This is a genomic window from Marilutibacter maris, from assembly GCF_003233695.1.
Lineage (GTDB): Bacteria > Pseudomonadota > Gammaproteobacteria > Xanthomonadales > Xanthomonadaceae > Marilutibacter > Marilutibacter maris.
In genome coordinates this window covers 2,446,040-2,503,710 of record NZ_CP029843.1, presented here as the reverse complement: position 1 = coordinate 2,503,710, position 57,671 = coordinate 2,446,040, and the positions used below count along the sequence as shown (strand labels likewise).

The following is a 57,671-nucleotide window of genomic DNA, read 5'->3' as shown; positions in this document are numbered from 1 at the left end:
CCCGTGCCAGCGCCGAGATCGCGGGTGCCAGCGGGCCGGGCGGCAGCCCGTAGCCACGAGCGCGCACGGCTTCGTTATCATCGCAGTCCATCGGGCGACGACACCACGCCGTGCCGTTGCCCGCAGGCAGCCGACGAGAAGCACGTGACGATCCGACAACTCCCCGACATCCTGATCAACCAGATCGCCGCCGGCGAGGTCGTCGAGCGGCCGGCCTCGGTGGTCAAGGAACTGGTCGAGAACGCGCTCGATGCCGGCGCCAGCCGGGTCGACATCGATCTGGAGGAGGGCGGGGTGCGGCTGATCCGCATCCGCGACAACGGCGGCGGCATTGGCGCCGACCAGTTGGCGCTGGCGGTGTCCCGGCACGCGACCAGCAAGATCGCTTCGCTCGACGACCTCGAGGGCGTGGCCACGCTCGGTTTCCGCGGCGAGGCGCTGCCGTCGATCGCTTCGGTCAGCCGCTTCGCGCTGAGTTCGCGGCACGCCGACAACGAGCACGGCCACGTGCTGGAGGTCGACGGCGGCCGGGTCGGCGAGGTGATGCCCAAGTCGCACCCGCAGGGCACCACGGTCGAGGTGCGCGACCTGTTCTTCAACACGCCGGCGCGGCGCAAGTTCCTGCGCGCGGAACGCACCGAGCTCGGGCACATCGAGGAGTGGTTGCGTCAGCTCGCGCTGGCCCGTCCCGATGTCGAGTTGCGGGTGACCCACAACGGCAAGCCGTCGCGACGCTGGAAGGGCGAGGGCTCGCTACTGGACGGCGCGGCGCTGTCGGACACGCGCATCAACGAGACCCTGGGCGAAGAGTTCGGTCGCAACGCGCTGCGTGTCGACCATGCCGCCGCCGGCCTGCGCCTGCACGGCTGGATCGCGCAGCCGGCCTACAACCGCGCCAGCACCGACCAGCAGTACCTGTTCGTCAACGGCCGCGCGGTGCGCGACCGCAGCGTCGCCCACGCGGTCAAGCAGGCCTACTCGGACGTGCTGTTCCACGGCCGCCACCCCGCCTATGTGTTGTTCCTGGAACTGGATCCGCGCCGGGTCGATGTCAACGTGCATCCGGCCAAGCACGAGGTCCGTTTCCGCGACGCGCGGCTGATCCACGACTTCGTCTATCGCACCCTGCACGAAGCGCTGGCCGGCACCCGCGCCGGTACCGCGGCCGGGGTCGGCACCGAACGCGCCGACGAGGCCGGAATGGCGCCGCCGCCGTTCGCCGCGCCGGTGCAGCAGGGCGGCACGATGCCGGCGCCCGCCAATACCGGCTATATGCCGCAGACGCCGCTGGGGCTGCAGGTCGCCGAGACCCGCGCCGGCTATGCCGCGCTCTACGGCAGCCGCGGTGGCGGCGCCGCGAGCGCGGCGACGCCGGTGCCGCCGCAATCGCTGCCCGACAGCGGCGATGCGACCCTGCCGCCGTTGGGCTATGCGTTGGCGCAGCTGCACGGCATCTACATCCTTGCCGAATCGGCCGAGGGGCTGGTCGTGGTCGACATGCACGCGGCGCACGAGCGTATCGGCTACGAGAAGCTCAAGAACGCCCACGACGGCGAGGGCCTGAGCACGCAGCCGTTGCTGGTGCCGGCCACCCTGGCGGTGTCCGAACGCGAGGCCGATGTCGCCGAGCGCGAGGCGGCGACGCTGGGCGAGCTGGGATTCGAAGTGACCCGCAGCGGTCCGCAGTCGCTGACCCTGCGCAGCGTGCCGGCGCTGCTGGCGCACGGAGACGTCGAGGCGTTGTTGCGCGATGTGCTGGCCGATCTGCGCGAGCACGGCGAGTCGCGCCGGGTCGCCGCCGCCCGCGACGAACTGCTGTCGACGATGGCCTGCCATGGCGCGGTGCGCGCGAACCGGCGTCTCACTCTGCCCGAGATGAACGCCCTGCTGCGCGAAATGGAGGCGACCGAGCGTTCCGGTCAGTGCAATCATGGACGCCCGACCTGGGCGCGCTTCAGCCTGCCCGAGATCGATCGATGGTTCCTGCGGGGGCGCTGAGTTTCAGAGGGGCGAGACATGATCGGCAACACGAACGGTAACCGGATTGGCATGAGGTGGATGACGATGGGCCTGTTGGCGATGGGCATGACCCTGGGCGGCTGCGGCGGCGATTCCGCCGAGTCCGGCGAGGATGCCGCCGCGGCGGCGGCGAAGGCCGCGGCCAGTGCGTTCCAGGCCGAGCAGCAGCGCTGGCGCGAGCAACGCGCGGCGCGGCTGACCCAGCCCGACGGCTGGACCTCCCTGGTCGGCCTGCACTGGCTGGAGCCGGGGCCGCATTACATGGGCAGCGATGCCGACAACGGCATCCGCCTGGCGGCCGGCCCCGAGCACATGGGCATGATCGAACTGAAGGCCTCCGGGCAGATCCGCTTCGTGCCGGAGAAGGGCGCGGAACTGACCGTGGACGGCGAGCCGTTGACCGCGACGACGATGCTGCGGGCGGACAGCGATCCGGCCGGTCCGAGCGTGATCGGTTTCGACGAGGGCAAGGGCCTGCTGACCGTGCTCAGCCGGGGCGACCGCTACGCGCTGCGCGTCAAGCATGCCGACGCGCCGACCCGCAGCGGGTTCAAGGGCATCGACTACTGGCCGGCCGATGAGAGCTGGCGGATCCAGGGCCGCTTCATCGCCCATCCGCGCGGCAAGACGCTGCCGATCGGCAACATCGTCGGCACCACCGACGATGTCTCCAATCCCGGTGCGGTCGAGTTCGAGCGCGACGGCCAGAGCTACCGGCTGGAGGCGCTGGACGAGGGCGGCGAGGAGTTGTTCCTGGTGTTCGCGGACCGCACCAGCGGCCACGACAGCTACGGTGCAGGGCGCTTCCTGTACGCGGCCAAGCCCGACGTGCAGGGACGCGTGCAGTTGGACTTCAACCAGGCCTACAACCCGCCGTGCGCGTTCACCGCGTTCGCGACCTGCCCGCTGCCGCCGCTGGAGAACCGGATCGACCTGGCGATCACCGCCGGCGAGAAGACCTACAGCTACTCGGCCAAGTAAGGCCCTCGGCCGGCCGCGCGCCGGCCGGCAGTACCCCGGGGGCTCCCCCCCCCGGACAACGACCTGGAACGTCCATTCAAGAATCCGACAAGGAGACTCATGCGCCCCCGTCATCCGCTCGTCGCAGCCGTGCTGGCCACGGCTCTGTCGCTGGCTGTCCTGCCCTCTCTCGCGAAGTCGCCGACGGCGGTCGCGGCCAATCCCGCGGCCGAGGTTGCCGCGCCGCCTGTGCCGTTGTTGTGGCAGGTGTCCGACGACGACAACACGGTCTATCTGCTGGGCTCGTTCCACATGCTCAAGTCCAGCGACTATCCGCTTTCGGACGACATCCAGGCCGCGTTCGACGACGCCGAGCGGGTGGTGTTCGAGGTGCCGCCCGACCAGGTCAACGATCCGGCCAATACGACCAAGTTCCTGCAGGCGGCGGGTTTCGCCGACGGTCGCAAGCTCAGCCAGGTGCTGGCGCCGGAGACCTACGACAAGCTCTCGACGATGATGGCGGCGGCGGGACAGCCGGTCGCGGCGGTCGAGCGGTTCGAGCCGTGGTTCGTGAACCTGTCGCTGGTGATGGGAATGGCGCAACCGCTGGGCTTCAGCGGCGCCCACGGCCTGGACAATCACCTGATGCAGCTGGCCGGCAAGGCCGGCAAGCCGGCGTCGGGCCTGGAATCGCTGGATCATCAGCTCTCGGTGCTCGACGGCGCGCCGATGGACGAACAGGTGCTGGGGCTGAGCGAGCTGGTCGAGGATCCGGCCGCGGCCGCGCGCGAGCTCGACAAACTGCACCAGTCCTGGCGCCAGGGCGACCTCGAGGCGCTGCGGCGCTATGCGATCGAGCAGATGAAGGAAAAGACCCCGGAGACCTACCGGCTGGTCAATATCGAGCGCAACCAGGCCTGGCTGCCGCAACTGCGCGAGATGCTCGATGGCGAAGGCGAGGACGATGTCCTGGTCGTGGTCGGGGCGATGCACCTGGCCGGCGATGATGGCCTGATCGAAGGCCTGCGCGAGGCGGGCTACCGCATCGAGCGCATCTGCTCGGCCTGCAGCGCCGACTGACGGACGGCCGGGGCTCCTCCCGACCGGGGGAGGCCGGGCCGGCGCAGCGGCCCGCCGCCCGCGGACGCGATCCCGAAGGCGGGATCGCGTCCATGGCGCGGGCTGCGTGGGGATCGCGAACGCGCGCTTATTCGCTGACCACCGCGTCGGTGTCGGGCTCGATCATCGGCCGCGCCGCTTCGACCAGTTGCACGAAGCCGCTGCGCTGGCCCGAGCGATCGTCGCCGCGGGCACCGCGCGCGGTCGCCAGCACCTGGTCCCAGCCCCAGCCGTCGAAGCGGCTGCCGCCGCGCAACAGATCGGCGAAGCCGGCGACCGAGGCGGCGAAGCGCAGCGAGGGGCTGGCCTTCGCCTGCAGTTGCGAAGCGCGGATCGGGGTTTCGATCAGACGGCTGTCGTCCTCCCCCGGGCGCTTGTAACGCAGGCGCAGGTGGGCGAGTTCCGAGCCCCGCGCCGCGGCGTCGGTCCGCGTGGCGTCCTGCGCGCCATAGCGCAGCGCCGGCAGCCGCTCGACACCCGAGCCGACCGGGGTGATCTCGTACAGGGCGGTGACCTCGTGACCGGCGCCGATGTCGCCGGCATCGACCTTGTCGTTGGCGAAGTCCTCGCGCGCGAGCACGCGGTTCTCGTAGCCGATCAGACGGTATTCGGCGACCCAGGCCGGGTTGAACTCGATCTGGATCTTGACGTCGCGGGCGATCGTCAACAGGGTCGAACCCATTTCCTCGACCAGCACCCGGCGCGCTTCCTGGGCGCTGTCGATGTAGGCGTGGTTGCCGTCGCCGACGTCGGCCAACTGCTCGGCCAAGGCGTCGTTGTAATTGCCGCGGCCGAAGCCAAGGGTGGTCAGGGCGATGCCGGACTTGCGCTGGTCGCCGACCAGGGTCTCCAGCGCGTTGTTGTCGACGGTGCCGACGTTGAAGTCGCCGTCGGTGGCGAGGATCACCCGGTTGACGCCGTTGTCGACATAGGCCTGCCGCGCCATCGCATAGGCCAGGCGGATGCCTTCGCCGCCGTTGGTGCTGCCGCCGGCCTGCAGCTGTTCCAGCGCGGCGAGGATCTCGCCCTGGCGATCGCCGGGGGTCGGCGGCAGCACCAGCCCCGCCGAGCCGGCATAGACCACGATCGAGATGCGGTCCTGCGGGCGCATTTCGCGCGCCAGCATCGAGAACGCGCGCTTGAGCAGCGGCAGCTTGTCGGGGGCGTTCATCGAGCCGGAGGTGTCGATCAGGAAGACCAGGTTGGCCGGGGGCAGGGTGGTCTTGGGGACCTCGTAGCCCTTGATGCCGACCATCAGCAACTGCCGCTTTGCGTTCCACGGTGCCGGCGCGAGTTCGGTCGAGACCCGGAACGGTACTTCGCGGCTGGCCGCGGCCGGGTGGCCGTAATCGAAATAGTTGAGGAACTCCTCGGCGCGCACCGCGTCGGCCGGCGGACGCATGCCGTCGCCGATCATCCTGCGCACATTGGTGTAGCTGCCGGTGTCGACGTCGATCGAGAAGGTCGACACCGGCTGTTCGCTGGCGCGCTGGACCGGATTGTCGTCGCGCTCGGCGTATTTCTCGGTGTTGGCCGGCTGGCTGTAGTACGGCGGCGAGGGCGGGGCCGGCGGCGGTGCGTAGGCCATGGCGGGGGCCGGGGCCGACAGGTTGGCCTGCGGCACTTCCACCTTAGAACGACGGGCGCGGGCGCCGGTGACCTCGACCCGGTCCAGTGATTCCGATTCCTCGCGCAGAGCCTTGGCCTCGTCGTCCTGCCGACGCGCTTCGGCGGCCTGCCTCGCGGCTTCGGCCGGAGTGGGGGCGACTTCGGTCCTGGCCGGGGCATCGTCGTTCGACTGCGGTCCGGCCGACTGGCAGGCGGCCAGCAGACAGGCGGCGAGGGCGGCGGCGAGAGGGGCCCGACGGGCGATGAGGTTCATGCAGTGCTCCCTTGCGTGGTTGGCGTTCATGGACTTCAACGCACGGCAACGGAGAATGGGGTTGGCGGGTTGGGGCGCAGCACGCGGGAGCGGCGCTGCGAGGGGCACTCGATGGCCCGGGTTTGCCGAGAACAGGTCAGTTCAGATAATCCGTTCGCCGTTCGAGAAGCCTTGCCTTCGATCAACCCAGCGTGAGGCTTCGGAGCATGGTTGGGGGTGAAAAGCACTAATCTGTTGAACACTGCGATCTCGTTGACCAGGCAGAGCGTGAGGATGTAGATTCCCCCTCGCCTTCAACAGAACTGTGCGCTGCATCATGTCTAATCGGGTTGATCATCGGATGACGGTCCACTCTTCCGCTGTGGCCTTGGTGGCGAGAGCGGGCGAGCCGTCCGCCGTTACTGTTCCTCCGGTTGCCTCCGGCTTCCGATGAACCCGGATTAGAGCATGCGCGTCAAGGAGGATGCGATGGCGCGTTCGAATTTTCCATCAGGTTACGATCGCGTGGCAGGGACAGATGAGTCCGCGGCTGCCTTGGATGGGGGCTTGGACAGGCCGACGGGACGGTCCGTTCATATTCCTTCGGGAATCACCAAACGCCCCATCCATTACTTCATCCCCGACGCGCTTCGCGATCTGTTGATGCGATGTGAGGTCGGTTCGGAGTCGGCAGGCACAGGAATGGATGAGGAAGTTCATGCGGCCGCCCTGCTGTACCTGGTTGCACGCCGCGGCTACGCTGGCGTACGCAACCCCGCACAGGCCGGCCTGCTGTTTGATCTGTTGTGGCAGGCACCGCCAATAGACACGGTGGCGGACCTGGACACGATTGCCGCCCGGGTCGACCGGAAGGCGCAGGCTATTCGGCAGCAGATCGTATTCACCGGGAGTCCGGTCGCCAGCGAGGCGCTACACGTCTACGCTCCGCATGAGGCCGTTCCCGAGCTGATGGCCCAACTCGTCGACGGGATTGCACTCGACGCGACCGGTGTTTCCGCTGTGGACCGGGTCGCAGTGCTTGGGTTCTTTTGCGTGCATGCGCATCCGTTCCGGGACGGGAACGGGCGTTGGACTCGTGCCCTGACTCTGGCGGTCGAACGCCGCTCCCTGGTCACGACAATGGCGGCCATGAGTTTCCAGACGGTTTGCATGCAGGCGCTGGCCGAGCGCATCTGGCCGCAGGCTCGCGTGCAGGGTCTGAGGGCCTATCTGGAGGTCTGTGCGGCCTATACGGATCGGCTGCTGGAGACCTATAGGGAAAGCTCGGCCTTTCAAGTCGTCCGGTGCGTAGACGATGCCCTGCGCCGGGTTGCCAAGGACAGGGCGAAGCTGAGACGACTGGCGCGATGCTTGTTCGTGACCGGGCGGCTGGCAGAGGGAGAGGTGAAGCAAGTGCTCGGTGTGTCCTCCCGGGTGGCCGGGGGGCTTCTGCAGTCGCTGGAACATGGTGGCCTGACGGCGTCGCCGTACGGTATTTCGATTGATGCGCTGGTGGATGAAATCGCGGGGCAGGCCGAGGCATCGGCGCAGTTCGCGCTCAGGAACTTTAAAGGAATGATGGAATGAACTTTTTTTCGGGATCCGAGCTGACTCAGCGAGCCAACCGCAATCTGTCCGCGGCTGTAAGGTGCATCCTTCTGATATCTGCAGGCGGCCTGGGGGCAATGGCATCGAGTGCCGCCAGGGCGGAGTTTTGCGGTACCTATACGGATAAGAATGGCAATCAGCAAGGCTACTGCGTAGTGGTCGGGACGAGACCACCCAATGATGGAGGGGGCTGGAGCGGCGGCGGCATGAATTACTGGGGCGGCGGCGGTTCGACCTCGGGTGAAGATAGCGACTATTACGAAGAAGATCGTGGTATCGACATAGGGGATCGGTTTGCCGGTCATGATCAAGGCTGTTCGGTCAAGCGCGGCAATCCGATCATCATCAGTACCGGAAACAAGATCGAAGAGGAGCTTGATTTCCAGGAAGCGACCGAACGCGGGCTCATGCTTGCCCGGACGTACAACCATTACTGGACCGGTGTAGGGATGTTCGGAAAGCACTGGATCAGCAATATGGACTACATGCTGACCTTCGACAGCACCGAGGTGGACAGCTGTTTTCCAAGACCAGGCGGGGGAGCGTGTACGATCGGCTCGAAGACGGTCATCTACGCCTGGCGTCCCAGTGGCAGGACGATCAAGTTCATTCGCAACGCCAGTGATGGGATCTTCTACGAGGACAAGGCGAATCCTGTCGCCAAGATAATCAACCGCGGAGCCACCGGCTTCGAGTTGTACAATGCCGATGGCAGCGTCGAAACATATGGGCAGAGCGGCCGTATTCGGGTGGTGCGAAACCCTCAAGGGAACGGCTGGATCTACTCCTACAGTGGCACCTATCCGACCCGTGTCACGCACACGAGCGAGCCCGCCCGTTATATCGAGTTCACGTGGAGCAACGGACAGCTGACTGCTGTGCGTGATCCTGCAGGACAGTATTATGGCTTTGCCTATCACGCCAACCAGTTCGGTACAGGACTGCATCGTCTGGCCTCGGTGTCAAAGCCAGGAACGCCGGCGACGACGATCACCTACCACTACGAGATGTCCTCGCGCCCCGATGCGCTCACCGGCAAGTCGGTCAACGGCATTCGCTATTCAAAGTTCACATACGACAGCAACGGCTACGCCACTGGCACCGAGCACAATGGCGTTCAGAAGCATACTTTCAGCTATTCGCAGGATGCGGATGGCAAGCTGACGGTTTACGAGACCAATCCTCTTGGCAAGCGGACCACGCACGTGTTCGAGGATGGCAAGCCCGTTTCGATGACAGGTCAGCCCAGCACCTATTGTCCATATACCACGGCTGTGGATACGGAGTACGACGCCAACGGCTATCCGACGATAAAGGTCGATGCCAAGGGCAACGAAACCCGCTTCTATTACAATTCCCAGGGGCAGCTGACCAAGAAGATCGAGGCCTACGGTACGGCCCTGGCACGTACGAGGCTGATTGCCTGGGGTAGCAATAATCGCGTTTCCAGTGAAACGGTTGGTATCACCAGCGCGACGCCCTCGGGCCTGCTCAGAATTACCTACTCCTATACGTCCGACCGTCGTATGGCCTCGGTTACCCGGACTAATCTGTCGGGAGTGGGGCGGACGGAGCCGCAGGTCACCACATACACGTACTCCACCTATCCCGACGGCATGCTGCAATCCATGTCCGTCGATGGGCCGTTGCCGGGCACCGGCGACAGGGTAACGTACAACTACGGGACCAGCCGCTATCTGTACTCGATCGTCAACAGTCTGGGGCACGCGACCGTATACGGCGGCTACAACCTCCGCGGTCAGCCAGGTACCATCACCGGCCCGAATGGCGACAAGGTGACTTTCACCTATGATGCGCGGGGGCGGATATCCAAGCGGAGAACCTATCTCAATGGGGGTGCCCAGGATACCGTCTATGCCTATGATGGTGATGGTCGCCTGCTCAAGGTCACGACCCCTGATGGCGTGGCGACCGACTACGACTACTACGACGCCAACCGCGACTTGCTCTCGCGAATCAGGATCAACTCCAGTGGCATGCTCAGTGGCGGCGGTACTCAGGAGCAGCAGGCCTATACATACGACGCAATGGGGAATGTGACGGCTGCACGCGTTTACTCGGTGGAGACCTATACCGAAAGTCGTTTCGTTTGCCGGGCACCGATCGGCGCTCCTCAGAATCAGTGTGCGGAACCGGATTTCGAAATGGTCGAGGTCACCGGCCCGGTACTGAAGCGTTCGAGCTTCTCGGCCTACGATGAGTTGGGCCGTGTGCGAGCTCGAACCGGCAACTCAGGTCAGAACGTTGGCTACACCTACGATCTCAACGGCAATATCCAGACGATCAAGGATTCGTTGGGCAAGACGACCACGTTCTATCATGACGCGCTGGATCGTCTGTATCAGACGAAGAACGCACTCGGAGCGCTGACCAAGTATGGCTACGACGCACTCGACCGTGTCGTTAGCGTTACCGATCCGCGGGGCAAGATCACTCGTTATGCCTACGACGGGTTTGGTAATCTGCTCCAGCAGACAAGTCCCGATACCGGGTCGATCACCTTCGAATACGATCAGTACGGCCGGCAGACGAAGATGACGCGTGCCGATGGCACGATAACCACGTTCGCCTATGACAGTCTGGGTCGCATGGTGACGCGGACGATAGCCGACAAGGAGCATCGGTTCACCTATGACGCATGCGCCAACGGCAAGGGGCGCTTGTGCCAGGTCTGGGACGAGTACGGTCAGCTCGACTACACCTATACTCCCGAGGGGCTGCTTGAGACCCAGCAGCAGCGGATCGGCGGCGCGTCGGGCTTCGATCAAGGCTATGCCTATGACAATCTGGGGCGGCTGACCGGCATCAGCTACCCCGGCAACGTGTCGGTGGGCTACGGGTACAGCTATGGTCGGGTGAAGACGGTGACGGCGACGATCGGCGGGGTCACGCATACCCTGGCCAGCAATATCCAGTACCAACCGTTCGGCCCTATGGCGAACCTGACTTATGGCAATGGCCTGGCCAGAACCCGTCTGTTCGATACCGACGGACGGGTGACCGGTATCCATACCAAGAATGGCTCTACGAGCCTGCAGAGCCTTGCCTACCTCTACGACAAGAACGACCGTATTACCCGGATTACCAATGGCGTCGACGGCAGCCTGACCCAGAATTACACTTACGATGAGCTTGGACGCCTGCTGAACGAAACCTATGGCAGTTCCACCAACTATTCGTATTACAAGTACGACGTCAACGGGAACCGTACGGAGCAGGGGGGCAGAAGGGGAGCGTGTCACAGGTTCCTGACCTGTATCAGATCGCGTCCGGGAGCAATCGCCTTCTGGCCGCCGGCTCGCGGAACTTCAGCTACGATGCGGATGGCAATATCGCCAGCGCCGGCAGCGATACATACACCTACGACGTTTTTGGGCGGATGTACGATGTCCGGAAGGACGGAGTAAGGACCGTCTATTGGGCCAATGCACTCGGTCAGCGGGTGTACAAGACCCAGGGGGCTCCGAAGAACGCTTTCTACATCTATGGTCCAGGCGGCAAGCTGATGGCGGAGAAGGGCGGCGTCACCAGTGGTGGAACCCACCACTGGCGCCATTACGTCTGGCTGGGCGGCGAGTTGTTGGGATTCGTGGACGGCAGCGCGAAGAACTACGTTCACAACGATCACTTGGGGCGTCCAGAGCAGGTCACCAACCAGAGCAAGGCGCGGGTCTGGCGAGCCAGCAACGAGGCCTTTGGTCGCACCGTCACGCAGAACAGCCTGGGTGGTGTGGGCAGTCTCAATATCGGCTTTCCAGGTCAGTACTACGATGCCGAGAGCGGACTGTGGCAGAACGGATTCCGCGACTACGATGCGAGCCTTGGACGGTATATCCAGTCGGACCCGATAGGGTTGGCAGGTGGGCTGAATACGTATGCCTATGTCGGCGGTAATCCGATTGCTCGAGTTGATCCTATGGGATTAAAAGACTATACCGTTTGTGAAACGCAGACGATCTTGGAAAGCGTAAGAGATCAAATGACCGGCCCGCTGAAGAAGGCGACGTGGGAGGCGCTAAGCAATCATTCTGGCTGGGGGGCCTTCGAAATAGGAAAATTGGACTACAGGGTTCGAGAGCCTGATTCCACATTTTCGTTTGGTGGCCGAACAATGGATGCGGCTCAATTTGGAAATTATGTGGCCGGCTATGCTGGGTGGTACTATGGTCAATCTCGCGGCCTTGCCTTGGTTATGTGGGGCGGCGTCGGATATGATTTTGACGAGGATTACCGGGCGCGTGGGACGCCTTCGTATAAGGGCTCGTTCGATTTTGATATGGATAGTCGAGATGACATCCTTGAAGGCGCTCGGCGTGCAATCAACGAAATTGAGAGTGCGCTCACTACATGTGGCTGCGGGAGCTGATCATGAATAGTCTTCTTGTAGCAGCAGCGATAGTCCTGGCAGCTTTTTTGCTTGCAGGATTTGTAAAGAAGGCTTGGATGCGGATTGCGTTGTCTGTGTTCTTGTATGCCTGCTCAGTCGCATCCGTTACATTTGGCATGGGTGGGTTAAGGGTGCAGATTGAAACGTCGCGCGCGCAAGGAAAACCAGAGGCTTACATAGACGGGCTGGCTGCAAGAAGTAAGCAGCTCCAGCCAGCGAGGCTGGAAGTTATTGTTTTTGGGTTTGGACTGATGGTGCTTGGGGTTTCCGGATGGCTTCAAAGATCGAAGTCCAATAAGGAGAGTGAGGGGTAGTGGCGGCGGATTCAACCCTGAAGTGCAATGCGTTCGTAGTTGAAGAATACCTCGGCCGGCGTCAGGAACTGCAGCCGTTTCCAGGGTCGGTCGTTTAGCTGATCCTCGGCGAGTTGCAGTTGCTCGGCGGTGATGGCGCTGAAGTCCGCGGCGCGTGGGAAATGCTGGCGAACCAGGCCGTTGTGATTCTCGTTGCGAGCGCGCTGCCAAGGCGCGTGCAGATCGGCGAAGTACATTGCCGCCTTTAGCTCGCGTTCGATCGCCGTATCCTCGGCAAACTCGCTGCCGCGATCACTGGTCAGGGTATGCACGTGGCGGCGCAACGGCCACGGGCGCGAGCCGATGATCTGGGCGACCTCGCCGGCTTTTCCGTTGGGGCTCCAGCCCGACCGGATGAAGCCGCTGACTCGCTCGTTCATGGTCACGATCACGGCACCACCGCGGGCCGGACGGATCGTGTCCAACTCCCAATCGCCTAACCGGCTCAGGGCAGCCACCTCGGGCGGGCGCTCATGGATCGACTTGCGGTCGGTGAAACGCTGCGGCCGGCTACGCCCATAACCGCGTCGGCGCTTGGGCAGGCGCAGTTGGTGACGCAGGCCCCGCCGATGGATATGGCGGTAGATGGTCGTCCGGCTGACGCGACCGTGGCCCAGCAAAGCGCTGCGCCCGTGGATCTGCTCGGGGCTCCAGCGCTCGGCCAGCCCTTCATCGATCAAGACCAGGGTGGTGGCGGGCAACTGCGGTCGCGAACTGGCTACGTGCCGGCGACGCTTGGCGTGCCCGTGGGCAATCGGGCCGACATACGCTGCACCCGAGCGATTGCGGCGCAACTCGCGGCCAATGGTGCTGGGATGACCTGCCCCCGGTAGCCGTACCAGTCATTCCTGACAAAGTCCGGGATTGAAGGTTACTGCGTTGTTGGCTTGTTGTGCTCGATGCCTGGCTGCGAACCGTGCTGCCGGGGCACGTCCGCAACTACTGTGGGGCCTGACTTCGTTGTAGTCGCGGCGCCACTCCGCGATGACCTCGCGGGCCTGCGCCAGTGACGTGAACCAATGCTCGTTCAGGCATTCGTCGCGGAACTTGCCGTTGAAGCTCTCGATGTAGCCGTTCTGCATGGGCCGGCCGGGTTCGATCAGCAGGTGCTTGATGCCATGGCGCTGTGCCCAGGCGATGAAGGCGCGCGACGTGAACTCCGGCCCGTGATCGGTGCGCACGGCCTTGGGATAGCCCCGGAAGCAGGCCGCCTGATCCAACAGCCGGATCACGTAGGTGCCGCTGATTCCATGGTCGACGGCAATGTCGACGCACTCGTGGGCGAAGTCGTCGGCCTCGGTCAGGCACTTCAACCGGCGGCCATTGGCCAGGGCGTCGCTCACGAAATCCATGCTCCAGACCTCGTTGGGCGCGGCGGCGATCTGCAGCCGCTGACGTTCACCGACCGGGCGTTTGGCCTTTCGGCGACGGCGCACGGCCAGATTTGCCTCGCGGTACAGGCGGTAGATGCGTTTGTGGTTCACGTCGGGAAACTCCGGGCGCAGCAGGTCGTGGATCCGCCGGTAGCCGAACCGGCGACGTGCCTGGGCCAACTCGATGATCCGTGCCGACAACGCCTGCGTCGCCGCCGACGGCGCGGGCGGATGGCGAAACGCATCGCGGGACAGCCCCGCAAGGCGGCAGCCCCGGCGCTCGCTCACTGCGGTGTGTTCGAGCATGTGCCGGACCGCCTCGCGCTTGCGTTGCGGGGCTAGCGTTTTACCCCGAAGCCGACCTTCAGCGCCTCGATGTCCAGGTGGGCCTCGGCCAGCAACTGCTTCAGCCGGTTGTTCTCAGCCTCCAGCTCCTTCAGTCGCTTGGCGTCTTCGGCTTCCATCCCGCCGTACTTGGCCCGCCACTGGTAGATGCTGGCCGGGCTGAAGCCGTGCTGGCGGGCCAGCTCAGCGACCGCCATGCCGGCCTCGACCTGCTTCAGGAGCCCAATGATCTGCTCGGTGGTGAATCGACTCTTGCGCATGTCCGTCCTCTCGGGTTGACGGACTTTACTCAGATTCGACTGGTATGGCTCAGTGGGGGCAGGTCAGATCCAGTTCTATAACCACCGGCGCCCGCATCAGGCGCTGAGCATGAAGACACCCGCTGAGGTCTATGCTTTAGCGGCCTGACCTGTGCAGAAACCGCTGGGTCATTACGGGGCCCGTATCGCCACAGGCCCTGTCGGCTTGAGGGTGGGCGTGACCTCTGCCTCAGCCGCGGATCACCAGCAGTTTTGGCTCGGTCATGTCCTCGATCGCGTAGCGCACACCCTCGCGGCCGAGGCCGGAGTCCTTGATGCCGCCGTAGGGCATGTTGTCGACGCGGAAGCTGGGCACGTCGCCGACCACCACGCCGCCGACCTCCAGACGGTCCCAGGCGCGCATGGCGTGGGACAGCTGACCGGTGAACACGCCCGCCTGCAGGCCGAAGTCGCTGTCGTTGACCGCGTCGATCGCCGCGTCGAAGTCGTCGAACGGTTCGATCGTCGCGACCGGGCCGAACGCTTCCTGTCGATACAGCGCGCAGTTTTGCGGCACGTTCTCCAGCAGGGTCGCCGGGATCATCGTGCCCTCGCGCGGGCCTCCGGCCAGACGGCGGGCGCCGCCGGCGCGGGCCTCGTCGATCCAGGATTCGATCCGCTGCGCGGCCGCCTCGTCGATGACCGGTCCGATGAAGGTGGCCTCCTCGCGCGGGTCGCCCATCGACAGCTTCGCGATCGCCGCCTTGAGCTTCTTGCGCAGCTTGGCGTAGATGTCCACGTGCGCATAGATGCGCTGCACGCTGATGCAGCTCTGGCCGCTCTGGTAGTAGGCGCCGAACACCAGTCGCTGGACCACGTGGTCGAGGCTGGCGCCGGGGTCGGCATCGACGATGCAGGCGGCGTTGCCGCCCAGCTCCAGGGTGACCTTCTTCTTGCCCGCGCGCGCCTTCAGGTCCCAGCCGACCAGGCCGCCGGTAAAGCTCAGCAGGGCGATGCGCGGGTCCTCGACCAGCAGCGCGGCGTCCTCGTTCGAACACGGCAGCACCGAGAAAGCGCCCTTGGGGAGATCGGTCTCGGCCAGCACCTCGGCGATGATCAGCGCGCCGATCGGCGTCTTCGCGGCCGGCTTGAGCACGAACGGACAGCCGGCGGCGATCGCCGGGGCGACCTTGTGCGCGACCAGGTTGAGCGGAAAGTTGAACGGCGTGATGAAGCTGCACACGCCGACCGGCACCCGCCGGGTCATGCCGCGGTAGCCTCGGGTGCGTTCGGAGATGCCCAGCTCCAACACCTCGCCACCGAGCCGGGTCGCCTCGCCGGCGGCGAGGCGGAAGGTGTCGATCAGGCGGGTGACCTCGCCACGGGCGTCGCGGATCGGCTTGCCGGCCTCGATGCACAGCGCCAGCGCCAGTTCCCCGGCACGTTCCTCGAAGCGGCGCACGCAATGCTCGAGCACATCGCGGCGCTTGTCCGGCGGGAACGCCGCCATCGCCGGACGCGCCTTGTGCGCGGCGACGATCGCCTTGCGCACCACCGCGGCATCGGCATAGGAGACCCGCGCGGCGCGCTTGCCGCTGTACTTGTCGAGCACGTCCAGCACGGTCTTGGCGGTGACCGGACGGTTGGCCAGGTAGTAGGGATAGTGCTTGGCAAAAGCGGGCTTCTTGGAGCGGGGCTTCTTCAAACCGGTGCCTCCGATGCGTTCGACCGGCCACACACTAGCGCAACGCGGGTCGCGGATGCGTGGAGCCTGTCATGACTGACGCAGCCCTGGGATCGCGGCTTACGCCGCTCCTACGAAATCGATCCATCTAGCCCGGCCCCCGCGGGCTTAGGGGGCTGCTGCCATCCCGTAGGAGCGGCGTGAGCCGCGATGGGGCTTTCCAGAGGCAGGCGCGCGGGCGTGGCGATCAGCGCGAGGCGTCGTCGCCGTCGGATTCGACCCGCACCCGCAGGCTGCCGTCGGACAGCCGCGCCTGCAGCCGGTCGCCGGGCGCGGCATCGAGCACGCTGCGGACCACGCGGCCGTCGTCGTGCTGCATGATCGCGTAGCCGCGCGCGACCGTCGCCAGCGGACTGACCGCCTCCAGCGAGCGCGCCAGCCCGCGCAGGCGCAGGGCCTCGTGCGAGAGCCGGCGGCCGATCGCCGCCTGCGGGCGCGGCGCCAATGTCTGCAAGCGTTCGCGCAGACGTTCGATCCGCCGTTGCGGGTGTGCGCCGCGCAGCACCGTTGCAGCGTGACGCAGGGTCGCGCGTTCGCGTTCGCTGCGTTGACGCCACGCGGCCTGCAGGCGACGCAGCGCCTCGTTCTGGCGCTGGCGCAGGGCCTCCAGCCGGGCTTGCGGACGCAATGCGTTCAGCCGCAGCGCGGCGCGATCGGCACGCTGGGTCGCCTCGCGCAGGCGCAGCCCCTGTTGCTTGTCCAGACCGCGGGCCAGCGCCGCCAGGCGCTGGCGCAGGTCGTCCTGGCTGGGCACCAGCAATTCGGCTGCGACCGACGGCGTCGGCGCGCGCAGGTCGGCGGCGAAGTCGGTCAGGCTGAAGTCGACCTCATGACCGACCGCCGACACCACCGGTACCGGGCAGTCGGCGACCGCACGGGTCAGCGCCTCGTCGTTGAACGCCCACAGGTCTTCCAGCGAACCGCCGCCACGGGTCAGCAGCAGCACGTCGAAGCGTCCGGATGCCGCCGCCGCGCGCAGCATCGCGGTGATCTGCGCGGCCGCGCCATCGCCCTGCACCTGCACCGGCAGCACCTCGACATCGGCGAGCGGGAAGCGTCGTGCCAGCACGCTGAGCACGTCGCGCACCGCCGCGCCGGTCGGCGAGGTGATCACGCCGATGCGGCGGGCGAAGCGGGGCAGGGGGCGCTTGCGCGCATCCTCGAACAGGCCCTCGGCCTGCAGCCGCGCCTTGAGCGCCTCGAATGCCCGTCGCAGCGCGCCTTCGCCGGCCTCCTCCATGTGCTCGAGCACCATCTGGTACTCGCCGCGGGCCTCGTACAGGGTGACCCGGCCACGCACGCGCACGTGCAGGCCCTCGCGCGGCTGGAACGTCAGCCGGCCGGCCTTGGGCCGGAACATCGCGCAGCGAACCTGGGCGCGCGCATCCTTGAGGGTCAGGTACAGGTGACCGGACGCCGGCCGAGCGACGTTGCCCAGCTCGCCCTCGACCCAGACCAGCGGGAAGCTGTCCTCCAGCAGGTTGCGCGCGAGCGCGTTCAGCTGGCTGGGGGTCAGGGTATCGGGCGTCGTCATCGGACGGGCACCCTACACCCGGGGCCACGGTACGTCGACCCTGGTCGCGGCGACGCGGCCGGTCGACGCCTGCGTCCGGATGTCGCAGGATCGCAGTGGCCAGGCATGCTCCAATAGGGCTCCGTGGATAAGGGAACGACGATGTCCGCAACCGCTTCCATCCTGCGTGTGCAGGCCATGCTCGGCCTGCTGGCGTTGTCGGGATGCTCGCCGGCGCCCGCGCCGGTCGCCGCGGAGCCGCTGAGGATCGAGCCGCTGGCGTTGCCGGCCGGCGGCGGCGCGGCCCAGCCCGACCTGGTCGCGACCCCGATGGGCGATTGGCTGCTGAGCTGGGTCGAGCCGGTCGCCGGCGACGCCGGTGGGCAGGCGCCGCTCCGGCACCGGTTGCGCCTGAGCCGGGCCGGGCCCGGACAGGACTGGTCGGCACCGGCGACGATCGCCGAGGGCGCGGACTGGTTCCTCAACTGGGCCGACACGCCGCACGTCTATGCCTTGCCGGACGGCTCGTTGTGGGCGCACTGGCTGCGCAGCACCGGACCGGCGCGGATGGACTACGGCATCGACCTGGTCCGCTCCGGCGACGGCGGTGCCCGCTGGTCGGCGCCGCAACGGGTGCACCTGGCCGACTCGGCCGGCGATCATGGCTTCGCCAGCTTCTGGCCGCAGGGCGGGTCGACCCTCGGCATCGCCTGGCTGGACAGCCGGCAGAAGGCGGCGGCGGGGCAGAGCGGCCACGACGGTGGCGACGGTCATCATGGCGGTGGCGCGGCGATGATGCTGCGCGCGGCGCTGTACCAGGGCGACGGTCCGGTCCGGAGTGCCGAGTGGCCGCTGGATGTTTCCACCTGCGACTGCTGCACCACCGACGCGGCGGTCACCGACCGCGGTCCGGTCGTGGTCTATCGCGGGCGCACGGCCGGCGAGATTCGCGACACCCGTATCGTCCGTCTGGAAAACGGTGCCTGGACCGCGCCGCGCGACGTCCATGCCGATGGCTGGATGATGCCGGGCTGCCCGGTCAACGGGCCGGTGGTCGAGGCGCGCGGCAACACCGTCTGGGTCGCCTGGTATACCCAGGCCGACGGTATGCCGGAGCTGCGCCTGGCGCGTTCGGACGATGCCGGCGATCATTTCTCGGCGCCGGTCACCGTCGCCCGCGGCCCGCAGGTGCTCGGACGCGCGGCGCTGGCGCGGGTCGGCGACCGCCTGCTGGTCGCGTGGCTGGAGGAGGCGCGGGCGCAGTCGCTGCAACTGGCCCGCTATCGCGCCGACGATCTGGCGGCGACGCCGGAGCGCCGGCAGGTTGCGGTCCTGGCCGCGCGCGGCCGCGGCAGTGGCATGCCCCGTCTGGCTGCACAGGGCGACGAGGCGCGGGTGGTGTGGACCGATGCCGTTGACGGTGCGCCGGTGCTGCGCGGAGCTCGCGTCTTCCAGTAGCGATCTTCCAGTGCCACCTTGCCGTCGCCGTGTTGCGGGCCGGGTGCGACATTGCGTCACATCGGCAAGGCGGGGGGCAATGCCTAGGCTGCGCGGGTTTTCGTCGAAGGAATCCGCCATGCCCCGCCTGTCCCTCCGCCGCGCACCGCTGGCGGTTGCGCTCGTATCCGCACTCGCCGGCCCGGCCCACGCCGACGATGCCGGGGGCGTCCAGGCGACCACCCTGGACCGGGTCGAGGTCACCGGGCAGGCCTTGCCGAACGACGGCCGCGCCAGCGGCGCGACCGCGCTTGACGTCAGCATCCAGCAGACCCCGGCCGCGGTGACCGTGGTCGGTCGCGACCTGCTCGACGCCCGCGACGTGCGCAGCACCGCCGAGGCGTTGCGTGCGGTGCCCGGTCTGGATGCGGTCGCGCCGCCGGGCAACGGCAATGCGGTCAGCTATCGCGGGTTCTCCGGTTCGCAGGTCTCGCAGTTGTTCAACGGCATCGACGTGCGCTACGCGACGATCGCCGCGCGTCCGGTCGATGCCTGGATCTACGAGCGGGTCGAGGCGGTGGGCGGCGCGTCGACCTTCCTGCATGGCGCCGGTGCGGTCGGCGGTTCGATCAACTACGTCACCCGTGTCGCCGACCTCGACGAGGATCGCGCAGAAGCCAAGGCCGGTTATGCCTCGCACGACAGCATGTTGCTGGCCGCCGGTGGCAATCGGGTGCTGGACGATGGCCGCCAGGCCGTGCGCGGCGACATCAGCTGGTCCGACAGCGACGGCTGGGTCGACCGCAACGACCGCGAATCGCTGACCTCGGCGCTGTCCTGGGCCGCGCGCCTGGGCGGGCGTGTCACCCATACCCTCGCGCTGGAATACCAGAAGGAGGACAGCGCCCGGGTCTACTGGGGTACGCCGGCCTTGCTGGACGATGGGCGCCTGAGAGTGCTGCCCGGCAGCGAGACCCGCAACTACAACGTCGGCGACGGCTACTACAAACAACAGGTGCTGTGGGCGCGCTCGATGCTGGACTGGCAACTGTCCGGACGCAGTCGCCTGCGCAACACCGTCTATCACTACGACGCGCTGCGCGACTACCGCAATGTCGAGTGCTACCGCTACAACGACGACCTCAGCGCGGTGATCCGCTCCTGCGGCCTGTTGCAGCGCCACGACCAGCAGGTCTACGGCAACCGCCTGGACTGGCGCTGGGACGGCGAGCTGGGCGGGCGCGCATCGCAATGGGCGGCCGGACTGGACCTCAACTACAACCGCCAGACCCGCTTTCCGCAATCGCTGTCGGGCGACCTGGACGTGGTGCCGGTCGATGCCTCGACACCGGGCCGCTATTTCGACTTCCCGGGGGCGGCGCAGCGCTTCGTGCCGCAACGGACCAACCGCGTGCGCGGGCAGGCGTTGTTCGTCGAGAACCTCACCGCGTTGGGCGAGCGCTGGTCGCTGATGTCGGCACTGCGCCAGGAGTGGATCCAGCTCGACCTGGAAAACCACCAGGCGGCCGGCGCCAGCAATCCCGCGCGCCATTCGCACCACTACCGCGCGCTGACCGGACGCCTGGCGCTGGACTACGCCTTCGCTCCGGGCTTCAACGCCTATCTGCAGCTCGCCACCGCGGCCGACCCGCCGTCCGGGGTGCTCAGCACCGCCAGTTACTCGGCGGTGCGCGACTTCGACCTGACCACCGGCCGCCAGGCCGAACTGGGGGCCAAGTCGCGCAGCGCCGACGGCCGCTACTGGGGCACCCTGGCGGTCTACGACCTGGTGCGCGAGAACCTGTCCACGCCCGATCCCGATCGCGCCGGCGACACCCTGCCGGTCGGACAGCAGTCGGGCACCGGGGTGGAGCTCACTTTCGGTCTGCGCCCGGTGCAGGGTCTCACCGTCGAGGGCAACCTGGGTTGGGTCGACGCCAGCCTTGACGACTTCCACGAGAACGTCGGCGGCGTGCCGGTTTCGCGCGCCGGCAACACCCCGCGCAATACCCCCGAGAAGGTCGCCAACCTGTGGGTCGAGCATGCGTTCGCGCCCGGCTGGTCGGCCGGCGTGGACCTGCGCGCGGTGTCCGCCCGCTATGCCGACAACGCCAACACCATCCGCAGCGCCGGCTATGCCCTGTACGGCGCCAACCTGAAGTGGCAGTGGAGTCCGCGCACCACCGTGACCCTGCGTGCGCGCAACCTCGCCGACCGGACCTGGATCGCCTATGCGAACAACGCCAACATGGTCTATCTCGGCGAGCCGCGCTCGCTGGAGTTCAGCGTGCATACGCGGTTCTGAGCGCGATCGCGAGGGGACGCGCGCCGTGCTCGGTGCGTCGTGCCCGTTGTGTTGGACCTATTCGGGATCGGGCTTGCGTTCCGGACCCGGGCGCTTGCCCAGCTTGCGTTGCAGCGAGCGCCGGTGCATGCCCAGCAGACGGGCGGTGGCGGAGATGTTGCCGCCGGTTTCCTGCAACGCCTGCTGGATGTGTTCCCACTCCAGCCGTTGCAGCGGGATCATCCGTTCCGGCGCGGCCTGGGCGTCGTCGCCCAGCGCCGTGTCCGCCTCCAGCCCCAGCGCCCGCAGGATCATGGCCACGCTGGCCGGCTTGGGCAGGTAGTCGTCGGCACCGCGCTTGATCGACTCCACCGCGGTGGCGACGCTGGCGTATCCGGTCACCAGCAGGATCCGCATCCGCGGGTCGAGCGCGCGCAGCGGTTCGATCAGCGACAGCCCCGAGTCGGCGCCCAGCTTGAGGTCGAGCAGGGCGAAGTCGGGTGCTTCGCCGCGGGCCAGCGACAGGGCGGTGTCCGCATCGTGGGCGATCGCGGTCCGCAGGCCGCGCCGGGCCAGGCCGCGCTGCAGCATCCGCGCGTACAGCACGTCGTCGTCGACGATCAGGCCGCGGGGCAGGGACGGCGTATTCATAGCGGTGGTTCCCGCAGGGGGCGCTGCGCGGGCGGCTCGATTGGCAACTCGAAACGCACCCGCAGGCCGGGCTCGGCGTGGCGCATGCTCAGGTGCCCGCCGAGGCGGTCGACGGTCGCGTGCGACAGCGCCAGACCCACTCCCATGCCGTCGGGCTTGCTGCTGCGGAACAGGCCGTCGGGCGCGAACGGCAGCGCCTCGTCGAAGCCGTCGCCATGGTCGCGGACCTCACCGAACAGCCAGCCGCGTTCGAGGTCCGCATCCAGGCGCAACTCGACCCGCTCGCGGCCGGCCGCATGGCCGGCGTCGGCGGCGTTGTTGAGCAGGGCCTGCAACAGATGGCCGACCGCCGCCTCGACCCGCAACTGCGGCGGCAGGCGGTCGTCCAGCATCAGGGTCACCTCAGGCCGCACCAGTTGCCAGCGCTCGACCACGTCGCCCAACCGTACCCCGGGAGCGTGGCCGGGATCGGCGGGCGAGGCGAGTGCGCGGACCCGGTCGCGGCACTGGTCGATCAGTGCGCGCAGGGTGGTCGCGTCGGCGGCGATGTCGGGTTCGCGCCCGCCGGCCTCCTCGGCGATCTCGTCGGCGAGCAGGGTCATCGTCGCCAACGGCGTGTTCAGCTCGTGAGCGACCGCGGCGGCATGGGTGGCCAGCGCGACGATGCCCTCGTTGCGGGCGAAGCGCTCGCGCAGCAGCGCCAGTTCGCGTTCCTGGCGGCGCAGCGCCGATACCAGCCGCAGCGAGAAGAACAGCACCACCGCGGCCGACACCACGAAGTTCACCGCCATCCCCCACAGGTGCAGGTTGAAGGCGTCGCCGTGCAGGTGGGGCAGCGGTCGCGCCAGCAGCGTCGCCAGGGCGAAACCGAGCAGGCAGGCGGCGGCGGTCGCCCACACCCAGCGCGGCGGCAGTGCCGGCGCCGCCAGCGCGATCGGGATCAGCAGCATCGAGCTGAACGGGTTCGCGATCCCGCCGCTCCAGGCCACCAGCCAGGCCAGCACCGCGATGTCGACCAGCATGTGGGAGAACACCGTCGCCGGTGCCGCCGTCGGCCGCCGCGCCACCCGGATGGCCCATGCATTGAACAGCGCCAATGCCGCCACGCCGCCCCACAGCGGCGGCGCCGGCAGGGCGATCTCCAGCGCTACGGTGCTCAGGGCGATGCTCACGGCCTGGCCAGCCACCGCGTACCAGCGCAGCGTGCACAGTGTTCGCAGGAAGGAGGCGGGCGCGGCGGACATCGCTGCATATGCTAGTGCAGCCGCGGCGGCGCCGGCTGCGTCAAGCTGTCGCAGCCCCGGGGGAACGATATCCGGCTGCGCGCGGATATCTCCCAAGATTTGCTGCGCAAACCTTGGGCCCGCCGTTGCGCTTCCACACCCCCATTCGTGCCTGCGGCACGAATCGCCCCCTGACTCAGGGGGGACGATATCCGGCTGCGCGCGGATATCTCCCAAAGTTTGCTGCGCAAACCTTGGGCCCCGCCGTTGCGCTGCCACACCCCCATTCGTGCCTGCGGCACGAATCGCCCCCTGACTCAGGGGGGAACGATATCCGGCTGCGCGCGGATATCTCCCAAGGTTCGCTGCGCAAACCTTGGGCCCCGCCGTTGCGCTGCCACACCCCCATTCGTGCCTGCGGCACGAATCGCCCCCTGACTCAGGGGGAACGATATCCGGCTGCGCGCGGATATCTCCCAAAATTTGCTTCGCAAACCTTGGGCCCCGCCGTTGCGCTGCCACACCCCCATTCGTGCCTGCGGCACGAATCGCCCCCTGACTCAGGGGGCTGGGTCACACGCGACCATGCCGTAGGAGCGGCGTAAGCCGCGATGAAGCCTTCATGGGAAGGCCCGGTCGCGGCTTACACCGCTCCTACAAGACCATTGGGCGCCGGTGGTCGGGCCCGGGTCATCGGGCCCGGCTAGAATAGGGGTTCGTCCCGATCCGCCGTGCCGATGAACGCCGTCCCCAGCCCGCTTCCCTGTGCCACTCCCGCCTTCGGTCCCGCGCCGCGCCGCGACACCGTCGGCGTCGATATCGGCAGGGTCACCGTCGGCGGCGGTGCGCCGGTGGTGGTGCAGTCGATGACCAATACCGACACCGCCGACGTCGCCTCCACGGTCAAGCAGGTCGCCGAGCTGTGGCGCGCCGGCTCGGAGCTGGTCCGGGTCACGGTGAATACCGCCGAGGCTGCCGCCGCGGTGCCGCGCATCGTCGACAAGCTGGCGATGATGGGGATCGAGGTGCCGATCATCGGCGACTTCCACTACAACGGTCACCAGTTGCTGACCGCCGAGCCGGCCTGCGCCGAGGCCCTGGCCAAGTACCGCATCAACCCCGGCAATGTCGGTTTCGGCAAGAAGAAGGACGCCCAGTTCGCGACCCTGATCGAGCTGGCCATCCGGCACGGCAAACCGGTCCGGATCGGCGCCAACTGGGGGTCGCTGGACCAGGCGCTGGCGGCCAGGCTGATGGACGAGAACCACACCCTGGCCGAGCCGCGCGAGGCCGCCGAGGTGTTGCGTGAGGCGCTGATCCGCTCGGCGCTGGACTCGGCCGCGCGCGCGCAGGAGATCGGCCTGCCGGCCGACCGCATCATCCTCAGCGCCAAGGTCAGCGGGGTGCAGGAACTGATCGCGGTCTACCGCGAGCTGGCCCGCCGTGGCCGCTATGCGCTGCATCTGGGCCTGACCGAGGCCGGCATCGGCAGCAAGGGCATCGTCGCCTCCAGCGCCGCGCTGGCGGTGCTGATGCAGGAAGGCATCGGCGACACCATCCGCATCTCGCTGACCCCCGAGCCGGGCCAGGCGCGCAGCAACGAGGTCATCGTCGCCCAGGAACTGCTACAGACCCTGGGCCTGCGCGCGTTCACCCCGATGGTCACCGCCTGCCCGGGCTGCGGCCGCACCACCAGCACCTTCTTCCAGGAGCTCGCGCAGCAGGTGCAGTCGCACGTGCGCGCGAAGATGCCGGAGTGGAAGGTGACCCACCCCGGCGCGGAGAACCTGACCCTGGCGGTGATGGGCTGCGTGGTCAACGGGCCGGGCGAATCGCGCCACGCCAACATCGGCATCTCGCTGCCGGGTACCGGTGAGGCGCCATCGGCGCCGGTGTTCGAGGACGGCGAGAAGACCGTGACCCTGCGCGGCGAGGGCATCGCCCGCGAGTTCGTCGAGCTGATCGACCGCTACGTCGAGCGCAAGTTCGGCGCTGGTGCGGATGCCTGATCCGCGGGCGCGCGACGGCGCGCCTCCGCCATCGCCGGACGCGCAGACAAGCGACGAAGGCCTGCGGCATCCCTGGCGGACCCTGGGCGGCGCGACCGCGGGCCTGGTCCGTTTCGTATTCCGTCACTGGCGGCGGCTCGCACTGGCCTTCGTCGGCGTGCTGTTGCCGTTGTGGGGCTTCGCCGAACTCGCCGAGGAGATCCACGAGCACGGCACGGCCGGTTTCGACGAACCGATCCTGCGCGCCCTGCAGCAACAGCATGGCCCGGCACTGGACCGCTTCTTCGTCGCGATCAGCCAGCTCGGTTACCAGTACGGCGTGGTGCCGTTCGACATCCTGCTGGTGCTCGCGCTGAGCCTGCGCCGCCACCTGCGCGAGGCGATCTTCGCCGGCCTCGCCCTGGCCGGCTCGGGCCTGCTCAACGTCGCCACCAAGCTGCTGTTCGCGCGCGAGCGTCCCGACCTGTGGCTGTCGATCGCGCCCGAGCACAATTACAGCTTTCCCAGCGGCCACGCGATGGGCTCGATGACCCTGGCCTGGGTGCTGGTCCTGCTGGCCTGGCCGACCCGCGCGCGCTGGTGGACGATCGCCGCCGCGCTGTCGTTCGCCTGGCTGGTCGGCGTCTCGCGTCTCTACCTGGGCGTGCACTTTCCGACCGACATCCTCGCCGGCTGGGCCGCCGCCAGTCTGTGGGTGGTGTCGGTGTACCTGGTCGCCTTCCACGGAGCCCGACCCTGGGGACGCACCCGCGACTGACCAGCCCGCGAGGGATCAGTGGCCGATTCGCAGCGTCTCAACCGTCCCCGTAGGCGGCCGCCGGCTCCTGCACCTGCGATGCCGCGACCACCACATGCGCGCGCAGCCAGTCGGCGAAGCCGGCCTCGTCGAGGCTGCCGTCGGCGAGGGCGATGTATTGCGGATACAGCTCCAGGTCGCTGGCGCGCAGGCGCGCGCCGTTGAGCAGCAGGAAGGTTTCGCAGGCGACCGCCGCAGTCCGCTTGTTGCCGTCGACGAACGGGTGATTGCGGGCCAGGCCATGGGCCAGCGCCGCGGCGAGGTCGGCCAGGTCGGGTGGGGGATCGCCATAGGCCTGAGCCTGCAAGGGCCGGGCCAGCGCCGATTCGAGCAGGCCTTCGTCGCGCACGCCACTGCCGCCGCCATGTTCAGCCAGTTGCCTTTCGTGGATGGCGAGGATGAGGGGCTTGCCGATCCAGATGATCATCCTGGCGCCCTCCGTTTACTGCGCGAGCTTGTGCAGCAGGGTGCGGCGCTTGCGCATGACCTCTTCGGCCACTTCCATCTGCGCCGCCAGCTCCGGATCGAAGGTGGTCAGCCGGATCCCGTCCGGCGTCTCCAGCGCATACAGCGCGTCGCCCTTCTCCAGGCGCAGCCGGGCCAACAGCTCCTTGGGCAGGATGACGCCGGCGGAATTGCCGATGCTGGTGATCTTGAGTTTCATCGTGGCCTCCTTTGTTATAACCAACGTTATACCGCCGGGCGCGGTGCCGCAAGTCGCGGTCCGCTGTGCGGCGCTGCGGTCGGGGTGGCTGGTTCGGGAAGTGTGATCCGGCCGGTACGCTGCCGAACGACGGCCGATTGCTCGTGGTAGTCGGTGGAAGTTCCCGATTTGCTCAAGGAGAGGCCTAGCAGCGCCGTGGCGAAGCGATGTCGGTGGCGACTCACGGCATCTGAGTCACAATGTGGCCATTCGAGCACGCACAGTACGCCACCATGCTGAGTCGATCACTGTTAGACAGACTGTTGCAATTCCGCTCGGAGCGGGATTGGGCGCAATTTCATAACCTTCGGACGCTGTCCACGTCCATTGCTCTCGAGGCGGCGGAACTGCTCGAGCACACGCAATGGGTGCGTGATTCGGAGTTGGAGCAGGTTGTGACGGAACGTCGCCCCCTGATCGAACAGGAAGTCGCCGATATCGTCATTCTGTTGAGCTATCTGGTGAATGATCTGGGTCTCGATGTCGAGAAGGCCGTCGAGGCGAAACTGGCCTTGAATGCCCGCAAGTACCCGGTGGCTCTGGCCAAGGGGTCGGCGAAGAAGTACAACGAATTCTAGGGTGATGCGTAGACGACGCATCGTGGGAGCAGACGGGGCGTGAAGGCGTTTCTTTACTCCGGTACGACGCCGGATTTCATCAGGGACACAACGCAGAACGCGATTGCGAAACGCCTCGCCGAGGCATTCGAGGCGCACTTTCGCTACAAGCCGTCGCCGGCTGAGTTCCAGTCATGGCAAAACTCGCTGCGGTGTTTCTCCGATGTCTTGCGTGAAGGTGACCTGATGAGTCAGGGCATCTTCCTTGAATATCAATTGCCGTTGTCATCGAAGCGGATCGACGCGATGGTGACCGGGCGAGGCGGATCCCGGGACCGCGCCATCATCGTCGAGCTCAAGCAGTGGACCGCTTGCGAACACGGCAGCGGCGAAGACCTATTGAAGACCTGGGTCGGCGGCAGTCGTCGGGATGTGCTGCACCCGTCGGTACAGGCGAACCAGTATCGACGATATCTTGAAGACATGCATGGCGCATTCCAGGGTGATGATGATCGTGTGCTGCTGGAAGCCTGCGCGTATCTTCATAACTATACGCCGAAGGTGGACGACCCGCTGTTGGACGAGCGGTCGAGCGCTGTACGGAAACTGGCTCCTGTATTCACATCGGGTGAAATGTCGGGTCTGGCACGACATATTTCCGAGCGGCTCGGACAGGGAGACGGCGAACGAGTGCTCTCGCGGATAGCCGAGAGTCGTTATCGACCCGCGAAGAAGCTTCTGGCCAACGTTTCCAAGGTGATCAACGAAGAGCCGGAGTTTGTCCTGCTCGATGAGCAGCAGGTGGTCTTCAGTCAGATCGTGGCGACAGTGAAGTCGGCACTGAAAGACACTCGAAAACATGTGTTTCTGGTGCACGGCGGTCCAGGCACGGGAAAATCGGTGCTCGCATTGAATTTGTTGGGAGCATTGTCTGGAAAGGGCTACAACGCCCAACATGCTACCGGCTCCAAGGCGTTCACGGCGACGCTTCAGAAGATTGTCGGACGGGAGGCAAGCCGGCAGTTCCGTTACTTCAACAATTTCGGACAAGCTCAACCGAACGACGTGGATGTGTTGCTTTGCGATGAGGCGCACCGGATTCGTGCCACAAGCAATCATCGCTTCACCAGAAAGGAGCTCTGGTCCGATCGTCCGCAGATCCAGGAGATCATGGATGCTGCCCGAGTATCGGTGTTTTTCGTGGATGATCAGCAGATAGTCCGGCCCAACGAGATCGGTTCATCGTCACTGATCCGCGAGGCGGCCGCGACGAACGGTTACGTGCTGCATGAGCGTTGGCTTGAGACGCAGTTCCGTTGCGCGGGCTCAGAGGGGTTCGTCAACTGGGTAGACAATACCCTGGGTATCCGTCGGACCGCCAATGTCCTGTTCGATCAGTCTCAAGAAAGCTTCGAATTCGGCATCGTCGACAGTCCTGAGGCGTTGGACGAGTTGATTCGCGAGAAGTCGAGGGAAGGCCATTCCGCGCGTCTTGTAGCGGGATACTGCTGGCCATGGTCGAAGAAGCTCGATGCAGATGGTAGCCTGATGGCGGACGTGCGTATCGGAACCTTCGAGCGTCCATGGAATGCGCGCCCGGATATGACCGGCCTGCCGCGAGGCGTCCCTAAAGCGGACTACTGGGCCTACGATCCTACGGGAATCGATCAGGTCGGGTGTATCTACACTGCACAAGGCTTCGAGTTCGACTATGTCGGTGTTATCTGGGGGCGCGATCTTCGCTATCAATCAGGCGACGGTTGGTGTGGTGATCGCATGGTTTCGCAAGACACTACAGTGAAGCGTTCGAAAGATCGCTTTCTGGAACTGGTGAAGAACACCTATCGAGTGCTGCTTTCCCGCGGTATGAAGGGCTGCTACGTCTACTTTGAAGATAGCGAGACAGAGAAATTTTTCCGTAGTCGAACGGAGAATCTGGAGTCCGAACCTGCGGTTCTTCCCTCGTTGGAGATCGGCGGGCGAGCGTCGTTGCCTGTGCAGCCACTCGATGCGCGCCCGTTCCAGGTGATCAGACAACGCGAAGTACGACCCTGGGAAAATGCTGTGCCACTGCTCGACTTGAAAGTCGCGGCGGGCGACTTCAGCGACGCCCAGTTGTTGGAACAGGAGGCGGTCGAGTGGGTGTCGCTGCCGGATCACATCCGGATCGCGCCAGGCTACTTCGTGGCCCGGGTCAGCGGCGAATCGATGAATCGACGAGTGCCTAATGGTTCTTGGGTCCTGTTCTCCAGCGACATGCGCGGTACGAAGCAGGGGCGAATGGTGCTGGCCGAGCGTCATGCCTTGGGCGATCCAGAGCATAGTGGGCGGTACACGCTGAAGATCTATGATGCTCAGAAGTTGGAAACCGATGACGGACCTGAGTACCAACAGATACTGCTGCGCCCTGAAAGCAGTGATCCGAGCTATCGGCCGTTCGAGTTGAATCTGGACGACGATGAGCGGCCCGCGATTGTGGCCTGGGTTGTGACGGTTCTTGTCTGACAGGCTTCGTTCCGCCAGGGCCTGGTATCGACTCTGTGTGTGGCGCCCTTGAAATTGTGGTCAGACTCGTCTTCTTTACACGGGACCTGTCTGGTCGATAGAGGAGGCGGAAGCTGCTTTCAGCTCCGCCTCCTAGAAGAGGCACGAGGCAACGCGGGCTCGGCATTCGCCCCCCATCCAGCTTCAAAGGTCTACCCTGCCAGAACCCATGGAAGCAGCGGAGGTCGCGATGTCCACGGAGAACAAGAGCCCGCTCGAGCATGTCAACGACGCGTTGGCGCAGCTGAAGGAGATGCGGCATTACTCGAAGAACTACGTCGAGCAGCTGACCGCGCAGTGGCTGCTGTTCGACGGTGAGTTGTCGAAGCTGAAGCAGACCAGCCGGATCGAGGACCTGATGACGCGTCAGGGCGAGTTGCACGACGCGCTGGAGGCAGAGATCGCCGAGCTGGAGGCGTTGGCGGTGGAGCTGCAGCCGGCGCCGGAAGAGGGCGCCGGCTAAGCGGACGTACCGCAGCGCCCCCGCCAGCCTTCAGACGGGGGCGGGGACGGCCCCGCCTCAAAACCCCGGCTTCGCCCCCTCCACCGGCGCCTTGGTCGCGGCGCGGCGGGCCAGCACCGCCTCGCGGTGGGCGATGTAGGCGTTGGCGGCGAGGATGATCGCGGCGCCGGCGATGGTCCAGCGGTCGACCCCCTGGTCGAACAGCAGCCAGCCCAGCACGGCGACGATCGGCAATTGCATGAAGCTGATCGGGGTCAGCGCGGAGACCTCGCCGAGCTTGAGCGCGCGGGTCCACAGCATGTGGCCGCCGGTGCCGAACACTCCGGCGGCGATCGCCCACAGCCAGGTGATGCCCTGCGGCCATTCCCAGACCAGCACCGCAGGAATCAGCGACATCGGCACCCACAGCAGGGTGGTGTAGATGACGATGCGGTCGGCCGGCTCGGTGTTGGACAGCTGTTTGATCTGGATCGCGACCAGGCCGCTGAGTATCGCCGAGGCGACTGCGATCAGGGTGCCGGCGGTGAAGCCCTCCGTGCCGGGGCGGACGATGACCAGCACGCCGATGAAGCCGATCGCGACCGCGGCCCAGCGCCGTGCGCGGACCTGCTCGCCGAGCCAGAACACCGCGAAGATGGTCACCCACAATGGCGACGAGTACGACAGCGACACCGCCTGCGCCAGCGGCAGGTGACCGATCGCCCAGAACCCGCAGAACATCGAGAACACGCCGATGAAGCAGCGGAAGACGTAGCGCGGCAACTGGTCGGTCTTGAGGATGCCGATGCCGTGGCGGATCAGCAGCGGCACCGTCGCGAGCATGCCGAAGAAGTTGCGGAAGAACGCGACCTCGAAGGTGTGCAGCGTTTCCGAGGCGAGCTTGATCGCGATCACCATGAAGGCGAAGAAGACCGTGCTGCCGAGCATCAGCAATGCGGCACGGGCGTGGGTGGTCCGGGCGGGAGCGGTCATGGCACCAGTGGGGCGGGCGGGGGAGTGAAGACGAAGCGGCGCGCGCCCGCGCGGTCGCGGGCGGCGCAGGCGAGCATGGAAACATCCGTAGGAGCGGCGTAAGCCGCGATGGGCGTGGTCGCGAACGTCCAATCGCGGCTTACGCCGCTGCGACAGGCAATGCTGCAGCAAACAGGCAGGCGGGCGCCGCGCCTACGGGCGGCGCGAGAGGCACGAGTCGGGTGTCGGTTGCGGGCTGCGCCGCGGTTGCGGGGGATGCGTGGGTCCGGGATCACCACGATGCGCCGACGATGCGTGGCTCCGGCTCGAGTGCGACGCCGAAGCGTTCGGACACCGAGCCGGCGACGCGGCGGGCGAGGTCGAGCAGTTGCGCGCCGCTGGCGCTGCCGTGGTTGACCAGGACCAGGGCGTGGCTGGCGGCGATGCCGGCGTCGCCGTCGCGATGGCCCTTCCAGCCGCAGGCGTCGATCAGCCAGGCCGCCGACAGTTTGCACAGGCCACCGTGTGGGGCCTCGCCGTGGCCGGCGGCGTCGGCAGGGAACGGTGCCAGCGGGTACACCGGCAGGCGTGGATGTTCGCGCCGCAGCGCCTCGGCCAGGTCGGCGGCGACGATCGGGTTCTTGAAGAAGCTGCCGGCGTTGCCGATCACGGCCGGGTCGGGCAGCTTGCGGCGGCGGATCGCGATCACCGCGTCGGCGACGTCGCTGGCGGTCGGTGCGTCGATGCCCATCGCCGCCAGCTCGTCGCCGATGCCGGCGTAGTCGAGCTTGAGGGAGTGGCCGGCATCGGCGCGCAGCAGCTCGAATTCGACCGCGGTGACGATGTAACGGTCGCGCTCGCGCTTGAAGCGGCTGTCGCGGTAGGCGAACGCGCAGGCGTTGGCATCGAAGCGGTGGGTCTGGCCGCTGGCCGGTTCGTAGGCTTCGACGGCATGGATGTACTCGCGGACCTCGACGCCGTAGGCGCCGATGTTCTGGATCGGCGCGGCGCCGACGGTGCCCGGGATCAGCGCCAGGTTCTCCAGCCCGCCCAGGCCGTGCGCCAGGGTCCGCATCACGAAGTCGTGCCAGTGGGCGCCGGCATCGGCGCGCACCTGCACACGGGCGTCGCCGGTATCGTTGAAATCGACCTGCTGGCCGGTCAGCGCGATCATCGGCATCGCCGGGTCGTCGACCAGCAGCAGGTTGCTGCCGCCGCCAAGCACCAGCGGAGCCCGGTCGGCAGGTTCCATCCGCGCCAGCGCCTCGGGCAGCCGACGGGCGTCGCCGACCTCGGCCAGCCAGGCGGCGCGGGCCGGCACGGCAAAGCTGTTGCGGGCCTGCAGCGGAGCGTCGCGGAGGATGCGGATGCTCATCGGTTGCTCATCGATGGGTCGACGGCGCGGGGGGCGGTGGTCGGCATGTCGTCAGGGCCGGCCTCAGCGGCCGGGCTTCAACGGTCCGCTGCTGGGCGCTTCCTTGCGTCGGCGCATCGCCTCGACGCATTCGTGGATCAGCGCCGGACCGCGGTAGACCATGCCGCTGTAGAACTGCACCAGGGTCGCGCCGGCCGCGGTCTTGGTGACCGCGTCGGCACCGCTCAGGATGCCGCCGACACCGATCAGCGGGATCGATTCGGGCAGGCGGGTGCGCATCATCCGCAGCACCGTGGTCGCCTGGCCCATCAGCGGACGTCCGGACAGGCCGCCGCTTTCGCGCGCCAGTGGGTGGGCCTCGATCGCGGTGCGCGAGATCGTGGTATTGGTCGCGATCACGCCGTCGACCTCCAGCTCGGTCAGCACCCGCGCGCAGGCGTCGATGTCGGCATCGGTCAGGTCCGGGGCGATCTTCACCAGCATCGGCACCCGCTTGCCGTGCTTGGCGCCCAGCCGCTCCTGCTCCTCGCGCAGGATGCTGATCAGGCGGCGCAGCTGCTGCTCCTCCTGCAGCTCGCGCAGGCCGGCGGTGTTGGGCGAGGAGATGTTGACGGTCACGTAGTCGGCCAGCGGGTAGACCCGCGACAGGCAGTACATGTAGTCGCCGTCGGCGATCTCGTTGGGCGTGGTCTTGTTCTTGCCGATGTTGATGCCGAGGATGCCGCGGTCGCGCAGTTTCGCGCGCTCGACATTGCGCACCAGCGCATCGACGCCCTGGTTGTTGAAGCCCAGCCGGTTGATCACGCCCTTGCACTCGGGCAGGCGGAACATCCGCGGCTTGGGATTGCCCTCCTGGGCCCTCGGGGTGACCGTGCCGATCTCGACGAAACCGAAGCCCAGCGCGAACAGCGCATCGATGTACTCGCCGTTCTTGTCCATGCCGGCGGCCAGGCCGACCGGGTTGGGGAAGTCGAGGCCGAACGCGCGGGTCGGCAACGGCGCCGACGCCGTCGCCAGCAGCGAGCTCATGCCCATGCGGTGGGCGCGCTCGATCGCGCGCAGGGCGACGCCATGGGCACGCTCGGCGTCGAGGCTGAACAGGAAGGGGCGGGCGAGCGCGTACATTCAGGGCCTGGCGGGTCTCAAGGGGCGGGGCTCAGGGAACATGGCCGGTCTGGAGGGCGTGGGCCCAGTCCGGGCGGCCGTTTTCCGCCGCCATCCTGGCCGCTGTGTGGTGATCGTATTCGACCTCGACGATGCGCGCATGCCAGCCGTCCGCGTCGTGTTCGAGCAGGGCGTAGCGGGCCTGCGGCGAACCGGTCTGGATCGCGTGCGGGGGGCATCCGGTCGCGTCCGCGTCGCCGCGGATCTGGATCGCCTGCAGGCCGACGCTGCCCGGGTTCACCACCAGGCGGCCGTCGGGCAGCGGCACGATCCGCGGCCGGTGGGTGTGGCCGCACAGGATCACCCGCGCCGGCACCTGGCCGGCGCGCATCGCGACCTCGGCGACGCTGGCCGCGCGGGCCTCGCCCGGCGCCGGCGACTCGACGAAATAGGCCATGTCGTCGTCCGGGGTGCCGTGGCAGAGGAAGACCTCCGCGCCGGGGCCGTTGCCGGCCAGCCAGCGGGTCGCCGGCAGCCCGGCCAGCCAGGCCCGATGGGCCTCGTCCAGCGCGTCCGCGGCATGGCCGTCCGAGGTTCCCATCGCCTCGCGCGGGGTCTCCAGCAGGGCCCGCTCGTGGTTGCCGCGGATGGTCGGCCATGGCTGCCGCATCAACAGGTCGGCCGTCTGCGCCGGCCACAGCGGGCCGGACAGGATGTCGCCCAGATTGACCACGGTGTCGCAGTCCCGCCCGCGGATGTCGGCGATGACGGCCGACAGCGCGGGCAGGTTGCCGTGGATGTCCGAGACGACGGCCAGACGCATGGGGGAGGGCCGTCGGCGGTCAGAGGTCGAACTTGATGCCTTGGGCCAGCGGCAGCGCGTCGGAGTAGTTGATGGTGTTGGTCTGGCGGCGCATGTAGGCCTTCCAGGCGTCGGAGCCGGACTCGCGGCCGCCGCCGGTTTCCTTCTCGCCGCCGAACGCGCCGCCGATCTCCGCGCCCGAGGTGCCGATGTTGACGTTGGCGATGCCGCAGTCGCTGCCGGCCGCCGACAGGAACGCCTCGGCCGCCTTCAGGTTCTCGGTGAACACCGCCGAGGACAGGCCCTGCGGGACCGCGTTCTGCAGCTCGATCGCGTCCTCGAGCTTGCTGAACTTCATCACGTACAGGATCGGCGCGAAGGTCTCGTGCTGGACGATCTCGGCGTCGTTGGACAGGCCGGTGACGATCGTCGGCAGCACGAAGTTGCCGTCGCGCTCGATCTTCGCGCCGCCGGTCTCGATGGTGCCGCCGGCGGCCTTGGCCGCTTCGACCGCGTCCAGGTAGGCGTCGACCGCGTCGGAGCTGTTGAGCGGGCCCATCAGGTTGGCCGGGTCGGTCGGGTCGCCGATCTTGCCCTCGACCTGCTTGTAGGCGGCGACCAGCTTGGCCAGCACGTCGTCGTAGATCGACTCGTGGATGAAGGCGCGGCGGGTGGTGGTGCAGCGCTGGCCGGCGGTGCCGACGGCGCCGAACACGATCGCCGGGATCGCCAGCTTCAGATCGGCGCTGGCATCGACGATCATCGCGTTGTTGCCGCCCAGCTCCAGCAGCGAGCGGCCCATGCGGCGGGCGACGCGCTCACCGACGATGCGACCGACCTTGGTCGAGCCGGTGAAGCTGACCAGGCCGACGCGCTTGTCGTCGACGAAGTGCTGGGCCAGCTCGGTGCCGGCGTCGTTGAACAGGAAGAAGATGTCCGGGAAGCCGCCCTTGCGCAGCGCTTCGTTGCAGATCTTCATCGAGGCGATCGCCGACAGCGGGGTCTTCGGCGACGGCTTCCAGATGCTGATGTCGCCGCAGACCGCGGCGATGAAGCTGTTCCAGGCCCAGACCGCGACCGGGAAGTTGAACGCCGAGATGATGCCGACCAGGCCCAGCGGGTGCCACTGCTCGTACATGCGGTGGCCGGGGCGCTCGGAATGCATGGTCAGGCCGTACAGCTGGCGCGACAGGCCGACGGCGAACTCGCCGATGTCGATCATTTCCTGGACTTCGCCGTCGCCCTCGGGCTTGGACTTGCCCATTTCCAGCGCGACCAGCGAACCCAGCGCGTCCTTGTGCTCGCGCAGGGCCTCGGCGCACAGGCGGATCGCCTCGCCGCGGCGCGGGGCCGGAGTGGTGCGCCAGACCTTGAACGCCGCCTGGGCGCGCTCGAGGATGGTGTCGTAGTCGGCCTTGGACGATGCCTGTACCTTCGCCAGCACCTGGCCGTCGGTCGGGTTGACCGGCTCCAGCACACCGGCGTCGCTGGTCCTGGACCATTCGTTGTTGCCGAGGTAGGTACCGGATTCGGTGCCGGTCAGGCCGAGGGCGGAAAGCACGGGGTGCGTCATCGGGGACTCCATGGGATCAAAAATAAAAGAAGAGGCGTGGGAAGCGAGAGGAGCAGGGACGGGCGCCTCCTCTCACTTCTCACTCCCCTTCACTCGTTCTTCGCCGTATGGCGACCCCGGCACGATTCGAACGTGCGACCTTCCCCTTAGGAGGGGGACGCTCTATCCAGCTGAGCTACGGGGCCTTGAGACGGGCATTTTCGCACGAACCGGCACCGGGACGGAAACCCGGGCGCCGACCGCGGCTGCGCGGGCCTGGCGGCTCAGCGGGCGAGGATGTCGAGAATCTCCAGCGCCATCCGCTGCCGGCTCGGCGACAGCCGGCGGAACTGGGTCAGCGCGGTGCTCTCGTGCTCGTCGCGGGCGTAGTCGTCGATGATCACCGCCGGGATCGGTTCGCTGCCCTCGCAGCGGGTCGGTCCGCGGCCGGTCGCCAGCCACTCGAAGTTGACCCCGGTTTCCAGGGCGAGCTTGATCAGGTGATTGACGCTGGGCGTGGTGCCGGCGGGGTGCTCCCACTGGGTCACCGCGCTGCGCTTGACCCCCACCTTGCGCGCCAGCTCGGCCTGGGACAGGGTCGCCTGGACCCGGGCCTTCCTGACTCTCAGCGATAGTGCGCCCACCCTGCCTCCTTCGTTCGCGATCCTTGCCGATGGAGTGATCCGTACGCCGCCGCTGTCCGGACAGTGATTCTTGCCCGAAGTTGTCCCGTTCCGCTTGCAATCGGGGGCAGACGTAAACGCGGCTTGCGCCCATGATCAACGGTCAGCGGGGCTTGCAGCGGCCACACCGGGCCGGGACCTTCCGATCGGTGCGCGGATATGCGAAACATGTCACGAACGCAGGGGGGAGGACTCCGGCGTCGGCGCGGCTTCGGCGCTGGCGGCGCCGGTCCCGAGGATCGGATCTCCGGGCGGCGTCGGCCGTCCGCCATGGCAGGAGCCAGCCGCGATGCTGAGGATACGGTTGTTCGGTTCACTGTCGGTGGCCAGCGACGACGACGAGGGCGTCGCGATCGCCGGCCGCTGCGCCAATCTGCTGGCCTATCTGGCGCTGGGGCATGGCCGCTACTTCAGCCGTTCCGAGCTGCTGGCGAACCTGTGGCCGGAGCGCGCCTGTTCGTCGACGCCGGGCTCGTTCAACACCGCGCTGTGGCGGCTGCGGCGGATGGTCGAGCGACCGCCGCTGAAGCAGGGCGACCTGATCGTCAGCGACCGCCGCGGGGCGATCGGACTCAACGGCCCGGCCGGGGTGTGGCTGGATGTGGAGGAGTTCGAACGGCTGATCTCGCCGGGCCTGGCCGGCGCGCCGGAGCGGCTGAGCGACGCCGACATCGACGGTCTGCGCCGCGGCGTGGCGATGTACGCGTCCGACATCCTGCTCGACGTGACCGACGACTGGGCCCTGCGCGAGCGCGAGAAGCATCGCCGCAACTACCTCAACGCGCTCGGCCGGCTGATGCAGCTGGCGACGATCCGTCGCGACTACGACGAGGCCATCGCCCATGCCCAGGCGATCCTCGACAGCGACGCGCTGCGCGAGGACGTGCACCGCGACCTGATGCAGTTGTATGTGATGAGCGGGCAACGGGCGCAGGCGCTGCAGCAGTTCGAGTGCTGCCGTGAGTTATTGCGCCGTGAGCTGGCGATCCAGCCGATGCGCGAGACGATGGAGGTCTACCGGCGCATCGCCGACAGCGCGGTCGGCGTCGCCGGGCAGGAGCCGGCCTGGTCGCTGCCGGTGCCCGGCCATGGCTTCCATGCGACCCGCCCGCTGCGCGACCCGACCCCGGCCGACCCCTGCCTGCTGATCGACCGGGCCAGGCGCCAGCTCTCCGAGGCCGATGCCCAGCTGCAGTTGAGCCTGGAGTTCCTGCGCCGCTAGCGGCGGCGATCCGGGCGCCCCCGCACGGCGCGTGCCGCACCGTGGCCGTGGGCAGGCCGTCGCCAGTGGTCCGGCCAATCGCGTCCGCTTCCCCCGGGCCGCGCCCCCGCCCGTGACCCAGACGTTCCCGACGATCGCCGCGGCGCAGGCCCCTGCGCCGGCGGCGGCGTGCCTGTGATGCGTCTCTCACACCCTCATCACAGCCCGGCCGGTCGCGGTGATCCGGGTGTGATGCGGCGGTGATCCGCCGGTGAGGCGGCGGGCGCAGGCTCGGCCCAGGCCTCACCATATGGGCGTCGTCATGGCACTGCTCGAGGATCGCACCGCCGCCTTCATCGTCCGCGTATGGAGCGAGCGCAGCGACAGCGAAACGGTCGCCGCCGAATGGCGCGGCTCGGTCGAGCACGTGCAGTCGGGGCAACGGGTGTTCTTCCGCCACCTGGAAACGGTGGTCGACTTCATGAAACCGCACCTGGAGGGCATCGGCATCGATGCCCAGCAGCGGTTCTGGGAACGCGTATCCACGGTCATCAACGACGCAGGCGACCAGCCGGTCGCGCTGGCGCTGCCCTCGCGCGCGCCGGCCGCGGCGGCGGACGCCGGCGCGCCGTCCATTCCTGCACGCAAGCGCCGCTAGGAGTTCAGCCATGGCAGTCATCCGAGCCAACCGCGAGTCGATCGACGATCGCTTCAGCGTGCTGGGCTTTACCGTCCGCACCGACCTTCCCCTGTTCGAGATTGGCCTGGCCACCGATCCCGAGCTGCTCAAGGCCGAGAACCGCAACCGCCGCACGAGTCGCAATTTCTTCTCCAGCCGCCTGCTGAGCGCGGGCGTGGCCGGGAGCCGCTACCCGGCCGGGGGGCGCGAGTCGGTCTACCTGGTGCCGCCGGCGGTGGTCGCGCGCTTCATCGGCCAGCCGCGGCTGTACTTCGGGCTGGCGACCTACCAGGACAAGGACCGCAAGCGGCCGATCTCGGTCAAGGTGCCGGACGCGGGCCACATGTACGTGAGCCTGTCCGGACTGACCGAGCGCGGCCTGCGCCGCACCGCGCGCAATGGCCTGGGCGATGGCAACGGCAATGGCCACGCGCTGAGCTGGGGCGGGGACGTGATGGCGCCGGCGGTGGCCGGCAACGGCAGTGGCAATGGCGGCGGTCGTGCCGCGGTCGCCGGCAATGGTCATGGAAATGGCTACGAAGATGCCGCCGCCGAGGACGCGGCTCCCTACAGCGACGGCTATCCCGACGACCTGTGGCAGCAGGGGGCGACGGGGGCGGCAGACGCGGGCACCGGAAACGGCGCCGGCAACGGTGGCGTTGCCGTGGCCGGCAACGGTGCCGCGACCCATGCAGGCAACGGCAACGGCAACGGCAATGGCCAGGCGCCGATCACGACGCCGGCGCCGGCCGTTTCGCAGTCGCTGCGCGGCTATCGGCTCTCGCATCGCATGCCCAGGCCGGTCGCGCGGCCATTGCTGGTGTCGATGTACTACCAGCCCAGCAACTGGTTCGATGCGCTGACCGCGCAGATCGGCTTCTTCGTCGACAGCGCGATGTGGTACCTCGGCGTCGGCGATACCACGGTGCCGCCGCACTCGGCGATCTGCCAGGTGCGGCGGCCGGATGGCAGCGCCGAGGGCGCCCTGCACGGCAGCGCCTTCTTCATCGGTCCGCGGCTGTTGCTGACCGCCGCCCACGTGGTCGCCGGGCAGAGCGAGTTGATCATCGTGCCGGGCAAGAACGGCGGCGGCACCGGCGGCGGTACCGAGCCGTTCGGGCGTTTCCGGGTAGGTTCGGCGAACTTCGCCCCGCATCCGTCCTACGACGGCGGCAGCGACTTCGACATGGCCCTGATCCAGGTGCCGGCGGCGAACGCGGTGTCGGCGCCGCACTACTTCGACCTGGTCGAGGAGCTCAACCAGTCGCGGCCGGAGGGCGTGGTGGTCTGCGGCTACGCCGCGCGCTGGTACGCCAACGACATCATCGAGCACTTCGTCAACGAGACCATCGATCCGAACAAGCAGCACATGATGGGCGGCCACATCCGCAGCCTGCCCAGCGACGAGACCTTCGACTACGACCTGCAGACCCTCGGCGGCACCAGCGGCTCGCCGGTCTACTGGATCGAGGAGGGCGCGAGCCCGCAGGCGCACATGGTCGGCGTGCACGTGGCCGCGCACAGCGACACCACCAACCTGGGCTGCCGGATCACCGCGGCCAAGCTCAACTGGATCCGTTCCACCGCCGCCGGCTGGGGCCTGACCCTGTCGTTCGCGCTCGGGCGCGGCGGCCGCGCGGGCACCGCCCGGGGCGGCGCGCGCGCGCTGGGCGCCGCCGCCGACGACAGCCGCCGTGGCATCGAGGGTCCGATTCCGGACGATGTCGCCACCGCCCAGGCGCTGGCCCGCCGCGTCCGCGCGCTGAACGCGCCGACGCCGGAATACCCGCAGGCCGACCGCTTCGTCGCCGCCCACAGCGGCAACTACCGCGCGACCTCGGGCGGGCGCACGATCGAACGGGTGGTGATCCACATCACCGACGGCGGCGCCAACATCAACGGCACCATCGGCTGGTTCCAGAATCCCGACGCCGAGGTCAGCGCCCACTACGTGATCGGCCAGGACGGCGAGGTGGTGCAGATGGTGCGCCACGACGACGTCGCCTGGCATGCGCGCTCGGCCAACGGCACCAGCATCGGCATCGAGCATGTCGCCAACACCCGCGGCCTGAACCCGACCCCGGCGCAGCTGTGCGCGTCGGCGGCGCTGGTCACCTGGCTGTGCGACCAGTACGGCATCCCGATGGACCGTACCCACATCCTCGGCCATTCCGAGGCCGACACCCGCACCACCCATACCGGCTGCCCGAACGCGGTCTGGGACTGGGACTACTACATGGGCATGGTCACCTCTCGGACCTGCTACGAGCCCGATGCGGCCCCGGCGCCGACCGCGCAGGGGCTGGCGGTGCGCGGTGGCCGCCGCGCCTACTCGCGGGCGCAGGAGATCATCGCGCCGTTCTACGACCCCAGCGATCCGGCGACCGCGCTGCAATGCACGCTCGACGCGTTCAGCCAGGCCCGCGAGGAATGGTTCGCCGGCGTGGACGATACCCGCCAGTTCCCGCACTCGGCGATCTGCCAGTTGAAGATGACCGCGCCGGACGGTGCGCGTTACAGCGGCACCGGCTTCTACATCGGCCGCAACCGGATCCTGACCTGCGCCCACAACCTGCATGGGATGGCCAGCTGCCAGATCATTCCCGGCCGCAACGGCGCCGGCGGGCGTCCGTTCGGCGACGCCACCGTCGATGCCTCGTCGTGGCGGGTGGCGCCGGGCTACGGCGGCTCGGGCGATTGGGACAACGACCTGGCGGTGATCGACAACGTGCCGATCGCAGCCCCGCACGGCCGGTTCTTCCGCTTCCTCAACGCCTCCCCGTCGACCCAGCTGCCGGTGGCCGTGTGCGGCTACTCGGCCGGTTCGCGCAAGGTGCCCGAGCTGGACTACGCCATCGACGGCGACAAGCAGCACCTGCATGGCGGCTTCGTCAGCGAGGCGCCGACCGCGGACACCATCGACTATCCGATCCTGTCGCTGATGGGCGCCAGCGGATCGCCGGTCTACACCGTCAGCGATGCCGGCGGCCAGCTGCAGGCGTTGATCTGCGCGGTGCATGTCAGCGGCGAGCCGGTCGATCGCGGCCTCAACCGCGGCTGCTTCATCACCCCGCGCAAGATCGACTGGATCGAGGGGCGCGCCACCAGTTTCTCGCTGGACAGCGGCACCCGTGCGCGCGGCGGCGCGCCGGCTCGCGCACCGGCCCCGAGCGCGCGGGCGCAGGGCGTGACCGATCTGCTGCCGGTCGATCTCAAGCTGCGCGTGTTCATTCCGTCGCCGGCGATCCTGATGGAACGGCCGGTCGTCTCCGATCGCGCCTTCGGCGGCGACGGCCGTGGCTTCCAGCACGATGGCGGCAGCAGTCGCGCTGAAATCAGCGCGCGGCTGCACTTCGGCGACGGCGAGACCCGCGCCCGCCTGGACGTGCTCGACCGCCATTGGGGCGAATCGACCGAGTACGCGGTCGCCGACACCGAAGCGGCGGCCGGCAAACCGGACTGGTACCGCAATCTGAAGTCCGGCGCGCGCCCGAGCGCGCGCGAGACCCTGGAGACCAGCGACGACAACCTCAGCGTGCGGCTGGGCGGCAGCTCGCACAACGGCATCATCAGCATGGCCGAAGGCTCGATCGTGGTCAGCTTCCACGTCGAGGGCGCGCTGCCGCTGGTCGCGCTGTCGCCGGACATCGACGCCAATCTGGCCGTGCACGTGCGGGTCAACGGCGGCCGGGTACAGGCGCGCGTGGTCGGCGGCCACGACGAGTTCCCCGCCTACGAGCTCTATGCCAACGGCGAACGGATCTACGCCTACAACCCGCTCGATCACGGCGGCACGCCGCTGGGGCTTCTCGGCGACGGCAACTGGGACGTCGAAGCCGACTCCGACTATGTCGACTGCGGTCCGGCCAGCGAGTACCGGATCGTCGGTCCGGTCCGCATCGGCTCGGGTGCGCAGGCCTTGTCGCAGTCGCTGGAGATTCCGCTCGACCCGGGCATCGGGGGACAGTCGATCGGCCCCGACGCGCTCGCGCCCGGCGACATCATCGTCTCCACCGCGCGGCATGCGGTCTCCTACGCGATCCGTGCCGGCACCCTGTCGGCGATCAGCCACGCGATGGTCTACGTCGGCGACGGCAACGTGGTCGAGGCGGTCGGCGACGGCGTGCGCGAGGTCCCGCTGGCGACGGCGATCGAGCCGGCGATCCTCGCGGTCGCCTACCGCGATCCGCGGGTCGATGCGAGCCGTGCCCAGGCGATCGTCGACTTCGCCCGCGCCCAGGTCGGCCGTCCCTACAACTACGGCGGCGTCGCCCGCGCCGGTTACCGCATCCTGTTCCCGTTCTCCAGCCGCGTGCTCGACGCGATCCGAGATATCGCCGGCGTCGACGACGACACCGCGCGCTCGTTCTACTGCTCGGAGCTGGTGTACGCGGCGTTCGAAGCCGCCGGCATCCCGTTGGACACCGCCTCCGGCGATCCGGGCACGCCCGACGACCTGGTCCAGCTGCGTCACGGCAGTCTGGGCTACGTCGGCCATCTGAAGGCGCGCGACGAGCTGTTGGGCATCGCCCTGGCGTTGTCGACCCGGGCGCTGCGCGCCGCCGACTCGCCGCGCACCCGGGTGCGTGCGTTGCAGGACGAGGGGCCTTCGGACTATCCGGTCGCGTTGATCCCGCAGCCGGACAAGAACGCCTGCTGGGCGGCGTCGATGGCGATGCTGCTGTCGTACCGGCGCAGTCAGTCGATTTCGCCGGAAACGCTGGCGCAGGAAGTCGGCGCTTCGCTGTCCACCTCCTACGACTGGGACCTGCTGGAGAACGTGCGCGATCGCTACGGCTTCAGCGTGATTCCGCAGCCCTCCAACGCCAGCCTCTATCACAGCCCGCAGGAGTGGGCGCGCTGGCTCAGCCTGCACGGCCCATTGTGGGTGGTGATCGTGGGCGCGCCGCACGCGGTCGTGGTCGCCGGCATTCGCGGCGACCTGAGCGACCCGGCCGCGACCGAGGTCAAGGTGCTCAATCCCTGGGATACCCGGATCGCGTTCGATGGCGATCCGGTCGCCTTCAACCCGCCCAACGGCGGCTACGAAGACTGGCTCCCGTTCGCGGACTTCGCCGCCGACTACGGCAACATGGCCGAGCCGGACTACGGCAACTGGCGGGTGCTGTACCTGCCGGAGACGGCGGCGACCTCGCAGTCGCTGGCGGCCCGGCCCGCGGCCCGTGGAGCGCGGGCCGCCCATGGCGGTGGCCGGCTGCGGCTGGCGCGGCCGCCTTCGGCGGTGCGGGCCCTGCAGGACGACGCGGCCGGCAACGGTCATGGCGCCGAGGCGATCGAACCCAGCCGCGTCGCCGGCACCCGGATGTCGGTACAGCGGGGCCAGGACGGCGCCAGCACTTGGTCGCTGGAACAACTGGAAGGCCTGAAGGCGCCCGCCGCGGGCGCGGTCGCTGCCGCCGCCGAGCCGGTCGAGGTCCATGTCGACCTGGGCGGCTGGCCGGCGCTGGAAGGACAGCCGGCGCCGTTGCCGTTGACGGTCGCATTCCGCGCCGCACAGGGCGCGGTCGGCGATGTCCGCATCGCGGTCGCCGCCCATGGCGGCAACGGCGATGCGCAACAGCGGGTCCAGCATGAGCCGGGACTGGCGCCGGCGCAGTCCCTGTCGCTGGACCACGGCGTCGACGTGATGGCGCGGATCGACGATGCCGGGGATGTCGAAGGCGTCGCAGCGCTGAAGGTCGGCATCGACTACCGCTTCGTCGGCCTGGCCGAGGGCAGCCCGTTGGCGCGGATCGAACTGCGCCTGCTCGGTGACGGCCGCTACGAGCGCCAGAACCGCTGGGTGACCACGGCCTGAGGAATGCATCGTGTCCGAGCGCAACGGCACCGGTAGCAGGATCTTTCCGCCACGCGGCGGCGCGCCGACCGCGCGCGCGCTGGCCGGCGAGGGCGGCAACGGCCAGGCGGGCGCCACCGCGGCGCCCAAGCCGCAGGCGACCGAGACCATCGCCCGGCGTGCCGGCGCGATGGTCAACGAGATCGACTTTCCCGGCTTCGTCGCCCAGCTCGTGCACGGCACCTTCGACGCGATCGTCGACGCCTCGATCCGGCAGATGGAGAGCTACTCCAGCCTGGTGACGGCGGTCGCCAAGACGGTCGAGCAGTTCACCGAGGAGAACGTCACTCCGAACCAGGCGCGCGACTGGCTGGCCAGTCGCTATCCCGGCGAAGTGCAGCTGTTGCTGCCCGACGGCGGCGAGCGGGTGGAGCCGCAACTGGCGCCGCGCAGCGACGATCTGGAGCCCGCGTGGCTGGCCGAGTACGGCATCGAGAACGAGATCCTGACCACCGAGCTGCTGGAGCAGCAGGTGCTGCCGCAGGTGCGGCTGAAGGTCGGCGGCGAACGCCAGCAGTTGCTGGCGACGATGGTGATGCTGGGCATGAACCGGGTGGTCGTGCGCGACGGCAGCATCACCAGCAAGGTGATGTTCCGCGCCGCCGCGCAGGACGCGGCCAAGGTCGGCTACGCCGCCGGCACCGATCCCAAGGCGGTCGCCAACTGGGGCGAGCGCGGCAGCCTCAGCTACGAGGGCCAGAGCTCGACGATGGTGTCGACGGTCGCGGTCAACGCGCAGAACGAGTCCAACGTCCGCGCCGACCTGTTCGGCGAGGTCAAGCTGAACTTCGTCAGCGAGACCCTGCCGCTGGAGCGCATGGTCGAGCCGGCCAAGGCCGCGCTGGTCCAGCGCCACTCCCCGGCGATGCGTCCGCAGCAACCGGCGGCCGCGCCGACGGCACCGGCCGCGGCGCCGGCGCCGCGCGAAGAGGGAGGTGGGTGATGCTGCGCGAGCTGTCGCAACTGCTGGAGGAGCTGCATGACGGCCTGCTCGCGGTCGAGACGCGCGGCGGTGTGCAGCTGGCCGGGGCCGAGATGACCCTGCCGCTGGAACTGCGTCCGGTGCTGCAGGATGGCGGCTGCGTGCTGCTGGCCGATGTGCCGCGCAGTCGTGGCAGCGGAGACTGGCTGATCGCGCCTTCGCGGTTGCGGCTGGCCTGGGGCGACGCGGCCGCGGACGCGGAGGACGAGGCCACCGGCAATGTACAGGTGTCGACGGAGGCCTGGCCATGAGCGCGCAGATTCCGCCTCTGGTCCGCGACAGCGGCATCCCGTTCGACCTGTTCATCCAGGCCCTGACCGAGCAGTTGGACAAGGCGCAGGCGGCGATGGCGATCAAGGCGCGGGTCGGCAAGCTGCCGCTGACCTTCGCGGTCAAGGAAGTCTCGATGGACCTGCGCGCGTTCGTGCAGATGGTCGACGAGGACGTGTTCCTGCGCCCGGCCGGTCCGGGCGAGTCCGAGGCCAGCACGATCAAGCTCGCGCTGACCACGATAACCAAGCCGATGATCGAGGAGAACGCGGTCGACTTCAAAGCCGAGGACCCGAAGTTCAGCCTGCGCGAGGCGCTCGGCGATCGCATCACCGAGGACGAGCAGCGCCGCCTGGAGCGGATCGGCGTGCGCACCGTCACCCAGCTCAACGAACTGAAGAAGACCGCCGGCGCCGACGTCATCGCGCGGCTGTCGCGGATGCCGGTCAACCGCCTGCAGCAGGCGCTGCTGAGCGCCGCCGCGCCGAGGGTGACCCGGGTCGAGCCCGGCGCCAACGGTCAGGCGACCCGGCGGGTGCATCTGAGTACTCCGGGGCTGCGCGGCGGACGCTTGCCGCTGGTGCGCGCGGCCGGAGAGGCGGTGCCGGTGGTGGAGTCGGGCGATGACGCCATCGTGCTGGCGCCGCTGGCGCACCAGCTCGGCTGCGAGGCGGAACTGGATTTCGGCGAGGGCGAGGTCGCCCGGGTCGAACTCAGCGAAGGCCGGCTCGGCCAGTGGGAGGCGCCATGAACATGCGTCGTGCGATGCCCGCCGTGCGCGGCCGCCTGCTGCTGACGCTCAGGCTCGGCGAGGTGCCCGAGCACGTGCCCGGCCTGCGCGCGGTGATCGGCTACGGCACCGACAAGGCCGAGCATATCGACGGCGGTGTGATCGATCGCCTGTTGCGTCACCACGGCGGCGCGTTCCGGGTCACCCGCCTGCACAGCGCCCGCAAGCGGCGGGTCGAACGCCCGGTGCCCGGCGCGCGCCGCTTCGACGATGTCGAGCAGATCAGCGGGGTGGCGCGGGTGCTGCGCATCGAGGTGCGCGATCCGGACGCAGTGCCGGCTCTGTTGCAGGCGCTGGCCGAGGTGCCGGTGGTCGAGCGGGTCTGCGCCGATCATCTCTGCCACGGCCCGTTCGCGGCCGATGGCGGCGGTGGCGACAACCCCGTCGATCCGCACACCGTGAGCGACCCGCTGTGGGCGCGCGAGCTGATCCGTCTGCCGGAGGCGCTGGCCTACGAGCCCGGCGACCCCGCGACGGTGATCGGCCTGGCCGACACCGGGGTCGCGCTCGAGCACCAGGAGCTGCAGGCGCGCCTGCGCGCCGGTTTCGACAGCGTCGACCTGGACCCGGAACTGGTCGGCGGACTGACCCTGGTGGGCGACTACCGCCATCGTGGCGAACAGCCGCAGGACGAGGTCGGTCACGGCACCGGTTGCGCCGGCATCCTGGCTGCGCGCGGGCGCGACATTCCGCCCGGTGGCGCCGGCGCCTGCGGGCTGACCCCGGTGCGGGTGCTCGGCGCCGCGCTCGGACCCGGCGAGCGTCGCTTCGGGGTTGGCGCGCTCGACAATATCGACGCCGGAATGAAGCGCCTGATCGACCTCAATGTGAAGGTCATCAACATGAGTTTCGGCACGCCCGAGAGCGCCCTGGCCACCGACGCGCCGAGGCCGCACGAGGAAGTCATCCGCTACGCGCTCGCGCGCGGGGTGATCCTGGTCGCCGCCAGCGGCAACTCCGGGCTGGAGGAGCGCTACTACCCGGCCGCCCACGAGGGCGTGATCGCGGTGGGCGCGGTCGATCGCCAACGCCGGCCGGCCGGCTTCAGCACCCGTGGCGGACACGTCGCGGTGTGCGCGCCGGGGAACGGCATCCTGACCTGTGGCCTGCACGGCTACCAGGCCGCGACCGGGACCAGCTTCGCCGCTCCGTTCGCCGCCGCCGCCTGCGCGCTGCTGGCGTCGCGCGCGCAGCGCCGCGCCTGGCCGCTGGACAGCGACGACGCGCGCGAGCTGCTGGTCGAGAGCGCGACGCCGTTCGGCCGTGCCGGTGTCGGCGGCTGCGGTCGCGGCGTGCTCGATGCGGCCGCGGCGCTGCGCCTGCTCGACCGGCGCATCGATCGCGACATCGCCGCCGAGGCCGCCAGCGCGGACGACGATCTCGAACCCGTTTCCGAGCCCCGGACCGCGCCCGTCGCGGCCTGATCAACGCAGGAACCGTTGCCATGCCCACGCACGACAACACCGATGCACCGCTGCCGAGGAGATACCCAATGGCGAGCAAACGAAGTTCAGGCAAGTCCCGCGAACCGGTGGGCGCCGCGGCAGCCGCTCAAGGAGCACGTCGCGCCCGCTCGATCCACTCCGTTCCCGATAGGAGAGAACAGTCATGAAACGCATTTTGCTGGTCGACCTGGGCGAGCGCGAGCTGAAGAAGCGCCAGGAGCTGCGTGCCCGCCAGCAAGTCCTCGAAACCATCGACAAGACCGCCGAAACCAGCGGCGGCCTGAGCAGCAAGCAGCTTGAGGAGCTGACCCGGATCCGCAAGCAGCTCGGCAGCGACGTGGTGATCGATCCGTTCTACCGCCTGGTGGCCGCGACCCATCAGCAGAGGGACTGGAGCGAACTGCGTCGCGACAATTCCTTCGTCCACGAGTACGGCCTGCTTGGCAGCCAGCGCATGATCGGAAACCTGCTCGATCCGCTGGAGAAGAACGAGCGCGAGATCGCCTCGATCTGCGGACTGCTGCAGATCGACGGCTACACCGATGCCGCGCGTCCGGACTTCGTGCAGAAGATCAGCAGCGCGCAGGGCGAGTACCGTCGTCATCGCGCCTTGTTCGACGCCGTGTTCGCGCATCTGGGCCAGCGCTACGAGGTCAGTCTGAAGTCGCAGATCGACGCCGGCCTGGTCGACCCCGCCATCGTCGGTTGCGTGGACCCGGGTGGCGACCCGCAGAGCCGGACCGAGATGCTCGACCATGCGACCGCCAAGCGTGCCGCGATCAATGCCGCCCAGGGCGCGGCGACCCGTGCCGCCGACGCCGAGCGCGCCGCCCAGGCGGCCAAGGAGTCGGCCCAGGCGCTGGCCCGGGTGGTCAAGGAAAAACAGGCCGAGCTGGATGCGGCCCAGGCCGCGCACCCGCGTGGCGGCAAGGAGGTGACCGCCGCCAAGCGTGCGCTGACCGTGGCGACCAAGGCCGCCGACACCGCCGCCGAGCAGGCCAAGGCGGCCGCGATCGTGGCCAAGGAGGCGCTGGCGACCGCCAAGGAGGCCAAGGCCGAGGCCAGCGATGCCTCGGTTGCCGCCTCGATCCGCGCCAGCCTGGCCGCATTCGAGCCGAGTCCGGCGGAGACGATCTGCGCGCTCAGCGGCCGCAACGTCGCCGCGGTGGTGCGCCGCCTTGCCACCGAGAAGGTCAGCGCCAACGATGCCTGGCTGGCCAGCCGGATCCAGAACGCCTACGACATGGATACCGGCGTCGTCGCCGGTGCGCCGCCGTCGTCGATGGAGATCATGCTGCCGGACCTGGACGAGAGCACCGACGTCGAGATCGTCCGCGAGAACCTGCATGCGGTGCAGGCGATCTACTTCTCCTGGATGCTGGAGGAGATGCATCTGCCGCAGGTGGTGGAGCGCATCGTCGAACTGTTCCGGGCCGGACTGCTGCCGCTGGGACGCGGCAAGGCCGGCGACTACCTGTTCAACTACTACAAGCGCGCGGTCGACCGGATCACCGAGGGCGAGCGTCGCGACCTGTACATGCGGGTGTTCGGCGCGCCCGGCGGCGACCCCAACGGCAACCAGCCCAACCGCGAGTTCAACGACCTGTGGCTGCGCTTCGTGTCGGCGGTGTCCTCGTTCGCGCGTCAGCTCACCGTCGACCGGCTGTTGCGCAGCAATATCCCGGTGGCGGTCTCGCAGGAGCAGGTCCGCAAGGCCGGTCGCGACCTGGCCGCGAACCTGTCGCTGCACGGCTACGGCATCGCCTATTTCGCCGCCACCGAGCTGCAGTCGATGATCCGCGAGTACCTGGAGAAGCTCAACGATCCGGAGCTGCGCACGGCCTTCGGCGCGCGCGACATCTGGCAGGTGATCGACCAGGTCAACGCCAACTATCTGGGCGGTCCGCGCAATACCCACCGCTACCGCACCCAGGCCCATGCCGGCGCGGTGATCATCCGTTGGCTGGCCAATCACCACCAGCGCCTGGGCGGCCGCTTCGGCGAGGTGATTTCGCTGGCCGCGCTGACCAACCCGCAGTTGCGCGGCAGCGACCGGCCGACGGTCGAGCCCAACGACTGGGATCTGGTGCAGGCCTGCGAGCAGTGGCTGGCGGTCGGCGGCGTCCAGGACGACCACGTCGAGCAGTTCGCGCAGCCGGTGGAATCGCCGGTCATCACCAGCAAGCCGATCGAGATGCCGGCGTTCGCGCGCGAGGCGCTGGATTCGCTGACCGGCGGCATCGGCGACAGCCTCAATGGCGCGTTGCCGCCGCTGTAGCGCGCCGCCACCTTATCGAGGGGCCCACCGTCATGGGAGCAAGGCCATGAACAAGCCAATCAGTCACATCGGCAAACGGCCGATGGCGGCCCACGTCAAACGTTCGTTGAGCAGCGCGGCGCGTGCGCTGGGCACGCGCGATCCGCTGCCCTACCTGGACTCGCTGATCGATCGCACCTTCAGCCTGCCGGAGGACGATGTCGCCTATACCCGCAACGCGCTGACCCCGGGGGCGGTGCCGTACGAGCCGTCGTTCTCCGAGGCCGAGCCGGGCACGCTGCGCTTCACCATCGAGCCGCTCGGCCCGGAAGCCTCGCCGGTCGCGCGCCGCGACGAAGCCACCCGCGAGATGCGGCGGCTGGTGTGTCCGGTGTTCGGCCGCGACGCGCTGCGCTGGTTCGATTCGCGCAGCGAGGAATGGCGCGGCTTCGGCGGCCTGGGCTGGATGAGCTACGGGGCCTGGTTCGGCAGCGCGTTCGACGAGGACGGCTTGTACGCGACCAAGATCTACTACGAGCTGCTGCCCAGCCAGATCGACGCGCTGGCCGCGCCGCTGGCGCGACTGACCCGGCAGGCGATGAACGAGATGCCGAGCCTGATGCCGATCTTCACCTCGATCGGCTGCAACCGCGAGGCCGGCAGCCAACGGGTGACCTTCCTGCATCGTGGCCCGCTGGTGGTGGCGGCGCTGGGGCCGTTGATGAACCGGCTCGGGATCGGCCACCAGTTGCCGAGCCTGATGCGGATCGTCGGCGTCGCCCTGGGCGGACGCTTCGAGCTGCCCTCCGGCGGGGTGCTGATCGGCATGCGCAATACGCCCGGCGGGGTCGAGATGAAGCTGGAGATCCTGCTGGCCTCGTTGCCCGACCTGCCGTCGCGCTTCCTCGACCTGCTCAAGCTCGGCCTGGCCGAACGGCCGCGTCAGCTGGCCGCGCTGGCGCGCTGGCTGGAGGCGTTCGGCATGGACGCGGGCGAGCACGGGCATTTCTCGGTGCTGAGCATCCGGGTGACGCCGAACTCGCCGGCGCGGATCAGTCTGTACGTGCGGCCGATCGAGTTCGAGATGCGCGAACAACTGGAGGAGGCGCGGGCGCTGCAGTAGGTCATGCCTGGCGAGGTCTGGCAGGAGCGGCGTGAGCCGCGACCGGACCTTCCCATGAACGCTTCATCGCGGCTCACGCCGCGCCCACGGGCGTCCGGGACCGGGTCGCACCGGTCCGTTACCCGCATCCACCCTATCCGGAGCACAGGCCATGTCCGCCATATTTCCCAAGACAATCCCCTCGGCCCGTGCGATGGCGGCACCCGCTGGCGCCGCCGCGGCCGCCCCGGGCGCGAGCCGGGAAACCACCGATGCGGTGCGCCGCAAGGTGCGGCAGATGCTGGAGCAGGCACAGTCGTTCCAGGACCTGGCGCCGGACAAGCGCGAAGCGCTGGCCAAGGGGCTGGTCCAGATCGGTAGCTATCTCGCCGAGCCGGACGGCATCCGCCTGAAGCCGCACCAGCAGAGCCCGCAGGTGCGCGCGCTCGCCGGCGACGACAGCGAGCCGCTGCCGGCGTCGGACCAGCCCGAGTTCGGCACCGCGCTGAAGACCGGCGTGCAACAGGCCGGCGCGCTGATGCAGGCGGTCAACTTCCCCGAATTCGTGACCGGGCTGATCGACGGCGTGTTCAACTCGATCGTCACCTCCTCCATCCAGCAGATGGAGGCCTACGCCAAGCTGGTCGCGGACGTGTCCAAGAGCCTCAACCAGTTCCGCGACGACAACACCACCCAGAACCAGGGGCGCGATCATCTGGTCGAGCAGTTCCCCGACATATTCCAGTTGCAGATGGGGGCCGGCGACTGGGGCGACTTCGGCACCTTCGGCGACGAGCAGCCCAGCAACGAGCCGCGCGTGGTCGTGCGCCAGGACGTCGACGAGCGTCGCGCGATCGATCGCCTGAACCAGTCGCTGCCGCTGGACAAGCCGATCACCCGGCTCGACGACGAGCTGGTCGAGGCGTTGCTGGTGCCGGCCGCGCGTACCCAGATCGCGACCGGGCGCCAACAGTTGCTGGCGACCCTGGTGATGCTCGGCATCAACCGCATCGTGGTCACCGACGGCCGCATCTCGGCCAAGGTGATGTACGACTTCCAGGCCCGCGACAACCTCAAGTACCGCCACAGCGCGACCAAGATGGATCACCAGCGCGATGCCTACGGCAACATCGCCAAGACCCGCGGCTACGAAGGCGAGTACGACCGCAAGTACGAGGGCGGCAGCGGCAGCGGCGAGGACCGCCAGGATGCGAGCTGGTACTCGAAGGGCAACTACAAGTACACCGAGCAGCCGATCATCAAGATGATGAGCACCTCGCAGCTGCAGAACGACGCTTCGCTGCAGGCGCGGGCGAGCCTGGCCGGCCAGGTCGAGGTCAACTTCAAGAGCGACTACCTGCCGCTGGAGAAGATGGCCAATCCGGAGGCGATCGCGGCGATCCAGATGAACGCCCAGCCGGGCATGGTCAAGACCATGGCCGGACGACCGCAGCCGACCCCACCCGGGACCGCTCCGGCGACCGGTGAGGCCCCGGCGAACACCCCGGCGGCCACGCCCTGATCGCGGCCGCGACCCTGAATCGCCACGGAGCCCACGCCATGAGCGAACCCGTGCCCCGCGCAACCCACAATCCGGCCTGGCTGGACGACGAGACCCTGGCCGCGGTGCGGCCCCAGGTGCGACGCCTGCTGCAGTCCTCGCCGGGCTTCCGCGAATTGCCGGTGGCCGAGCAGCAGGAGCTGGCCCGCAACATGGTGCGGGTGGCCTCCTACATGTCCAACCCCGACGGCCTGGCCAAACAGGAGTTGACCCCGGGCCGCGGCGTGCTGGCCAAGGACGAGGCGCCGCAGGGCGGCCTGGCGCGCGCGCTGGCCGGCGAGGTCGACGCCGCCAAGCGCAAGGCATCGGAGAAGGTCGGCACCTTCGCCGGCAGCGACTTCGAGGCCGGCTCGGTCGAGCAGGGCGCGACCAACTTCCGCAAGTACATCGGCGCGGTCGACTTCCCCGCCTTCGTCGGTGGCCTGATCCAGAACGTGTTCCAGGCCATCGTCGACGCCTCGATCCAGCAGATGCGCGCCTACGGCGAGCTGCTCAAGTCGGTCTCGCAGACCGTCGACCAGTTCGCCTCCGACAACATCAGCCTGAACAACGCCCGCGACTGGCTGGTCGACCGCTTCGCCGGCGACTTCCGCATCGAGACCGCCAGCGACGGTTTCGACGAGGGCGGCGGCCCGCGCGTGGCCCTGGTCAACGAAGACAACGCGCAGGAGGTGATGGGCCGGGTCAACCAGGAAATGCAGATGGCCAAGCCGATCACCGACCTGTCCGATCCCGAGCAGGAGGGGCGGCTGGCGCAGGCGGCGCGGATGCAGATGGCGCGCAGCCGCCAGCAGCTGCTGTCGTCGATGGTGATCCTCGGAATCAACCGGATCGTGATCACCGACGGCGCGATCAATGCCAAGGTGGTGTTCGACTTCCGCGCTTCCGACCAGGCCCAGCGCAGCGCCGCCGCCTCGCTGTACGACCGCGACACCAGCTACAACCGCAATACCACCGTGGCCGGCGCGCACTTCGGATGGGGCGGCGCGGCCACCGCCAACACCAATGTGCAGACCCACATGACCACGGTGTCCTCGTCGGTCGACGAGGAGTCCGAATCCAAGCAGGAGATGAAGGCCAAGCTGACCGGCGAGGTGCGGGTCAACTTCAAGTCGGACTACTTCCCGATGGAGAAACTGGCCTCGCCGGCGATGATCGCCGCGATCCAGGGCAATTCGACGCCGGTCGACCCCAACTACATCCCGTCGACCCGCAACGCGGCCGGTGCCGGCGGCAGCGGCGGTTGAGCGGAGCACGCGCATGCGCCTGGCCCCGCCGCCCGCCGACGTCTGCCTCTACCCGGGCCATGAGCATGCCGGCCTGCTGCGTTCCTTGTCGCTGGCGATGTCGGTGCTGGGCGAGCGCAAGGCGCTGGCGTTGGCGCTGTCGGGCACCGGCTTCGACGAACTGGGCGCGATCGACCTGCCGCCGGGGCCGGCCGGTGGCCTGGATCGGGTGCGGCTGCGCGCGGCCGCGCCACTGTATTTTGCCGCCAAGCTCGAGGATGCCGGCCTGCTGCCGACCGCCGAGCTGATCGCGGGCCTGTTCGCCAGCGGTGCGATCACCCAGCCGATCGGCCCGGTCGCGCGGATGATCAACGATTTCTGGCGTGCCCGTCGCGAACGATTGAGCGCGGACGAACGTGCCGCGATCTACGCGCGCGCGGTCGAGCCGCCGTACTTCGACCGGTTGATGGCCGCGCTGTGCGAGGCCATCGTTGCCCAGGCCGACGGCAGCGACATCCGCGAGCGGGTCGTGCTGGAGACCGCGATCGACGCGCTGGTCGAGTTCCTGTCCCAACGCGTGGATCCGATGGCGGCGATGGCCGCGCGCGACATCGTCGAGAACATCAACCAGGCGTTGGGCTTCATGCGCGATCGCATGCTGCAGGCGGCGTTCGGGGTGCAGTCGCTGTGGTCCCTGGTCGCGATCGCCGGCGACGCGCGCGGGCAGGGCGCCGGACCGGTGCAGCGGCATGTCGATCTCGGACGCGCCGGCCAGACCGTGCTGTTGTGGCTGGCCGAGCATGCCGGTACCTCGGCGCCGCTGCTGGACCCGGGCGATTTCGAGCTGATCGGCGCCGCCCAACGCTGGTTGAGCGGTCGCATCGAGAGCGGGACGGCGACCGCGCCGATGGACATGCCGGTGCTGCCGGCATTGCCGGCGGTGGCCTGAGATGGCGGCCCTGGCGGCCCCGCCGGTGCGCGCCCGGGCCTCCGCGGCGCCGGTGCTCCTGGCCGGCGGGCAGGGCCGGCCGCCGGCGCCGTGGATACGCAGTGCCGTGCGCGAGGTGCTGGAGCGCGCGCCCAACTACCGCCACCTGTCCGCCGACGATCGTCGCACCCTGGCCGGCGCGATGGTCCGGGTATCGGCATTGGCCGCCGAACTGATCGACGAGGAGGGACAGGCGCAACAGGCCATCGAACGGCAGGGCGGCGATTCCACGCCTGTCGGCGTTTCGCAGGGGCCTCGACGACCGGCGCCACTGGCGCGGGCGCAGTCGCAACCGGGCTTCGCCGCCGCCGCCGATCGCGTTGCCGGCACCACCCAGGCGGTGCTCAACGCGGTCTCGTTCCCGCGCTTCGTGACCGATCTGATCAATGGCGTGTTCCGCGCGATGCTCGACTCCAGCACCCAGCAGATGCAGCAGTACGTGCAACTGCTGAACGCGGTCTCGGCCTCGGCCGAGGGCTTCGAGCGGACCCAGTTCGGTCTGGCGCAGGTGCGGCAATGGGTGGCCGACCATTTTCCCGAGTCGGTCGAATACGAGACCCCCGACCCCGACTTCGACGATCCGGAGGATCCCGTCGAGACCCGCCTGCGGCTGCGCGACGGCGCCTCGATGCCCGAGGAGGAGGCGATCCGCGCCACCCTCGGCATGGAGCCGGGCGAGAGCGTCGATGCCGGCAATCCCGAGCAGTTGGTGCCGCTGGCGCGGCGCTATCTGGCCCGCCAGCGCCAGCAGATGCTGGCGACGATGGTGATGATGGGCATGCACCGGATCGTCATCGACAGTGGCCGGATCAATGCGGCGATGCGATTCCATGTCGATACCCGCAGCGCCGCCAGCGAGGACCGCGGAAGCCAGTTCAGCCTGCAGAACCGGGTGCGCGCCGCCGGCCGTTTCGGCGCCGGTCCATGGGGCGTGAGCGCCGAGGTCGAGAACAACATCGGCTACGTCTCGACCCAGCGCAACCAGAGCACCGAGGAGATGAACACCGACTTGGAGCTCAACTCCTCGGTCGAACTGAACTTCCGCAGCGACTACCTGCCGCTGAACCGGATGGCCGCGCAGGCCCAGGCCGACCGCATCCGCAACGCCTCGATCAACCCGGTCGCCGAAAGCGACCCGATCGCCGCCCGCACCGAACGCCTGCAGGCCCAGCACGAGTCCGAACGCGCCCGTCGCGAGGCGATGGACACCGCGATCGGCGAAGCCGGCCAGACCTCGATGGCGGACAGCCCGTTGGAGGTGCCCGAGCCCAATAGCGGCTCAGGAAGAAGCGGCTCGGGAGGAAGCGGCTCGGGAGGAAGCAGCTCGGGAGGAAGCAGCTCGGGAGGAAGCAGCTCGGGAGGAAGCAGCTCGGGGGGCAGCAGCTCGGGAGGAAGCAGCTCGGGAGGAAGCGGCTCGGGAGGAAGCGGCTCGGGAGGAAGCGGCTCGGGAGGCAGCGGCTCGGGAGGCAGCGGCTCGGGAGGCAGCGGCTCGGGAGGAGGCGGCTCGGGAGGAGGCGGCTCGGGAGGAGGCGGCTCGGGAGGAGGCGGCTCGGGAGGAGGCGGCTCGGGAGGAGGCGGCTCGGGAGGGAGCGGGGGCTAACTGTCTGCTCGAGGGGGCGTACCCAGCGATCATGGGGCTGAGAACGCTGGCGACGGAACTCTCTCGGGCGTCGTGTGACAGCTGATGGCGAATATTGGTAAATATGCGCCGTGTAGTCTCGGCAGTTGTGGGCGAGCGGGACTCATACTAGAGTTGCCGCTATCGGGCGTCGGGTAGTCCGACCACGCCTTCTCGGATCTGCTCCCGCGTCGCAAGGGCACTGGAATGAACTCGTTGTGGCATGGATGCATCGGCCTGGTGGTTTTGTTGCTGGCTTCCTGTGGCCAGCAGCCGGCGGTCCCTCAGACGGTATTCGTGACCGAGCACGGACTAGGGCCCGACAAATGGGCTACGGCCTGGCTCCTTACCCGCCATGCGGTACCGGGTGCCGGGCTGGTAGTCGCCGAGACAGACAGTCCCCGACCCGCAGGCACGACTTTCGATATGCCAGGTTCCGACCTGCAAAGGGTCGGTGATCGATCAGTCTTTGAGGTGGCTCAAGAGGCACACGGGATTGATGATCCGGATGTGGCTCGTCTTGCCCAGATCATCAACGACATCGAAGTGAATTTCTGGGCGCCGAACATGGTTGCCGAGTCTGCTGTCGTCGAGCAGGCGTTTCGCGAGCTTCAGCGCGGGCAAACGTATGGCGAGGTGCCTCCTGAATGCTATATGGCGTTCTTTGATGCCGTGTACGACGCTCTTCGCTCGAGGCGGGTCGACAATGCGGAAATCGTGCCGGGCTCGCTTGCGGTGGACTGCGGTCGCCATGCCCTGGTTGAAGGGCAGAGCAATCGAATCGTTCCAGAGGTGGCCATTCCCGGCCTCCTCGAAGAGATGGAACGAGGAAAGTCGGTGATATTCGTCGATGTCCGGGAGGCAAACGAATATGGCGAGGCGCATATTCCAGGTGCCCTGAATATCACTCTGCGCGAGTTGGATGCCGCCGCAATCGACAGGGTTCAAGGCGCTGATTACGTCGTCGCGTATTGCGTCAAGGATTTTCGTGGGTTCGAGATGGCCAAGGCATTGCGTGA

General features: G+C 68.1%; 43 protein-coding genes, 1 tRNA gene and 1 pseudogene (2 of these 45 running past the window's edge). 29 read left to right on the top strand and 16 right to left on the bottom strand.

Annotated features, from left to right (window positions below):
- The 4 genes from C9I47_RS10955 to C9I47_RS10940 all read left to right on the top strand — a co-directional run.
- A protein-coding gene (locus tag C9I47_RS10955; protein WP_111266771.1) for an N-acetylmuramoyl-L-alanine amidase crosses the window boundary here: on the top strand, positions 1-53 show its end. 1,420 nt of this gene lie to the left of the window's left edge; the window shows 53 of its 1,473 coding nt (coding positions 1,421-1,473); its start codon lies beyond the left edge, outside the window; the stop codon is at positions 51-53.
- A complete protein-coding gene (gene mutL / locus C9I47_RS10950; RefSeq protein ID WP_407067476.1) occupies positions 4-1,998 on the top strand; it encodes a DNA mismatch repair endonuclease MutL in 1,995 nt (664 codons plus the stop codon). Before C9I47_RS10955 ends, mutL begins: the two co-directional genes overlap by 50 nt.
- Positions 1,999-2,049: 51 nt before the next feature.
- Positions 2,050-3,000 carry a DUF1684 domain-containing protein gene (locus C9I47_RS10945; protein ID WP_111268096.1) on the top strand — a complete coding sequence of 317 codons (951 nt, stop codon included), beginning with the start codon at positions 2,050-2,052 and terminating at the stop codon, positions 2,998-3,000.
- 99 nt (positions 3,001-3,099) lie between these two features.
- The gene (locus C9I47_RS10940; RefSeq protein WP_111266769.1) at positions 3,100-4,059 is read left to right on the top strand and encodes a TraB/GumN family protein; all 960 of its coding nucleotides are present in this window, start codon (positions 3,100-3,102) and stop codon (positions 4,057-4,059) included.
- Between the two features lie 127 nt (positions 4,060-4,186).
- On the opposite strand, the gene C9I47_RS10935 is transcribed toward C9I47_RS10940, so the two are convergent.
- Positions 4,187-5,980, bottom strand: a complete 1,794-nt coding sequence (locus tag C9I47_RS10935) for a vWA domain-containing protein (RefSeq protein WP_111266768.1) — start codon at positions 5,978-5,980, stop codon at positions 4,187-4,189.
- 447 nt (positions 5,981-6,427) lie between these two features.
- Here C9I47_RS10935 and C9I47_RS10930 point away from each other — a divergent pair, with 447 nt between their 5' ends.
- From C9I47_RS10930 to C9I47_RS17605, 4 genes are read left to right on the top strand one after another with little or no spacing between them, the layout of a single operon-like run.
- Positions 6,428-7,546 carry a Fic family protein gene (locus C9I47_RS10930; protein WP_111266767.1) on the top strand — a complete coding sequence of 373 codons (1,119 nt, stop codon included), beginning with the start codon at positions 6,428-6,430 and terminating at the stop codon, positions 7,544-7,546.
- Positions 7,543-10,995 (top strand): DUF6531 domain-containing protein, encoded by a 3,453-nt coding sequence (locus C9I47_RS10925; protein ID WP_111266766.1) that lies wholly within the window; start codon positions 7,543-7,545, stop codon positions 10,993-10,995. The genes C9I47_RS10930 and C9I47_RS10925 overlap by 4 nt, the downstream gene beginning before the upstream one ends.
- Positions 10,968-11,954, top strand: a complete 987-nt coding sequence (locus C9I47_RS18160; protein WP_111266765.1) for an RHS repeat-associated core domain-containing protein — start codon at positions 10,968-10,970, stop codon at positions 11,952-11,954. Before C9I47_RS10925 ends, C9I47_RS18160 begins: the two co-directional genes overlap by 28 nt.
- 2 nt (positions 11,955-11,956) lie before the next feature.
- Positions 11,957-12,289, top strand: a complete 333-nt coding sequence (locus tag C9I47_RS17605; protein ID WP_145985495.1) for a hypothetical protein — start codon at positions 11,957-11,959, stop codon at positions 12,287-12,289.
- 11 nt (positions 12,290-12,300) lie between these two features.
- On the opposite strand, the pseudogene C9I47_RS10915 reads toward C9I47_RS17605, so the two are convergent.
- The 4 genes and pseudogenes from C9I47_RS10915 to xseA form a co-directional block, all read right to left on the bottom strand.
- Positions 12,301-13,146 (bottom strand): annotated as a pseudogene (locus C9I47_RS10915) (IS30 family transposase); the annotation flags it as partial.
- Positions 13,147-13,170: 24 nt separating this feature from the next.
- Positions 13,171-14,306, bottom strand: a protein-coding gene (locus tag C9I47_RS10910) for an IS3 family transposase (RefSeq protein WP_111266763.1) whose coding sequence is annotated in 2 segments (ribosomal slippage) — positions 13,171-14,051 and positions 14,051-14,306 — 1,137 coding nt in all. Because the reading frame shifts where the segments join, the coding sequence is not laid out codon by codon here.
- Positions 14,307-14,535: 229 nt separating this feature from the next.
- The gene (locus C9I47_RS10900) at positions 14,536-15,990 is read right to left on the bottom strand and encodes an aldehyde dehydrogenase family protein (RefSeq protein ID WP_190238484.1); all 1,455 of its coding nucleotides are present in this window, start codon (positions 15,988-15,990) and stop codon (positions 14,536-14,538) included.
- 226 nt (positions 15,991-16,216) lie between these two features.
- Positions 16,217-17,563 (bottom strand): exodeoxyribonuclease VII large subunit, encoded by a 1,347-nt coding sequence (gene xseA, locus C9I47_RS10895; protein WP_111266762.1) that lies wholly within the window; start codon positions 17,561-17,563, stop codon positions 16,217-16,219.
- 141 nt (positions 17,564-17,704) lie between these two features.
- Between xseA and C9I47_RS10890 the strand changes: the two genes are divergently transcribed.
- Positions 17,705-19,000 carry a hypothetical protein gene (locus C9I47_RS10890; protein WP_111266761.1) on the top strand — a complete coding sequence of 432 codons (1,296 nt, stop codon included), beginning with the start codon at positions 17,705-17,707 and terminating at the stop codon, positions 18,998-19,000.
- Between the two features lie 118 nt (positions 19,001-19,118).
- A complete protein-coding gene (locus C9I47_RS10885) occupies positions 19,119-21,284 on the top strand; it encodes a TonB-dependent receptor (protein ID WP_223250105.1) in 2,166 nt (721 codons plus the stop codon).
- A 57-nt stretch (positions 21,285-21,341) separates the two neighbouring features.
- Here C9I47_RS10885 and C9I47_RS10880 read toward each other — a convergent pair whose 3' ends face one another.
- On the bottom strand, positions 21,342-21,914 hold the full coding sequence (locus C9I47_RS10880) for a response regulator transcription factor (protein ID WP_111266759.1): 573 nt from the start codon (positions 21,912-21,914) through the stop codon (positions 21,342-21,344).
- Positions 21,911-23,158, bottom strand: coding sequence for an ATP-binding protein (locus C9I47_RS10875; RefSeq protein WP_111266758.1), 1,248 nt, complete (start codon positions 23,156-23,158; stop codon positions 21,911-21,913). The genes C9I47_RS10880 and C9I47_RS10875 overlap by 4 nt, the downstream gene beginning before the upstream one ends.
- Positions 23,159-23,874: 716 nt before the next feature.
- On the opposite strand from C9I47_RS10875, the gene ispG reads away from it, so the two are divergent.
- Both ispG and C9I47_RS10865 read left to right on the top strand, forming a co-directional pair.
- On the top strand, positions 23,875-25,146 hold the full coding sequence (gene ispG / locus C9I47_RS10870; RefSeq protein WP_111266757.1) for a flavodoxin-dependent (E)-4-hydroxy-3-methylbut-2-enyl-diphosphate synthase: 1,272 nt from the start codon (positions 23,875-23,877) through the stop codon (positions 25,144-25,146).
- Positions 25,139-25,903: a phosphatase PAP2 family protein gene (locus C9I47_RS10865; protein WP_111268094.1), complete on the top strand. Its 765-nt coding sequence runs from the start codon at positions 25,139-25,141 to the stop codon at positions 25,901-25,903. Before ispG ends, C9I47_RS10865 begins: the two co-directional genes overlap by 8 nt.
- 37 nt (positions 25,904-25,940) lie before the next feature.
- Here C9I47_RS10865 and C9I47_RS10860 read toward each other — a convergent pair whose 3' ends face one another.
- The gene (locus C9I47_RS10860) at positions 25,941-26,369 is read right to left on the bottom strand and encodes a type II toxin-antitoxin system death-on-curing family toxin (protein WP_111266756.1); all 429 of its coding nucleotides are present in this window, start codon (positions 26,367-26,369) and stop codon (positions 25,941-25,943) included.
- Positions 26,370-26,384: 15 nt separating this feature from the next.
- On the bottom strand, positions 26,385-26,606 hold the full coding sequence (locus C9I47_RS10855) for an AbrB/MazE/SpoVT family DNA-binding domain-containing protein (protein ID WP_111266755.1): 222 nt from the start codon (positions 26,604-26,606) through the stop codon (positions 26,385-26,387).
- 239 nt (positions 26,607-26,845) lie between these two features.
- On the opposite strand from C9I47_RS10855, the gene C9I47_RS10850 reads away from it, so the two are divergent.
- From C9I47_RS10850 to C9I47_RS10840, 3 genes are all read left to right on the top strand, one after another.
- Entirely contained in the window at positions 26,846-27,223 is a 378-nt protein-coding gene (locus C9I47_RS10850; RefSeq protein WP_223250104.1) for a nucleotide pyrophosphohydrolase, read from the top strand.
- Between the two features lie 39 nt (positions 27,224-27,262).
- Positions 27,263-29,707: a DNA/RNA helicase domain-containing protein gene (locus tag C9I47_RS10845; protein ID WP_111266754.1), complete on the top strand. Its 2,445-nt coding sequence runs from the start codon at positions 27,263-27,265 to the stop codon at positions 29,705-29,707.
- Positions 29,708-29,936: 229 nt separating this feature from the next.
- A complete protein-coding gene (locus tag C9I47_RS10840) occupies positions 29,937-30,209 on the top strand; it encodes a hypothetical protein (protein ID WP_111268092.1) in 273 nt (90 codons plus the stop codon).
- Between the two features lie 57 nt (positions 30,210-30,266).
- Here the strand turns inward: C9I47_RS10840 and C9I47_RS10835 are convergent, their stop codons facing one another.
- From C9I47_RS10835 to C9I47_RS10805, 7 genes are all read right to left on the bottom strand, one after another.
- Positions 30,267-31,181 (bottom strand): DMT family transporter, encoded by a 915-nt coding sequence (locus C9I47_RS10835; protein ID WP_111266753.1) that lies wholly within the window; start codon positions 31,179-31,181, stop codon positions 30,267-30,269.
- 271 nt (positions 31,182-31,452) lie between these two features.
- A complete protein-coding gene (gene murB, locus C9I47_RS10830) occupies positions 31,453-32,535 on the bottom strand; it encodes a UDP-N-acetylmuramate dehydrogenase (protein ID WP_111266752.1) in 1,083 nt (360 codons plus the stop codon).
- A 63-nt stretch (positions 32,536-32,598) separates the two neighbouring features.
- Positions 32,599-33,660 carry a quinone-dependent dihydroorotate dehydrogenase gene (locus C9I47_RS10825; protein ID WP_111266751.1) on the bottom strand — a complete coding sequence of 354 codons (1,062 nt, stop codon included), beginning with the start codon at positions 33,658-33,660 and terminating at the stop codon, positions 32,599-32,601.
- Positions 33,661-33,691: 31 nt separating this feature from the next.
- Positions 33,692-34,462, bottom strand: a complete 771-nt coding sequence (locus tag C9I47_RS10820; RefSeq protein ID WP_111266750.1) for a metallophosphoesterase family protein — start codon at positions 34,460-34,462, stop codon at positions 33,692-33,694.
- A gap of 19 nt (positions 34,463-34,481) precedes the next feature.
- Positions 34,482-36,014, bottom strand: coding sequence for an L-piperidine-6-carboxylate dehydrogenase (amaB, locus tag C9I47_RS10815; protein WP_111268091.1), 1,533 nt, complete (start codon positions 36,012-36,014; stop codon positions 34,482-34,484).
- A gap of 108 nt (positions 36,015-36,122) precedes the next feature.
- Positions 36,123-36,199 (bottom strand) — tRNA-Arg (locus C9I47_RS10810).
- Positions 36,200-36,277: 78 nt separating this feature from the next.
- Entirely contained in the window at positions 36,278-36,637 is a 360-nt protein-coding gene (locus C9I47_RS10805; RefSeq protein ID WP_111266749.1) for a helix-turn-helix domain-containing protein, read from the bottom strand.
- Positions 36,638-36,965: 328 nt separating this feature from the next.
- Here C9I47_RS10805 and C9I47_RS10800 point away from each other — a divergent pair, with 328 nt between their 5' ends.
- The 14 genes from C9I47_RS10800 to C9I47_RS10740 form a co-directional block, all read left to right on the top strand.
- Entirely contained in the window at positions 36,966-37,898 is a 933-nt protein-coding gene (locus tag C9I47_RS10800; protein ID WP_111266748.1) for an AfsR/SARP family transcriptional regulator, read from the top strand.
- A gap of 301 nt (positions 37,899-38,199) precedes the next feature.
- A complete protein-coding gene (locus C9I47_RS17720; RefSeq protein ID WP_141481018.1) occupies positions 38,200-38,535 on the top strand; it encodes a hypothetical protein in 336 nt (111 codons plus the stop codon).
- Positions 38,536-38,545: 10 nt separating this feature from the next.
- Complete coding sequence (locus tag C9I47_RS10795; protein WP_190238483.1) at positions 38,546-44,374, top strand: N-acetylmuramoyl-L-alanine amidase; 5,829 nt, start codon at positions 38,546-38,548, stop codon at positions 44,372-44,374.
- Between the two features lie 10 nt (positions 44,375-44,384).
- A complete protein-coding gene (locus tag C9I47_RS10790) occupies positions 44,385-45,356 on the top strand; it encodes a hypothetical protein (protein WP_223250103.1) in 972 nt (323 codons plus the stop codon).
- Positions 45,356-45,646, top strand: a complete 291-nt coding sequence (locus C9I47_RS10785) for a hypothetical protein (protein ID WP_111266745.1) — start codon at positions 45,356-45,358, stop codon at positions 45,644-45,646. Before C9I47_RS10790 ends, C9I47_RS10785 begins: the two co-directional genes overlap by 1 nt.
- Entirely contained in the window at positions 45,643-46,416 is a 774-nt protein-coding gene (locus C9I47_RS10780) for a hypothetical protein (protein ID WP_111266744.1), read from the top strand. The genes C9I47_RS10785 and C9I47_RS10780 overlap by 4 nt, the downstream gene beginning before the upstream one ends.
- Positions 46,413-47,879 (top strand): S8 family peptidase, encoded by a 1,467-nt coding sequence (locus C9I47_RS10775; protein ID WP_223250102.1) that lies wholly within the window; start codon positions 46,413-46,415, stop codon positions 47,877-47,879. The genes C9I47_RS10780 and C9I47_RS10775 overlap by 4 nt, the downstream gene beginning before the upstream one ends.
- Positions 47,880-48,063: 184 nt before the next feature.
- On the top strand, positions 48,064-50,178 hold the full coding sequence (locus C9I47_RS10770) for a hypothetical protein (protein ID WP_111266742.1): 2,115 nt from the start codon (positions 48,064-48,066) through the stop codon (positions 50,176-50,178).
- A 46-nt stretch (positions 50,179-50,224) separates the two neighbouring features.
- The gene (locus C9I47_RS10765) at positions 50,225-51,280 is read left to right on the top strand and encodes a hypothetical protein (RefSeq protein WP_111266741.1); all 1,056 of its coding nucleotides are present in this window, start codon (positions 50,225-50,227) and stop codon (positions 51,278-51,280) included.
- Positions 51,281-51,431: 151 nt separating this feature from the next.
- The gene (locus tag C9I47_RS10760; RefSeq protein ID WP_223250101.1) at positions 51,432-52,781 is read left to right on the top strand and encodes a hypothetical protein; all 1,350 of its coding nucleotides are present in this window, start codon (positions 51,432-51,434) and stop codon (positions 52,779-52,781) included.
- 38 nt (positions 52,782-52,819) lie between these two features.
- Positions 52,820-54,067 (top strand): hypothetical protein, encoded by a 1,248-nt coding sequence (locus C9I47_RS10755; RefSeq protein ID WP_111266739.1) that lies wholly within the window; start codon positions 52,820-52,822, stop codon positions 54,065-54,067.
- A 13-nt stretch (positions 54,068-54,080) separates the two neighbouring features.
- Positions 54,081-54,995, top strand: coding sequence for a hypothetical protein (locus C9I47_RS10750; RefSeq protein ID WP_111266738.1), 915 nt, complete (start codon positions 54,081-54,083; stop codon positions 54,993-54,995).
- A 1-nt stretch (position 54,996) separates the two neighbouring features.
- Positions 54,997-56,634, top strand: coding sequence for a hypothetical protein (locus C9I47_RS17715; RefSeq protein WP_190238482.1), 1,638 nt, complete (start codon positions 54,997-54,999; stop codon positions 56,632-56,634).
- A gap of 225 nt (positions 56,635-56,859) precedes the next feature.
- On the top strand, positions 56,860-57,671 hold the 5' portion of the coding sequence (locus C9I47_RS10740; protein ID WP_111266737.1) for a chromate resistance protein ChrB domain-containing protein. 172 nt of this gene lie beyond the right edge of the window; the window shows 812 of its 984 coding nt (coding positions 1-812); it begins with the start codon at positions 56,860-56,862; its stop codon lies off the right edge, out of view.

Bases quoted from the DNA above. Each gene is read 5' to 3' on its own strand.
- C9I47_RS10835 (WP_111266753.1), bottom strand. From the start codon at position 31,181: ATGACCGCTCCCGCCCGGACCACCCACGCCCGTGCCGCATTGCTGATG.
- C9I47_RS10855 (WP_111266755.1), bottom strand. From the start codon at position 26,606: ATGAAACTCAAGATCACCAGCATCGGCAATTCCGCCGGCGTCATCCTG.
- amaB (WP_111268091.1), bottom strand. From the start codon at position 36,014: ATGACGCACCCCGTGCTTTCCGCCCTCGGCCTGACCGGCACCGAATCC.
- C9I47_RS10770 (WP_111266742.1), top strand. From the start codon at position 48,064: ATGAAACGCATTTTGCTGGTCGACCTGGGCGAGCGCGAGCTGAAGAAG.
- C9I47_RS10850 (WP_223250104.1), top strand. From the start codon at position 26,846: ATGTGGCCATTCGAGCACGCACAGTACGCCACCATGCTGAGTCGATCA.
- C9I47_RS10840 (WP_111268092.1), top strand. From the start codon at position 29,937: ATGTCCACGGAGAACAAGAGCCCGCTCGAGCATGTCAACGACGCGTTG.
- C9I47_RS10885 (WP_223250105.1), top strand. From the start codon at position 19,119: ATGCCCCGCCTGTCCCTCCGCCGCGCACCGCTGGCGGTTGCGCTCGTA.
- C9I47_RS10775 (WP_223250102.1), top strand. From the start codon at position 46,413: ATGAACATGCGTCGTGCGATGCCCGCCGTGCGCGGCCGCCTGCTGCTG.
- C9I47_RS10825 (WP_111266751.1), bottom strand. From the start codon at position 33,660: ATGTACGCGCTCGCCCGCCCCTTCCTGTTCAGCCTCGACGCCGAGCGT.
- C9I47_RS10760 (WP_223250101.1), top strand. From the start codon at position 51,432: ATGTCCGCCATATTTCCCAAGACAATCCCCTCGGCCCGTGCGATGGCG.
- ispG (WP_111266757.1), top strand. From the start codon at position 23,875: ATGAACGCCGTCCCCAGCCCGCTTCCCTGTGCCACTCCCGCCTTCGGT.
- C9I47_RS10880 (WP_111266759.1), bottom strand. From the start codon at position 21,914: ATGAATACGCCGTCCCTGCCCCGCGGCCTGATCGTCGACGACGACGTG.
- C9I47_RS10785 (WP_111266745.1), top strand. From the start codon at position 45,356: ATGCTGCGCGAGCTGTCGCAACTGCTGGAGGAGCTGCATGACGGCCTG.
- C9I47_RS10875 (WP_111266758.1), bottom strand. From the start codon at position 23,158: ATGTCCGCCGCGCCCGCCTCCTTCCTGCGAACACTGTGCACGCTGCGC.
- C9I47_RS10925 (WP_111266766.1), top strand. From the start codon at position 7,543: ATGAACTTTTTTTCGGGATCCGAGCTGACTCAGCGAGCCAACCGCAAT.
- C9I47_RS17715 (WP_190238482.1), top strand. From the start codon at position 54,997: ATGGCGGCCCTGGCGGCCCCGCCGGTGCGCGCCCGGGCCTCCGCGGCG.
- C9I47_RS10820 (WP_111266750.1), bottom strand. From the start codon at position 34,462: ATGCGTCTGGCCGTCGTCTCGGACATCCACGGCAACCTGCCCGCGCTG.
- C9I47_RS10860 (WP_111266756.1), bottom strand. From the start codon at position 26,369: ATGATCATCTGGATCGGCAAGCCCCTCATCCTCGCCATCCACGAAAGG.
- C9I47_RS10940 (WP_111266769.1), top strand. From the start codon at position 3,100: ATGCGCCCCCGTCATCCGCTCGTCGCAGCCGTGCTGGCCACGGCTCTG.
- C9I47_RS10800 (WP_111266748.1), top strand. From the start codon at position 36,966: ATGCTGAGGATACGGTTGTTCGGTTCACTGTCGGTGGCCAGCGACGAC.
- C9I47_RS10780 (WP_111266744.1), top strand. From the start codon at position 45,643: ATGAGCGCGCAGATTCCGCCTCTGGTCCGCGACAGCGGCATCCCGTTC.
- murB (WP_111266752.1), bottom strand. From the start codon at position 32,535: ATGAGCATCCGCATCCTCCGCGACGCTCCGCTGCAGGCCCGCAACAGC.
- C9I47_RS10935 (WP_111266768.1), bottom strand. From the start codon at position 5,980: ATGAACCTCATCGCCCGTCGGGCCCCTCTCGCCGCCGCCCTCGCCGCC.
- C9I47_RS10765 (WP_111266741.1), top strand. From the start codon at position 50,225: ATGAACAAGCCAATCAGTCACATCGGCAAACGGCCGATGGCGGCCCAC.
- C9I47_RS10755 (WP_111266739.1), top strand. From the start codon at position 52,820: ATGAGCGAACCCGTGCCCCGCGCAACCCACAATCCGGCCTGGCTGGAC.
- C9I47_RS10795 (WP_190238483.1), top strand. From the start codon at position 38,546: ATGGCAGTCATCCGAGCCAACCGCGAGTCGATCGACGATCGCTTCAGC.
- C9I47_RS10930 (WP_111266767.1), top strand. From the start codon at position 6,428: ATGCGCGTCAAGGAGGATGCGATGGCGCGTTCGAATTTTCCATCAGGT.
- C9I47_RS10890 (WP_111266761.1), top strand. From the start codon at position 17,705: ATGTCCGCAACCGCTTCCATCCTGCGTGTGCAGGCCATGCTCGGCCTG.
- C9I47_RS17720 (WP_141481018.1), top strand. From the start codon at position 38,200: ATGGCACTGCTCGAGGATCGCACCGCCGCCTTCATCGTCCGCGTATGG.
- C9I47_RS18160 (WP_111266765.1), top strand. From the start codon at position 10,968: ATGTACGATGTCCGGAAGGACGGAGTAAGGACCGTCTATTGGGCCAAT.
- xseA (WP_111266762.1), bottom strand. From the start codon at position 17,563: ATGACGACGCCCGATACCCTGACCCCCAGCCAGCTGAACGCGCTCGCG.
- C9I47_RS10750 (WP_111266738.1), top strand. From the start codon at position 54,081: ATGCGCCTGGCCCCGCCGCCCGCCGACGTCTGCCTCTACCCGGGCCAT.
- C9I47_RS10945 (WP_111268096.1), top strand. From the start codon at position 2,050: ATGAGGTGGATGACGATGGGCCTGTTGGCGATGGGCATGACCCTGGGC.
- C9I47_RS17605 (WP_145985495.1), top strand. From the start codon at position 11,957: ATGAATAGTCTTCTTGTAGCAGCAGCGATAGTCCTGGCAGCTTTTTTG.
- C9I47_RS10865 (WP_111268094.1), top strand. From the start codon at position 25,139: ATGCCTGATCCGCGGGCGCGCGACGGCGCGCCTCCGCCATCGCCGGAC.